The 56,368-nt window shown below is 68.2% G+C and carries 55 protein-coding genes (1 of these 55 cut by a window edge); 37 read left to right on the top strand and 18 right to left on the bottom strand.

Annotated elements, in window-relative coordinates; translation table 11 throughout:
* The 7 genes in view from IEV93_RS00275 to IEV93_RS00245 are tightly spaced (at most 57 nt apart) and all read left to right on the top strand, a layout consistent with a single transcriptional unit that may run on beyond the window.
* Positions 1 to 1,942, top strand: the 3' portion of a protein-coding gene (locus IEV93_RS00275) for an acyl-CoA dehydrogenase family protein (protein ID WP_188485825.1). It extends 275 nt beyond the left edge of the window; the window shows 1,942 of its 2,217 coding nt (coding positions 276-2,217); its start codon lies off the left edge, out of view; its stop codon occupies positions 1,940 to 1,942.
* Between the two features lie 57 nt (positions 1,943 to 1,999).
* Positions 2,000 to 3,088 (top strand): acyl-CoA dehydrogenase family protein, encoded by a 1,089-nt coding sequence (locus IEV93_RS00270; protein WP_188485823.1) that lies wholly within the window; start codon positions 2,000 to 2,002, stop codon positions 3,086 to 3,088.
* A gap of 4 nt (positions 3,089 to 3,092) precedes the next feature.
* The gene (locus IEV93_RS00265) at positions 3,093 to 4,259 is read left to right on the top strand and encodes an acyl-CoA dehydrogenase family protein (protein WP_188485821.1); all 1,167 of its coding nucleotides are present in this window, start codon (positions 3,093 to 3,095) and stop codon (positions 4,257 to 4,259) included.
* Positions 4,256 to 5,320 carry a bifunctional MaoC family dehydratase N-terminal/OB-fold nucleic acid binding domain-containing protein gene (locus tag IEV93_RS00260; protein ID WP_308690693.1) on the top strand — a complete coding sequence of 355 codons (1,065 nt, stop codon included), beginning with the start codon at positions 4,256 to 4,258 and terminating at the stop codon, positions 5,318 to 5,320. The genes IEV93_RS00265 and IEV93_RS00260 overlap by 4 nt, the downstream gene beginning before the upstream one ends.
* A complete protein-coding gene (locus IEV93_RS00255) occupies positions 5,317 to 5,775 on the top strand; it encodes a MaoC family dehydratase (protein WP_188485818.1) in 459 nt (152 codons plus the stop codon). Before IEV93_RS00260 ends, IEV93_RS00255 begins: the two co-directional genes overlap by 4 nt.
* Positions 5,772 to 6,947 carry a lipid-transfer protein gene (locus tag IEV93_RS00250; protein ID WP_188485816.1) on the top strand — a complete coding sequence of 392 codons (1,176 nt, stop codon included), beginning with the start codon at positions 5,772 to 5,774 and terminating at the stop codon, positions 6,945 to 6,947. Before IEV93_RS00255 ends, IEV93_RS00250 begins: the two co-directional genes overlap by 4 nt.
* On the top strand, positions 6,944 to 8,581 hold the full coding sequence (locus tag IEV93_RS00245) for an AMP-binding protein (RefSeq protein ID WP_188485814.1): 1,638 nt from the start codon (positions 6,944 to 6,946) through the stop codon (positions 8,579 to 8,581). The genes IEV93_RS00250 and IEV93_RS00245 overlap by 4 nt, the downstream gene beginning before the upstream one ends.
* A 10-nt stretch (positions 8,582 to 8,591) precedes the next feature.
* On the opposite strand, the gene IEV93_RS00240 is transcribed toward IEV93_RS00245, so the two are convergent.
* Positions 8,592 to 10,256, bottom strand: coding sequence for an MFS transporter (locus IEV93_RS00240; protein ID WP_188485812.1), 1,665 nt, complete (start codon positions 10,254 to 10,256; stop codon positions 8,592 to 8,594).
* Between the two features lie 174 nt (positions 10,257 to 10,430).
* Here IEV93_RS00240 and IEV93_RS00235 point away from each other — a divergent pair, with 174 nt between their 5' ends.
* Together IEV93_RS00235 and IEV93_RS00230 are read left to right on the top strand one after the other, a co-directional pair.
* On the top strand, positions 10,431 to 10,568 hold the full coding sequence (locus IEV93_RS00235) for a hypothetical protein (RefSeq protein ID WP_188485810.1): 138 nt from the start codon (positions 10,431 to 10,433) through the stop codon (positions 10,566 to 10,568).
* Between the two features lie 51 nt (positions 10,569 to 10,619).
* Positions 10,620 to 11,243, top strand: coding sequence for a TetR/AcrR family transcriptional regulator (locus IEV93_RS00230; RefSeq protein ID WP_188490257.1), 624 nt, complete (start codon positions 10,620 to 10,622; stop codon positions 11,241 to 11,243).
* Here the strand turns inward: IEV93_RS00230 and chsH3 are convergent.
* Positions 11,240 to 12,100 (bottom strand): enoyl-CoA hydratase ChsH3, encoded by an 861-nt coding sequence (gene chsH3 / locus IEV93_RS00225; protein WP_188485808.1) that lies wholly within the window; start codon positions 12,098 to 12,100, stop codon positions 11,240 to 11,242. The two genes, IEV93_RS00230 and chsH3, sit on opposite strands and share 4 nt — an antisense overlap.
* Positions 12,100 to 13,815, bottom strand: a complete 1,716-nt coding sequence (kstD, locus tag IEV93_RS00220) for a 3-oxosteroid 1-dehydrogenase (RefSeq protein ID WP_188485805.1) — start codon at positions 13,813 to 13,815, stop codon at positions 12,100 to 12,102. Before kstD ends, chsH3 begins: the two co-directional genes overlap by 1 nt.
* Positions 13,816 to 14,003: 188 nt before the next feature.
* On the opposite strand from kstD, the gene IEV93_RS00215 reads away from it, so the two are divergent.
* The 3 genes from IEV93_RS00215 to dmpG are packed head-to-tail and all read left to right on the top strand — an operon-like array spanning position 14,004 to position 16,827.
* Positions 14,004 to 14,792, top strand: a complete 789-nt coding sequence (locus IEV93_RS00215) for a 2-keto-4-pentenoate hydratase (protein ID WP_188485803.1) — start codon at positions 14,004 to 14,006, stop codon at positions 14,790 to 14,792.
* A 55-nt stretch (positions 14,793 to 14,847) separates the two neighbouring features.
* Positions 14,848 to 15,747: an acetaldehyde dehydrogenase (acetylating) gene (locus tag IEV93_RS00210; RefSeq protein WP_188485801.1), complete on the top strand. Its 900-nt coding sequence runs from the start codon at positions 14,848 to 14,850 to the stop codon at positions 15,745 to 15,747.
* 27 nt (positions 15,748 to 15,774) lie between these two features.
* Positions 15,775 to 16,827 (top strand): 4-hydroxy-2-oxovalerate aldolase, encoded by a 1,053-nt coding sequence (gene dmpG, locus IEV93_RS00205; protein ID WP_188490256.1) that lies wholly within the window; start codon positions 15,775 to 15,777, stop codon positions 16,825 to 16,827.
* A gap of 75 nt (positions 16,828 to 16,902) precedes the next feature.
* Here the strand turns inward: dmpG and IEV93_RS00200 are convergent, their stop codons facing one another.
* The 4 genes from IEV93_RS00200 to IEV93_RS00185 all read right to left on the bottom strand — a co-directional run bounded on the left by IEV93_RS00200 (position 16,903) and on the right by IEV93_RS00185 (position 20,434).
* A complete protein-coding gene (locus tag IEV93_RS00200) occupies positions 16,903 to 17,829 on the bottom strand; it encodes a type IV toxin-antitoxin system AbiEi family antitoxin domain-containing protein (RefSeq protein WP_188485799.1) in 927 nt (308 codons plus the stop codon).
* Between the two features lie 127 nt (positions 17,830 to 17,956).
* Positions 17,957 to 18,757, bottom strand: a complete 801-nt coding sequence (locus IEV93_RS00195) for a VOC family protein (RefSeq protein ID WP_188485797.1) — start codon at positions 18,755 to 18,757, stop codon at positions 17,957 to 17,959.
* A gap of 84 nt (positions 18,758 to 18,841) precedes the next feature.
* Positions 18,842 to 19,219, bottom strand: a complete 378-nt coding sequence (locus IEV93_RS00190; protein ID WP_188485795.1) for a hypothetical protein — start codon at positions 19,217 to 19,219, stop codon at positions 18,842 to 18,844.
* 6 nt (positions 19,220 to 19,225) lie between these two features.
* The gene (locus tag IEV93_RS00185) at positions 19,226 to 20,434 is read right to left on the bottom strand and encodes a 3-ketosteroid-9-alpha-monooxygenase, oxygenase component (RefSeq protein WP_188485793.1); all 1,209 of its coding nucleotides are present in this window, start codon (positions 20,432 to 20,434) and stop codon (positions 19,226 to 19,228) included.
* Positions 20,435 to 20,647: 213 nt separating this feature from the next.
* On the opposite strand from IEV93_RS00185, the gene hsaA reads away from it, so the two are divergent.
* From hsaA to IEV93_RS00155, 6 genes are all read left to right on the top strand, one after another.
* A complete protein-coding gene (gene hsaA, locus IEV93_RS00180; RefSeq protein WP_188485791.1) occupies positions 20,648 to 21,829 on the top strand; it encodes a 3-hydroxy-9,10-secoandrosta-1,3,5(10)-triene-9,17-dione monooxygenase oxygenase subunit in 1,182 nt (393 codons plus the stop codon).
* A 121-nt stretch (positions 21,830 to 21,950) separates the two neighbouring features.
* Positions 21,951 to 22,877, top strand: a complete 927-nt coding sequence (hsaC, locus tag IEV93_RS00175) for an iron-dependent extradiol dioxygenase HsaC (RefSeq protein WP_188485789.1) — start codon at positions 21,951 to 21,953, stop codon at positions 22,875 to 22,877.
* Between the two features lies 1 nt (position 22,878).
* Positions 22,879 to 23,451 (top strand): 3-hydroxy-9,10-secoandrosta-1,3,5(10)-triene-9,17-dione monooxygenase reductase subunit, encoded by a 573-nt coding sequence (hsaB, locus tag IEV93_RS00170; protein ID WP_188485788.1) that lies wholly within the window; start codon positions 22,879 to 22,881, stop codon positions 23,449 to 23,451.
* Positions 23,442 to 24,662, top strand: coding sequence for a hypothetical protein (locus IEV93_RS00165; protein ID WP_188485786.1), 1,221 nt, complete (start codon positions 23,442 to 23,444; stop codon positions 24,660 to 24,662). The genes hsaB and IEV93_RS00165 overlap by 10 nt, the downstream gene beginning before the upstream one ends.
* On the top strand, positions 24,659 to 25,474 hold the full coding sequence (locus IEV93_RS00160) for an SDR family oxidoreductase (RefSeq protein WP_188485783.1): 816 nt from the start codon (positions 24,659 to 24,661) through the stop codon (positions 25,472 to 25,474). Before IEV93_RS00165 ends, IEV93_RS00160 begins: the two co-directional genes overlap by 4 nt.
* A 32-nt stretch (positions 25,475 to 25,506) precedes the next feature.
* Positions 25,507 to 26,658, top strand: coding sequence for a sulfotransferase family protein (locus tag IEV93_RS00155; protein ID WP_188485781.1), 1,152 nt, complete (start codon positions 25,507 to 25,509; stop codon positions 26,656 to 26,658).
* Positions 26,659 to 26,675: 17 nt separating this feature from the next.
* Here the strand turns inward: IEV93_RS00155 and IEV93_RS00150 are convergent, their stop codons facing one another.
* The 6 genes from IEV93_RS00150 to IEV93_RS00125 all read right to left on the bottom strand — a co-directional run bounded on the left by IEV93_RS00150 (position 26,676) and on the right by IEV93_RS00125 (position 33,112).
* A complete protein-coding gene (locus IEV93_RS00150; RefSeq protein ID WP_188485779.1) occupies positions 26,676 to 27,908 on the bottom strand; it encodes a sensor domain-containing phosphodiesterase in 1,233 nt (410 codons plus the stop codon).
* A gap of 69 nt (positions 27,909 to 27,977) precedes the next feature.
* Positions 27,978 to 29,084: an acyl-CoA dehydrogenase family protein gene (locus tag IEV93_RS00145; RefSeq protein WP_188485777.1), complete on the bottom strand. Its 1,107-nt coding sequence runs from the start codon at positions 29,082 to 29,084 to the stop codon at positions 27,978 to 27,980.
* Positions 29,081 to 30,073, bottom strand: a complete 993-nt coding sequence (locus IEV93_RS00140) for an acyl-CoA dehydrogenase family protein (RefSeq protein WP_188485775.1) — start codon at positions 30,071 to 30,073, stop codon at positions 29,081 to 29,083. Before IEV93_RS00140 ends, IEV93_RS00145 begins: the two co-directional genes overlap by 4 nt.
* Positions 30,070 to 31,260, bottom strand: a complete 1,191-nt coding sequence (locus IEV93_RS00135; RefSeq protein WP_188485773.1) for an acyl-CoA dehydrogenase family protein — start codon at positions 31,258 to 31,260, stop codon at positions 30,070 to 30,072. The genes IEV93_RS00140 and IEV93_RS00135 overlap by 4 nt, the downstream gene beginning before the upstream one ends.
* Positions 31,260 to 32,180 (bottom strand): enoyl-CoA hydratase, encoded by a 921-nt coding sequence (locus IEV93_RS00130; RefSeq protein ID WP_188485771.1) that lies wholly within the window; start codon positions 32,178 to 32,180, stop codon positions 31,260 to 31,262. Before IEV93_RS00130 ends, IEV93_RS00135 begins: the two co-directional genes overlap by 1 nt.
* A 38-nt stretch (positions 32,181 to 32,218) precedes the next feature.
* Positions 32,219 to 33,112 (bottom strand): helix-turn-helix domain-containing protein, encoded by an 894-nt coding sequence (locus IEV93_RS00125; RefSeq protein ID WP_188485769.1) that lies wholly within the window; start codon positions 33,110 to 33,112, stop codon positions 32,219 to 32,221.
* Between the two features lie 116 nt (positions 33,113 to 33,228).
* On the opposite strand from IEV93_RS00125, the gene cysD reads away from it, so the two are divergent.
* The 5 genes from cysD to IEV93_RS00100 are packed head-to-tail and all read left to right on the top strand — an operon-like array spanning position 33,229 to position 37,465.
* Positions 33,229 to 34,143 carry a sulfate adenylyltransferase subunit CysD gene (gene cysD, locus IEV93_RS00120; protein ID WP_188485768.1) on the top strand — a complete coding sequence of 305 codons (915 nt, stop codon included), beginning with the start codon at positions 33,229 to 33,231 and terminating at the stop codon, positions 34,141 to 34,143.
* Positions 34,143 to 36,029, top strand: a complete 1,887-nt coding sequence (cysC, locus tag IEV93_RS00115) for an adenylyl-sulfate kinase (RefSeq protein WP_188485767.1) — start codon at positions 34,143 to 34,145, stop codon at positions 36,027 to 36,029. Before cysD ends, cysC begins: the two co-directional genes overlap by 1 nt.
* Before the next feature lie 5 nt (positions 36,030 to 36,034).
* Positions 36,035 to 36,793, top strand: a complete 759-nt coding sequence (locus IEV93_RS00110) for a 3'(2'),5'-bisphosphate nucleotidase CysQ (protein WP_188490255.1) — start codon at positions 36,035 to 36,037, stop codon at positions 36,791 to 36,793.
* A gap of 4 nt (positions 36,794 to 36,797) precedes the next feature.
* A complete protein-coding gene (locus IEV93_RS00105) occupies positions 36,798 to 37,145 on the top strand; it encodes a DMT family transporter (protein ID WP_188485765.1) in 348 nt (115 codons plus the stop codon).
* Entirely contained in the window at positions 37,142 to 37,465 is a 324-nt protein-coding gene (locus IEV93_RS00100; RefSeq protein ID WP_188485763.1) for a DMT family transporter, read from the top strand. The genes IEV93_RS00105 and IEV93_RS00100 overlap by 4 nt, the downstream gene beginning before the upstream one ends.
* Before the next feature lie 37 nt (positions 37,466 to 37,502).
* Here the strand turns inward: IEV93_RS00100 and IEV93_RS00095 are convergent, their stop codons facing one another.
* Together IEV93_RS00095 and IEV93_RS00090 are read right to left on the bottom strand one after the other, a co-directional pair.
* Entirely contained in the window at positions 37,503 to 38,768 is a 1,266-nt protein-coding gene (locus IEV93_RS00095) for a DUF7373 family lipoprotein (protein ID WP_188485761.1), read from the bottom strand.
* 89 nt (positions 38,769 to 38,857) lie between these two features.
* The gene (locus IEV93_RS00090; RefSeq protein WP_188485758.1) at positions 38,858 to 39,712 is read right to left on the bottom strand and encodes a hypothetical protein; all 855 of its coding nucleotides are present in this window, start codon (positions 39,710 to 39,712) and stop codon (positions 38,858 to 38,860) included.
* A gap of 254 nt (positions 39,713 to 39,966) precedes the next feature.
* Between IEV93_RS00090 and IEV93_RS00085 the strand changes: the two genes are divergently transcribed.
* From IEV93_RS00085 to IEV93_RS00065, 5 genes are all read left to right on the top strand, one after another.
* A complete protein-coding gene (locus IEV93_RS00085; protein WP_188485756.1) occupies positions 39,967 to 41,814 on the top strand; it encodes a dynamin family protein in 1,848 nt (615 codons plus the stop codon).
* On the top strand, positions 41,811 to 43,235 hold the full coding sequence (locus IEV93_RS00080) for a dynamin family protein (protein ID WP_188485753.1): 1,425 nt from the start codon (positions 41,811 to 41,813) through the stop codon (positions 43,233 to 43,235). The genes IEV93_RS00085 and IEV93_RS00080 overlap by 4 nt, the downstream gene beginning before the upstream one ends.
* Positions 43,236 to 43,264: 29 nt before the next feature.
* The gene (locus IEV93_RS00075; protein ID WP_188485751.1) at positions 43,265 to 45,115 is read left to right on the top strand and encodes an Hsp70 family protein; all 1,851 of its coding nucleotides are present in this window, start codon (positions 43,265 to 43,267) and stop codon (positions 45,113 to 45,115) included.
* Positions 45,116 to 45,341: 226 nt separating this feature from the next.
* Positions 45,342 to 45,719: a hypothetical protein gene (locus IEV93_RS00070; RefSeq protein ID WP_188485750.1), complete on the top strand. Its 378-nt coding sequence runs from the start codon at positions 45,342 to 45,344 to the stop codon at positions 45,717 to 45,719.
* Positions 45,720 to 45,725: 6 nt separating this feature from the next.
* A complete protein-coding gene (locus tag IEV93_RS00065; protein WP_188485748.1) occupies positions 45,726 to 46,286 on the top strand; it encodes an RNA polymerase sigma factor in 561 nt (186 codons plus the stop codon).
* A gap of 29 nt (positions 46,287 to 46,315) precedes the next feature.
* Here the strand turns inward: IEV93_RS00065 and IEV93_RS00060 are convergent, their stop codons facing one another.
* A complete protein-coding gene (locus tag IEV93_RS00060; protein WP_188485746.1) occupies positions 46,316 to 46,672 on the bottom strand; it encodes a YbaB/EbfC family nucleoid-associated protein in 357 nt (118 codons plus the stop codon).
* Between the two features lie 47 nt (positions 46,673 to 46,719).
* Positions 46,720 to 47,169, bottom strand: a complete 450-nt coding sequence (locus tag IEV93_RS00055) for a hypothetical protein (protein ID WP_188485744.1) — start codon at positions 47,167 to 47,169, stop codon at positions 46,720 to 46,722.
* Between the two features lie 259 nt (positions 47,170 to 47,428).
* On the opposite strand from IEV93_RS00055, the gene IEV93_RS00050 reads away from it, so the two are divergent.
* The 7 genes from IEV93_RS00050 (at position 47,429) to IEV93_RS00020 (ending at position 51,923) form a co-directional block, all read left to right on the top strand.
* Positions 47,429 to 47,746 carry a type VII secretion target gene (locus tag IEV93_RS00050; protein WP_188485742.1) on the top strand — a complete coding sequence of 106 codons (318 nt, stop codon included), beginning with the start codon at positions 47,429 to 47,431 and terminating at the stop codon, positions 47,744 to 47,746.
* 71 nt (positions 47,747 to 47,817) lie between these two features.
* Positions 47,818 to 49,053, top strand: coding sequence for a hypothetical protein (locus tag IEV93_RS00045; RefSeq protein ID WP_188485740.1), 1,236 nt, complete (start codon positions 47,818 to 47,820; stop codon positions 49,051 to 49,053).
* Positions 49,054 to 49,087: 34 nt separating this feature from the next.
* Complete coding sequence (locus IEV93_RS00040) at positions 49,088 to 49,390, top strand: WXG100 family type VII secretion target (RefSeq protein WP_188485738.1); 303 nt, start codon at positions 49,088 to 49,090, stop codon at positions 49,388 to 49,390.
* Between the two features lie 50 nt (positions 49,391 to 49,440).
* Positions 49,441 to 50,400: a PPE domain-containing protein gene (locus IEV93_RS00035; RefSeq protein WP_188485736.1), complete on the top strand. Its 960-nt coding sequence runs from the start codon at positions 49,441 to 49,443 to the stop codon at positions 50,398 to 50,400.
* Positions 50,397 to 51,185: an ESX secretion-associated protein EspG gene (locus tag IEV93_RS00030; RefSeq protein WP_188485734.1), complete on the top strand. Its 789-nt coding sequence runs from the start codon at positions 50,397 to 50,399 to the stop codon at positions 51,183 to 51,185. Before IEV93_RS00035 ends, IEV93_RS00030 begins: the two co-directional genes overlap by 4 nt.
* Before the next feature lie 84 nt (positions 51,186 to 51,269).
* Entirely contained in the window at positions 51,270 to 51,587 is a 318-nt protein-coding gene (locus IEV93_RS00025; protein ID WP_188485732.1) for a WXG100 family type VII secretion target, read from the top strand.
* A gap of 36 nt (positions 51,588 to 51,623) precedes the next feature.
* On the top strand, positions 51,624 to 51,923 hold the full coding sequence (locus IEV93_RS00020) for a WXG100 family type VII secretion target (protein ID WP_188485724.1): 300 nt from the start codon (positions 51,624 to 51,626) through the stop codon (positions 51,921 to 51,923).
* A 94-nt stretch (positions 51,924 to 52,017) separates the two neighbouring features.
* Here the strand turns inward: IEV93_RS00020 and eccE are convergent, their stop codons facing one another.
* A complete protein-coding gene (gene eccE / locus IEV93_RS22575) occupies positions 52,018 to 54,069 on the bottom strand; it encodes a type VII secretion protein EccE (RefSeq protein ID WP_188485722.1) in 2,052 nt (683 codons plus the stop codon).
* A 112-nt stretch (positions 54,070 to 54,181) separates the two neighbouring features.
* Between eccE and eccB the strand changes: the two genes are divergently transcribed.
* Both eccB and IEV93_RS00005 read left to right on the top strand, forming a co-directional pair.
* Entirely contained in the window at positions 54,182 to 55,621 is a 1,440-nt protein-coding gene (gene eccB / locus IEV93_RS00010; RefSeq protein WP_188485719.1) for a type VII secretion protein EccB, read from the top strand.
* A 117-nt stretch (positions 55,622 to 55,738) separates the two neighbouring features.
* Positions 55,739 to 56,110 (top strand): CD225/dispanin family protein, encoded by a 372-nt coding sequence (locus IEV93_RS00005; RefSeq protein WP_188485717.1) that lies wholly within the window; start codon positions 55,739 to 55,741, stop codon positions 56,108 to 56,110.
* The last annotated feature ends 258 nt before the right edge of the window (positions 56,111 to 56,368 follow it).

The raw sequence follows: 56,368 nt of genomic DNA, 5'->3' as shown, positions 1-56,368 counted from the left end.
GGTGTCGACGGCGATCGCGACGCATTTCCTGAGCCGGTCGGGGGCCGACGCGGCACAGGAGATGGCAACGGAAATGATGTCCGGCCACCGGGGTTGCGCGCTCGCCCCCGCCGGGCTGGTGTCCGACGCGACGCCGTCTGCGGTCGCACGACATATTGACGGCGGTGGGATCGTCGTCGACGCAGAGCCGCAGACCGTGGTCGGGCACAGCGGAGGCGGACTGCTGCTCCTGGTGATCGACGTCGACGGCTCCCGTCGGTGGGCGGTCGTCGACGCAGCTGCGCCGGGCGTCGAGGTCAAGGCGGCCGACGCGGTCGACGGCACCGCGACCGTGAGCACGGTGTCGCTACGCGGTGTCGGGATGGCCGAGCATCAGATCCTCGACGCAGGCGACGCCCTCGTGTGCGGCGCGCTGGTCGCCGGTCTCGCCGCCCAGGCCTCCGGCGTGGCCCGATGGACACTCGACACCGCGGTCGAGTACGCCAAGGTCCGCGAGCAGTTCGGGTCGCCGATCGGGTCGTTCCAGGCCGTCAAACACATCTGCGCCGAGATGCTGTGCCGCAGCGAGCAGATGAGTGCGGCGGCGTGGGACGTCGCCCACGCGGTGGCCGAACACGCGGCCGCGTCGGACCCCGACGACGTTCAGACAGCGCTGTCGACGGCGGTCGCGGCCGCTGCGGTCGGCGACCTCGCAGTGGCCAACGCGAAGGACTGCATCCAGATCCTCGGCGGCATCGGCTTCACGTTCGACCACGCCGCGCACCTCTACCTCCGATTCGCGCTCTCGCTGCGTGCGCAACTCGGTGGCACCACACCGTGGCGCGCGGCCACGGCCCATGCCGTCCTGGGCGGGACGAGACGCGGCATCGACATCGACCTGTCCGAGGTGGACGACGACCGCGCCGCCGTCCGCGCCACATGCGAGCAGATCGCCGCCGCTGCGGACACGCGGCGCGCGCTCGTCGACGCCGGGTACCTGACCCCCCACTGGCCCGCGCCGTTCGGGCTGGGGGCGGGCGCCGCGCTGCAGTTGCTCATCGACGCCGAACTCGACCGCGCGGGCGTCTCCCGACCCGACCTGGTGATCGGCGCCTGGGCGATCCCGACCATCCTCGAGCACGGGACGGCCGCGCAGCGCGAGCGGTTCGTGGCGCCCACACTCGCCGGTGACGTGTCCTGGTGCCAGCTGTTCTCCGAGCCGGAGGCGGGCTCGGATCTCGCCTCCCTGCGCACCCGGGCCACCCGCGTCGACGGCGGGTGGACCCTGCGCGGGCAGAAGGTGTGGACCTCGGCCGCACAGACCGCGGACTGGGCCATCTGCCTCGCCCGCACCGACACCGACGTCCCGAAACACAAGGGCATCAGCTACTTCCTCGTCGACATGACCAGCGCGGGGATCGACGTCCGGCCGCTGCGCGAGATCACCGGCAACGCCCTGTTCAACGAGGTCTTCCTCGACGACGTCTTCGTACCCGACGACTGCCTCGTGGGGGAGCAGAACGGCGGCTGGCGACTCGCTCGCACGACGCTGGCCAACGAACGCGTGGCCATGGGCGGTTCGGGTCTCGGCGCCGAGATGGAGTCCCTGCTCGGCCAGATCGCCACGTCGGACACCGACCTCGGACCGGTGGACCTCGACGCCCTCGGCGCACTGTGCGTCCAGGCGCAGATCGGCCGCGTGATGGACGCGCAGTCGGTTCTGCGCAGCATGGCCGGCCACGACCCCGGCGCGATCTCGAGCGTCCGCAAGCTGATCGGCGCCCGGCACCGACAGGACGTACCGGAGTTCGCGCTGTCGGTGCTCGGGCCGGCCGGACTCGCCACCTCCGACGCCGCCGATCTGTTCCTGCGCAACCGCTGCCTGACCATCGCCGGCGGTACGACCCAGGTGCTGGCCACGGCGGCCGCAGAACGAATCCTCGGCCTACCGCGCGCACTCTGATCTCTGATACAACTAGAACAGGTTCTAGAAACGGTTTCGACGAGGAGGTGTCCCGGCGTGGATTTCACCCTGGACGGCACGGCCCAGGCGGTCAGCGACGTGGCCACTGACCTGGTCGGACGTCACACCCCGGTGTGGGACGAACAGTTCGACGCACCCGGCGGCCTCGAGGTTCCCCTGTGGTCGGCGATGGTCGAGTCCGGGGTGGTCGCGCTCCCGCTGCCGGAGGACCGTGGCGGCGACACCGTCGGCATCCTGGGACTGCTGCCGTTGCTGACCAAACTCGGCGAGTCGGCGGGCGTCACCCCCGCCATCGGCACCCTGGTCGCCGGACTGGCGATCCGGGAATCGTCGTCTGCGCTCGATCGTCTCGCCGAGACCATCGTCGCCGGAGGCCATGTCGCCATCGCGATCGGTGAACCCGGCGCCGCGCTGACCACCGCACCGCACACCTCGCTGTCCGGCCGTCGGCTCACCGGAACGAAGACCGCGGTCCTGCACGCCGACGGGGCGGCAGCGCTGTTGGTCACCACCGACTCCGGCATCGTGCTCGTCGACGCGGCCGCCGACGGGGTGTCGATCACTCGTACCCCGGCGTCGTCGCGATGGGGTGAGTACACCGTCCGGCTGGAGAACGTCGCCGTCGACGACGCGGCGCTGGTGTCTCGGGACGGTCGGGCGTTGCGGGACCTCTACCGACTCGGGTTGGCCGCGTACGCCGACGGGATCCTCGCCGGTGCGCTGCGCATCACCGCCGACCACGTCAGCAACCGCAATCAGTTCGGCAAGCCCATCGGCACCTTCCAGGCCGTCACCCAGCAGATCGCCGACATCTATGTGGTGGGGCGGTCGATGAACCTGGCGGTGACGTCGGCGGCGTGGCGCCTGGCCGAGGGGCTCGACGCCGACCGCGACCTGTCGATCGCCACCTACTGGCTCGCCGCCGAGATGCCGTCGACCCTGCGCACCATGACGCACCTGCACGGCGGTGTCGGTGTGGACATCACCTATCCGTTGCACCGCTACTACTCGATCATCAAGGACCTCGCCCGCATCGTCGGTGGGGCCACCGCCCGTCTCGACGAGCTTGCGGAGTCGTCCATGTTCGCCGACGAGTTGGCGGACTCGACCGGCCAGGAGTACTAGATCGATGTTCATCGACCTCACCCCCGAACAGAAGTCCCTCAAAGCCGAGCTGCGCGAATACTTCTCGACGCTGATCTCGCCCGAGGACCAGGCGGCGATGCTGACCGAGCGACACGGTCCGACGTACCGCAAGGTGATCCGCCAGATGGGCAGCGACGGCTGGCTCGGCGTCGGATGGCCGGCGGAGTACGGCGGCAAGGGATTCGGCGACATCGAGCAGCAGATCTTCGTCAACGAGGCGGCGCGCGCCGACGTCCCGCTGCCCGCGGTGACCCTGCAGACCGTCGGCCCCACCCTGCAGGTGCACGGCACCGACGAGCAGAAGCAGAAGTTCCTCCCGGCGATCCTGGCGGGCGAGGTGCACTTCGCGATCGGCTACAGCGAGCCCGAGGCGGGCACCGACCTCGCGTCGCTGAAGACCTCCGCGGTCCGGCACGGTGACGAGTACATCGTCAACGGGCAGAAGCTGTGGACCACAGGCGGTCACGACGCCGACTACGTGTGGCTCGCGTGCCGGACCGACAAGGACGCCCCGAAGCACAAGGGCATCTCGATGCTCATCGTCGACACCAGCGATCCCGGCTACAGCTGGACCCCGATCATCACCGCCGACCGCGCCCACCATGTCAACGCGACCTACTACAACGACGTCCGCGTCCCGGTCGGCATGCTGGTCGGCGAGGAGAACCTCGGCTGGCGGTTGCTGACCACCCAGCTGAACCACGAGCGCGTCATGCTCGGTCCCGCGGGACGGATGGACGGACTGCTGGCCCGCATCACCGCGTGGGCGCAGAAACCGGCGGCCGACGGCACGGTGCCCGCGAAGAATCCGGACGTGCGCAGGGCGCTCGCCGAGATCGCGGCCTACACCCGCATCAACGAACTGCTGAACTGGCAGGTGTCCTCGTCGGGCAACGAGTCCATCTCCATGGCCGACGCCGCGGCCACCAAGGTGTTCGCCACCGAACGGGTGCAGCGCATCTCCCGACTCATCGACGAGATCATCGGCCGCTTCGGCGATCTCGCCGATCCGGAGACCGCCGAGCTCATCCGCTGGTTCGACGCGCAGGCCAAACGCAACGTGGTGATCACCTTCGGTGGCGGCGTCAACGAGGTCATGCGGGACATGATCGCGACCTCGGGCCTCGGTCTCCCGCGCGCGCCGCGATGAGCGTGGATCAGACCGTGGCGAGCACGGCCGACCGGATCCGCACTTCGACCGACGCGGTGCGTGCCGGTGGCGCCAGCGCTCCGGTGCCCGGACGTGATCCGATCAACGGCCCTATGATCGCCAACTGGACGGAGGCGATCGGCGACGGGAACCCGATCTACCGCGACGACGACGCGGCGCGGGCCGCCGGCTGGGACGGCGTCGTCGCCCCGCCCGCGATGGCGCAGGTGTGGACCATGCGCGGCCTACACGGGGCGCGGTCCGACGACGACCCGCTGGGCGCGGTCTCGCAGATCTTCGACGACGCCGGGTACACCTCGGTCGTCGCCACCAACTGCGACTCGACCTATCACCGCTACACCCGCCCGGGGGAGCACGTCGCCATCTCGTCGGAACTGCTCGACGTGGTCGGCCCGAAGACCACCGGGCTCGGCGAGGGATGGTTCTTCACCACCCGCAACGTCTGGACCGTCGGCGACGAGGTCGTCGCCGAGATGAACTTCCGCATCCTCAAGTTCCGGCCACCCACCGCATCGAACGAGTCGGCGGCAGCCCCCGGCGTCACATCGTCGCTGGCCGCCCCCACGGACGACCTCGACGCCGGCGCGATGATGCGGCCCACTGCATCTCGCGACACCGCGTTCTTCTGGGCCGGGGTGGCCGATCACGAACTACGCATCCAACGCCGCCCCGACGGAACCCTGGTCCACCCGCCGGTTCCCGCGCTGTGGAAGCACCATTCCGAGACCACCGACTACCAGGTCGCCGCCGGGACGGGCACCGTCTACAGCTTCGTGGTGCACCACGCCCCGCGCGTGCCCGGCCGGACCCTGCCGTTCGTCATCGCCCTGGTCGAACTCGACGAGGGCGCCCGCATGCTCGGCCAACTCCGTGGGGTCGACCCCGCCGAGGTGTCCATCGGGATGCCGGTCGTCGTCGAGTTCCTCGATTTCCCAGCAGAATCCAACGCAGCCGATCCCGACGCCACCGTCCCCGGACCCGGTGATCCGTGGACCCTGTACGCCTGGCAACCCGCCGGATCGAAAGGCGCGACGACATGACCGCCCCCGTGGCCCCGCCCCGCACGCCACCCCGCGTGGCCGTCGACGACACCCTGCCGCCCCTGGTGATCGAGGCAACGCCGACGTTCATCGTCTCGACCGCCCTGGCCACCCGCGACTTCCAGGACGTCCACCACGACCGAGACCTCGCGCAGAGCAAGGGATCCGAGGACATCTTCGTCAACATCCTCACCGACACCGGGTTGGTCGGGCGCTACGTCACGGACTGGGCCGGACAGCGGGCCCAGATCCGTTCGATCACGCTGCGCCTCGGCGTCCCCTGGTACGCCTACGACACGCTCACGTTCGCCGGGACGGTCAGCGCCGTCGACGACGGGGTCGCGACGGTCGACGTGGTCGGCACGAACGCACTGGGCAAGCACGTCACCTCGCAGGTGAGCGTCGTCCTGGACCACACCGAGACACCGGACCACACCGCTCAGGGCAACGCATGAGTACCTCGTTGTCCGGCGCCGCCGCGATCGTCGGGATCGGTGCCACCGATTTCTCGAAGAACTCCGGCCGCAGTGAGCTGCGCCTGGCCGCCGAGGCGGTCGGGGCGGCGATCGCCGACGCGGGACTCGACCCGTCCGAGGTCGACGGCCTGGTCTCGTTCACGATGGACACCAACACCGAGATCGCCGTCGCCCGTGCCGCGGGAATCGGTGACCTGACGTACTTCTCGCGCATCCACTACGGCGGTGGGGCGGCGTGCTCGACGGTGCAGCAGGCGGCGATGGCCGTCGCCACCGGTGTCGCCGACGTCGTGGTCGCCTACCGTGCCTTCAACGAGCGGTCCGGTATGCGCTTCGGTCAGGTCAACGCCGGTCTCGCCGCCCAGGACAACTCGTCGGGCACCGACAACGCGTTCAGCTATCCGCACGGGTTGTCCACGCCGGCTGCGTTCGTGGCCATGGTCGCCCAGCGGTACATGCACGAATACGGCGCGACAAGTGCCGATTTCGGTGCCGTGGCGGTGGTCGATCGCAAACACGCCGCGGTCAATCCCAACGCCTTCTTCTACGACAAGCCCATCACCATCGACGACCACCAGAACTCGCGCTACATCGCCGAGCCCCTGCACCTGCTCGACTGTTGTCAGGAATCCGATGGTGGTGTGGCGCTGGTGATCGTCTCCGCCGAGCGGGCGAAGGACATGCCGCACGTCCCGGCGATCATCGCGGGTGCGGCGTCGGGCAGCGGCAACGACCAATACATCATGACCAGCTACTACCGCGACGACCTGGGCGGCCTGCCGGAGATGGGTCTCGTCGGACGGCAGCTGTGGGAGCAGTCCGGACTCGGTCCCACCGACATGGACGCGGCCATCCTCTACGACCACTTCACGCCCTACACACTGATGCAGCTCGAGGAACTCGGGTTCTGCGGCCGTGGTGAGGCCAAGGATTTCGTCCGACGCCCCGGCGTCCTCGAGGTCGGTGGCGAGCTGCCGCTCAACACCCACGGTGGACAGCTCGGCGAGGCCTACATCCACGGGATGAACGGGATCGCCGAGGCCGTGCGGCAACTCCGGGGCGACTCGGTCAATCAGGTCGACGGTGCGCAACGCGTCGTCGTCACGGCCGGGACCGGAGTTCCCACGAGCGGATTGGTGCTGACCCGATGACCGAGACGACCTCCACCGACTTCAATCTCGGCGACATCTTCGAGACCATCGCCGATGCCGTGCCCGATCGGATCGCGATCGGCTACGAGGGCGTCGATGTCAGTTACCACGACCTCGACGAGCGGTCCAATGCTTTCGGGCATCTGTTGCGCGACCATGGGATCGGTGCCGGCGACCACGTCGCGCTGTACCTCAAGAACAGTCTCGAGCACGTCTACGCGATGGTCGCGCTGCTCAAGATCGGTGCGACCGCGATCAACGTCAACTATCGCTACACCGCAACCGAACTCGCCTACATCCTGGAGAACTCCGACGCGGTCGCGGTCCTCGTGGAGCTCGACGAGCACCAGCGCACGCTGTCGACCGTGCTGCCGCAGACCGCGGTGCACACCGTGCTGGTGATCGGCGACATCACGCCGGAACTCGCTGCCGCAGCCGACGATCGGGTCTCGGTCGGGGTCGTCGACCTCACCGGGCACAGCACCGCGCGCGACTTCCCGCCCCGATCCGGCGACCAGCACTACATCCTCTACACCGGGGGCACCACCGGCTATCCGAAGGGCGTGGTGTGGCGCCACGACGACTTCTTCCACAAGCCGCTGTCCGGGGGCAACCCCTACGGCCCCGAACCGCTCGCCGACCACGCCGCGATCGCGAACAACGCGAGTACATTCGCCCCGATCTCGTTCCTGCTGGCCGCGCCGCTGATGCACGGCGCCGCGATCTACTCGCTGTTCATGTTCTTCATCAATGGCGGCCGGTTGGTGCTGCAGCGCGACTTCGTCCCGGCGGCCGTGCTCGACTCGATCGAGCACCACGGGGTGCAGATCGTGCTCATCGTCGGTGACGGGATGGGTGCGCCGCTCGTGGAGGAGATGGAGCGCAGAGAAGCGCTGGGGACCCTCGACGTCAGCGGGTTGCTGTCGGTGACCAACGGCGGCGCCATCTGGTCGACGGCGGTGCGCGACCGGATGCGGGCGGTCAAACCCGATCTGTGGATGCGCGACAACTTCGGTGCGTCGGAGACCGGCAACGACGGCGAGCTGATCATGGGCGCGGACGGCCTGCTGCGGTCCACCTCGAACCCGGCACTGACCGTTCTCGACGAGGCCCTCGAGCCGATCGAACCGGGATCGGAGGAAATCGGCTTCATCGCCCGCGTCGGCCGCGTCCCCGTCGGCTATCACAAGGATCCCGAGAAGTCGGCCCGTACGTTCGTGACGTTGCCCGACGGGCGTCGCGCGGCGATCCTCGGCGACATGGGCCGACTCGACGCCGACGGCGGCGTCGTGTTCCTGGGCCGCGGTTCGGGGTGCATCAACACCGGCGGCGAGAAGGTGTTCGCCGAGGAGGTCGAGGCGGCTGTGCAGGCACATCCGGCCGTGCACGACGTCCTCGTCGTCGGCGTGCCGGACCCGCGATTCGGCCAGAAGGTCGCCGCTGTGGTCTCGGTGGTCGAGGGGGCCGACGCGCCGACCCTCGACGAGATCCAGACGACCTGCCGCGAACGGATCGCCGGCTACAAGGTGCCGCGCACGATCACCGTGGTGGAACAGATCCATCGATCCCCGGCAGGCAAGGCCGACTACAAGTGGGCCTCGGCGACCGCTGTCGAGGCCGTGGCGACCGTCTAGACCGCGTGGGTCAACCCACCGGGTCGGACTCCCGGTCCGATGGTGCCGCCACCACCGTCGTCCCGGTCGCCTTCTCGTCCAGTCGATTCGGGGCCCAGAACGCCAACACCACCGAACCGGCGATCACGAGCGCACCCAGCACGATGTAGGCCTGGCTCGAGGGATGCAGGAACGCCTGTTGCGCGCCGTCGAGAACGGTCCGGGCGAGGTCGCCGGGGACGTTCTGCTCGAGCTGTTCGGAGACCGCCTTCGCCTCGGCCAGCGACCGTCCGATGTTCTCGGCGACGACGTCACCCTGCGCGGCGACCATCTCGCCGCGGGCCTGTTGTCCACCGGAGATCAGCTGATCACCCATGGTCTGGAACTGTTCACGCGCGCGGTCGGCGGTCGCGCCGATACGCGCGGTGTAGCCCGCGGCGACGATGCTGCCCGCCAGGGCCATGCCGATCGCGGCGCCGAGTTCGCGGGCGGTGTCGTTGACGGCGGAGCCGACGCCCTGGTTCTCGACCGGGGTCGACACCATGATGGCTGTGGTCGCGGGGGCGGTCGCGACGCCCAGACCGAAGGCCATGACCGACAACAGGATCGCGATGACCCAGTACTCGGTGTAGGTCAACGCGCCCAACAGCACGATCCCGATCCCGAACACGAACATGCCCGGCGCCAGCACGGCGCGGAAGTTGAACCGCACCGCCAGCCAATTTCCCAGCAGGGACATCACCATCACGACGATCACCAGCGGGAACATCGCCACGGCCGATTGCAGTGGTGAATACCCGAGCACCAGCTGTAGACGCTGCAGGATCAGGAAGAACGTGCCGAAGGATCCCAGGAACTGCAGCGCGATCGCGAATGCGCCCGAACCGAAGGCGCGTCGACGGAACAGGCGGACATCGAGCAGCGGGTGGTCGCGGGCCAGCTCCAGATGGATGAATGCGCCCACGAGTGCCAACCCGCCGATGAGGGCGATCAGGACGAGTGGGTCGTCCCAACCGCGGACCGGGCCCTCGATGAGCCCGAACACGAAGGCGGCGATCGCCACCGCCGAGGTGACGGAGCCGCGGATGTCGAAGCGTGGTGGGTTCTCGTCGCGCGAGGTGTCGACGGTGAGGGCCATGACCACGATGACCGCGGACGCCGCGGCGAAGGTGATGAAGATCGAATGCCAGCTGAAGAACTCCAACAGGATTCCGGTGACGAAGAACCCGCCGATGGCTCCGGCGCCTGCGACACCGGCCCAGATGCTCACCGCGAGTGGTCTCTTGGATTCGGGGACACCCGAGGTGATCAGCGAGAGGGTGGCGGGCATGACCAGCGCGGCACCGGCACCGGCCAGGCAGCGGGACGCGATGATCAGGTTCGGGTCGTCGAGGAACACCGGCAGCAGGGACGCGACGCCGAACACGACCATGCCGCCGATCAACATCCCGCGTCGACCGAACCGGTCGCCGAGCGCGCCCGCGGGCAGCAGTAGTGCCGCCAGGGTGAGCGTGTAGCCGTCGACCAGCCAGGTGATCTGTCCGGCGTCGGCCTCGATGTCCGGGGCGATCTCGGCCAACGCCGTGTTGAGTGCGGCCATGGCCGCGACGACCGCGCTCAGTGCGCCGCAGGCGACGGCGATGAGCCAGACGGCACGAATCGTGAGGCGGTCGGGGCCGGGCTTCACCGTGGTCATCGCTCGCACCCTCTCGTGATCGGGTGGCTGCTCGACACACCCGTGTTGCGCAATCGTGACGCCGACGCGCGGAGTGGCTGCCCGATCTCAACTGTTACTTCTGTCACTCTGGTCCTAGCAGTCACAGATCGCTCGAAGGGCCCGGGTCGACGTCGCCCCGGTGTGAAAGGAACCGTGACCATGTCTCTCCGTACTCATACCGGCCGACCGCATTCCGGTGCGTCCATCCGATTCTGGCGCGTCGTGGCGATGGTGGCACCGCTCGTGTTGCTGGTCCTCGGGATGCTGCTGGTCGTCGGCTCGATGGGCTGACGATTTTTTGAGACTAACAGTCTCGTAAGCGGTAGGTTGCGTTTCGTGACCATGGATGACCGGGTGCGCCGCACTGATCCCCGTCCGGCGCAATCGCGCGCCAAGGTGGTGGCCGCCGCGGCAGATCTGCTCCGCGCCGCCGGGCCGTCCGCCGTCACCGTGGAGTCCGTGATCGGGGCCGCCGAGGTGTCGCGCGCGACGTTCTATCGTCATTTCGCCTCGACGACAGAGGTGGTCGCGGCCGCGTTCGGTGTCGTGGTCCCGGCCGCCCCGGCACCGCCGCCCATGGGTTCGGTACGTGACCGGCTGACGGCCCTGGCCCTGTCGCAGGCCCGACTGTTCGCGGAGGTGCCCGCCTCGACGACGTTTCTGGCGTGGCTCTCGCTCGGCGCCGGGCTGGACGAGACGTACGGTGCGCGTGGCGAGGACCCGGACCGTGTCGAGCAACGGACGTTGCGCGAACGGGTCGCCGATCAGTACCTGTGGCCGTTCGACGAGGTGCTCTCGAGTGCGGACGCGGTCGAACTGCTCGGACAGGTTGATCGGATCACCGCGATGGCCTTGATCATCGGACCGCTGGCGATGGGACGGCTCAGCACACTGCCGACCTTCGACTACGAGGCCATCGCGCGGGCTGCGGTCGACGGCTTCCTGGCGACGCACAGCCGGGACTAGCGCCGGGTCAGGACCACGTTGCCCAGTACCGGAGCATCGTCGCGCTCGACCGCGGTCGCGGTCGCCACCAGGTCGGTGCCGGTGTCCCACACCGAGATCCGGAACGTCTCGCCCGGGAAGAACACGCCGGCGAACTTCGCGCCGAACCCGGCCACGGCGTCGGCGTCGCCGCCGAGGAGCTCGTCGGTGATCGCCCGGCAGACCGTCCCGTAGCTGCACAGTCCGTGCAGGATCGGCGCGGGGAAACCGGCGGCGGAGGCGAAGGCCGGATCGGAGTGCAGCGGGTTGCGATCGCCGCAGAGACGGTAGAGCAGAGCCTGGTTCGGTCGCGTCGCCACGGTCAGGACGGAGTCCGGGTCGCGGTCCGGGTACTCGACGCGCTCCGACGTGCCGCGATCACCACCGAAGCCGCCCTCGCCCTTGGCGAAGATGGACGACCGGGTGGTCCACAGGAGTTCACCGTCGGAGTCGAACGTCTGCGTCTCGGTGATGACGACGGCCGCCGATCCTTTGTCCTGCACCTCGGCGATCCGCGAGTGGGTCGTGCCCTTGCCGCTCGCCGGGATCGGACGGTGGGTCGTGACCTGCTGGCTCCCGTGCACGACCTTCGCGAGGTCGATCTCGATACCGGGGAAGGAAACCGTCGGAGCCTCGGTCGCCTCGAAGCTCCCGGCCACGGTCGCGAACGTGGGCAACACCTTCGGGGAGATGTCGTGGATGTAGCGCAGGCCCTCGACGTCGAGCGGATCCGCCGCGGCGCCGACACCGAGGTTGTACAGCGCCACGTTCGATGCCGACCACTCGAACGAGGACTCGCCGAGATCGGCCCCGACCGCGACCGAAGGATCGATCGGCATCAGCCGGCCCGCCGATCGGACCCGGCCGACACGGTGTCGTTCGCGGCGATGTCCATGGCGGCGAGATAGCCGAACACCATCGCCGGTCCGATGGTCGCGCCCGGTCCCGCGTAGGTGTGGCCCATCACCGGGCTGCTCGTGTTGCCGGCGGCGTAGAGACCCTCGATGATCGAACCGTCCTCGCGCAGAGCGCGTCCGGCGACGTCGGTGTTGATGCCGCCCTTGGTGCCGAGGTCGCCGGGGAACATCTTGACCGCGTAATACGGCGCCTTGGTCAGTTCGCCGAGGCTGGGGTTGGGCTTGTTGGTGATGTCCCCGTAGTAGTGGTCGTACTTGCTCACACCGCGACCGAAGTCCTCGTCGGAACCGTTGCGCGCGAACCCGTTGAAGCGTTCGGCGGTGGCCGCGAGTGCATCGGCGGGCACCTCCATCTTCGCGGCGAGGCTCTCCAGCGATTCGGCCTTGAGCACGGCGCCGGTCTTGAACCATTTGCCGGGCAACGGCTGTCGGCCCGAGACGGAGGCGAACATGTAGCGGTCTCGATAGGTCTGGTCGAAGACCAACCACGCCGGGATGTTCTCGCCGGGGCCCTCGCCCTGACCGAACTCCCCACCGAACATCTGGTGCACTGCCTCGACGTAGGGCAGCGACTCGTTCATGAACCGCTCGCCGCGGGTGTTGACCATGAACGAGCACGGCAGCGAGCGCTCGGCGAGGGCGAACCACGGGCCGCGCGGCAGCATGATCGTCGGACCCCACCACGAGTCCTCCATGAAGCTCACCGCGGCGCCGATCTTGATGCCCGCGTTGATGCCGTCGCCGGTGTTGCTCGGCGCACCGGTCGTCCACTCGGTCCCGATCGGCTCGCGCTGGTACTTCTTGCGCATCTCCTCGTTGTGCTCGAAACCGCCGCACGCCAGGATCACGCCCTTGCGGGCGCGGATGGTCTTCGTGGTCCCGTCGACGTCGACGGTCACCCCGACCACGCGTCCGTTCTCGGTCACCAGGTCGGTCAGGCCCGTGTTCAGCAGCAGCGGCACACCGAGTTTGCGCACCCCGAGCAGCAGTTCGCCCATCAGCGCGGCGCCCATCCCGATCAGATGCTTGCGCGTCACGCGGCCCCAGATCATCCGCAGGCCCACCTGCATGATCTTCAGCGGTCCGCGCCAATGGCGCAGCCCGGTCGACAGCCAGCGGTAGTCGGACTGCTTGACCACGACGCCGAGCGGGGCCTTGGTGTACTGCGGGTGCAGGGTTGCGAAGTCGGCGCCGAGCTTGCGGGCATCGAACGGTTTCGGCTCGCACGAGCGTCCGCCGACCCGTCCACCCGGGGCCTCGGGGTAGTAGTCGGAGTAGTTCTTCACCCACTCCAACTCCAGCGGCGCGTGCTCGGAGAGGAAGTCGAGCACCTTCGGGCCGTTGTCGATGTAGGCGTCGATCCGCTCGGGGGCGACCACGTCGCCGACGATCGACCGCACATAGGTGCGCGCGGCCTCGGGATCGTCCTTGACGCCGTCGCGCTCGAGGACGGAGTTGTTCGGGATCCACACACCGCCGCCGGAACGAGACGTCGAGCCACCCCAGTACGCCGACTTCTCGATGATGACGGTCTTGAGGCCCTGCGACGCAGCGGTGATCGCGGCGCTCATACCCGCACCGCCCGCGCCGACGATGATGACGTCGTACTCGTCCTCGAGATGGTCTGTCGTGGTCATGTGAGGCCCCTTCACGGACGCGGTGGTCCGGTGGTCGCGGCGCCGAAGAACGTCGGTGCCTGTTCCCGCCAATCTAGAACACGTTATAGAATTGGTCTGTCGCCAGGCTATACCAGGTCCAGGCATGCTCACCAGGACCGCTGGTGGGCGAGAACGGCAACACGTTCACTAACGAGAGGTGTCGAGAAATGACAGTCTCCCCGGAGGTCCGGGAACAGCTGGCCCGTGCCCTGGCCGACGCCGAGTCGGGAGCGAGCGCGATCGATCCGCTGACCGCCGCCCATCCCGAGCTCGACGTCGTCGACGCCTACGAGATCCAACTCGTCAACATCCGACGACGCCTCGATGGCGGCGCCGTCGTCGCCGGTCACAAGGTGGGTCTCGCGTCGGAGGCGATGCAGAAGATGATGGGCGTCGACGAGCCGGACTACGGGCACCTCCTCGACACCATGCAGTACCACGAGCACACGCCCATCGACGCGAGTCGCTTCTGTTTTCCCCGGGTCGAGGTCGAGGTCGGTTTCATCCTCGGCAAGGACCTCCCCGGCGCCGGCTGCACCAACGACGACGTCATCGACGCGGTCGAGTGGGTGGTCCCGTCGATCGAACTCATCGACAGTCGGATCCGCGACTGGAAGATCACCCTCTGCGACACCATCGCCGACAACGCGTCGTCGTGCGGGTGGATCCTCGGTGAGCAGCGCGTGACGATCTCCGACATCGACACCGGCGACATCGATGCGCGGTTGCACCGCAACGGTGAGGTCATCGCCGAGGGCAACTCGTCGGCGGTGTTGGGCCATCCGCTCAACGCGGTGTCCTGGCTCGCGCGCAAGGTGGAGAGCTTCGGGGTGCGTCTGCGGGCGGGCGACGTGATCCTGCCCGGCACCGCGACCCGGGCCATCGACATCTCCTCCGGCGACCACTTCGTCGCCGAGTTCGCGAAGCTCGGCAGCGTCACCCTGGACTTCGTGTGACGCCGAGAACCGACCTGTCCAACCATCACGAGCCGTTCGAGTTGAGGAGTCATCAGTGAGCGCCAAGGTCACCGCCGCGATCATCGGATCGGGCAACATCGGGACCGACCTGATGTACAAGCTGGAGCGGTCGGAGTACATCGCGCCTCGCTGGATGGTCGGCATCGACGCCGATTCGGAGGGCATGAAGCGAGCCGCCGACCACGGGCTGATCACCATGTCCGGGGGTGCCGAGGAGCTCCTGAACTCCTCGGAGCGCCCGGATTTCATCTTCGAGGCGACCTCGGCGTACGTCCATCGTGAGTACGCCCCGCGGTATGAGGCGGCGGGGATCACCGCCATCGACCTGACCCCGGCCGCGGTCGGGCCCGCGGTGGTACCGCCGGCGAATCTGCGTGAACATCTCGATGCCCCGAACACGAACATGATCACCTGCGGCGGCCAGGCCACCATCCCGATGGTGCACGCGGTGTCGTCGGTGGTGCCGGTGAGCTACGCCGAGATCGTCGCCTCGGTGGCATCGGTGTCGGCCGGGCCCGGAACCCGCGCCAACATCGACGAGTTCACCAAGACCACCTCGCGGGGCATCGAGACGATCGGCGGTGCGACCCGCGGTAAGGCGATCATCATCCTCAACCCGGCCGATCCGCCGATGATCATGCGCGACACCATCTTCTGCGCCATCCCCGAGGATGCCGACACCGACGCCATCGCGGAGTCGATCCACAAACGGGAGAGGGAGATCCAAGCGTATGTGCCGGGGTACCGCCTGCTGCAGGATCCGCAGTTCGATCCGCCGAGTGTCATCAACGGCGGTCTGGCGCGGGTGTCGATCTTCGTCGAGGTCGAAGGCGCGGGCGACTTCCTGCCGCCCTATGCGGGCAACCTCGACATCATGACCGCCGCGGCCACCAAGGTCGGCGAAGAGCTGGCCAAGCAGAAACTGGGAGTGTGAATCGTGTTCGCAGACAGAGCTGATCTGATGGCCGGTGCGCGGAAATACAGCGACACCCTCGACATCCGCATCACCGATTCGTCGTTGCGCGACGGCAGCCACCACAAGCGACACCAGTTCACCACCGACGACGTCCGCAACATCGTCGGCGCGCTCGACGGTGCCGGTGTGCCGGTCATCGAGGTCACCCACGGTGACGGTCTCGGCGGGTCGTCGTTCAACTACGGCTTCTCCAAAACCCCCGAACAGGAACTCATCCGGGCTGCGGTCGAGACGGCGACGTCGGCGAAGATCGCCTTCCTGATGCTGCCCGGCCTCGGCGTCAAGGACGACATCCGGGCCGCGCAGGACAACGGTGCCTCGATCTGTCGGATCGCCACCCACTGCACCGAGGCCGACGTCTCGATCCAACACTTCGGGCTGGCCCGCGAGCTCGGCCTGGAGACCGTCGGGTTCCTGATGATGTCGCACAGTCAGCCGCCGGAGGTGCTCGCGAAACAGGCCCGCATCCAGGCCGACGCCGGATGTCAGTGCGTCTACGTCGTCGACTCGGCCGGCGCGCTGGTGCTCGAGCAGGTGTCGGATCGGGTGGCGGCGTTGGTCGCCGAACTCGGCGACGACGCCCAGGTGGGATTCCACGGTCACGAGAACCTCGACATCGCCGTCGCCAACTCGATCGCCGCCGTTCGTGCGGGTGCGCAGCAGATCGATGGGTCGGTGCGGCGTTTCGGTGCCGGTGCGGGTAACACGCCGGTCGAGGCGTTCGTCGGGGTCTGCGACAAGCTCGGGATCGCCACCGGCGTCGACTTCATGAAGATCGCCGACGCCGCGCAGGACGTGGTGCGCCCGGTGATGCCGTCGGAGTGCCTGGTCGATCGTCCGTCGATGATGATGGGCTACGCGGGCTGCTACAGCTCGTTTCTCAAGCACGCAGAGGGTCACGCCGAGAAGTACGGGGTGTCGGCCGCCGACATCCTCCTCGAGGCCGGAGCCCGAAAGCTGGTGGGCGGCCAGGAAGACCAGCTCATCGACATCGCCCTCGAGTTGCTTAAAAAGCAGAACGCCAACGCCGGAGTCTGACCCTCGCGCGCAAACGCGCGCCCTCCGTTCAACCGCGCGCCGAGGTTGACGCGCGTGTGAACGGTAGCGGCGCGTTCATGCAGCCGTGAGCCCCAGCCGCGCCAGCCACTCGCGGATCATGGGCACGACGCGCCCGTCCTGAAGGTCCTTCCACGTCCACCGGATCACCATGACGCCGGTGCGACGCAATGCGTCCTCGCGCTGTTTCTCGCGACGCATTGCGTCGAATGGTGTCTCTCCGGGGCGAAGGTGCTTCTGATACTTGGTCATCCCGTCGAATTCGCCGACCAACAGCCCGCTCCAGTCGAAGTCGGTACGGGCGATCTCGTTTCCCTGCACGTCCCGGAATTGGTGCTGAAGTCGCGGCGACGACAACCCGGCCTCGATCATCTGAGCCCGGCTCCACGATTCGCCGGGGTTCTCGGCTTTGCCGTCTGCGTATCGCAGTGCTCGCCGTGCTCGGCCGACGCCGCGACGGGTGGTCTGCACCATCTCCTGCATCTCGGCTCGATCCGCACCCAGTCGTAGGGCTGAGTCGAAAACGGCCAACGCTCCCGCGAACCCCATCGTCGTCGTGCACGCGACGTCGACCGCGGTGCGTTCGAGCGTGGTGATGACGATCCCGTCGACTATGGAGATCTCATCGTCGGCCAGGACGCCGACGTGCTCGTGGCGGGTGGTGGTGCGGTGAGCGCCCGCCGGCGACCCCGTCGTCAGGTGGACTCGGCGCAGGCTCGGCTGCAGCATCTCGAGGCCGTGCACCGTGGCGGCCGACTGATGACTGACGACAACGCTGCCGCCCGCCAGTTCGCTCGTGGCGATGGCGGCCAACCGGTGAATCTGCTCGGGTGTTCGATCGCCGGGCGGGGCGAACGCTCCGCGCGCGACACGCACGATGTCGCCCCGCGTCACGGCACGCGTGATCTCGGTGTCGGTGAATCCCGCGTCAAGGGCGGTCGAACGGTAGATGAGTCCGTGTCGGTCGGTGGGGTAGCCGGTCACGCTGCTCAGACGGGGCCGCCGCGCTGCTGGTTCCCACGATCGCGAACGCGCGCCGCCCGTTCACCCGCGCGCCGAGGTGGGCGCGCGTGCGAACGGACGGCGCGCGTTGACGCCCGAAGTCGACGAATTACATCCCGGCGGGCGGGTGGCCGAGGTTGAACACGGCGCCGTAGGGGTCCTTGAGCGACGCGAGGGTTCCGTACGGGGTCTCGTCAGCGGGCATCAGCACCGATCCGCCCAACGACGTCACCTTCTCCACCGTCGCAGCGACATCGTCGACGGTGACGTACATCTGCCAGAACGACGGCGCCTCGGGCGGCAGCATGGTCGACGCGTTCATGATCCCGGAGTAGCTGAGGTCGCCGTTGAACACCTGGGAGTAGAAGTCGGGTCCCTGGGCGTTGGCGTCGCCACCGCTCCCGACCTCCTCGAGTCGTGCACCGGTGACCGGCGGGTAGAACGCCAGCGACGCCGCGTAGTCCTTGCTCAGGCAGTCGAACCAGTACGGCGCACCGTGTACACCCCACTCGGCGAAACCGGTGTGCGCGTTCGGTTGCCAGAAGCCGATCGCCGCGCCTGCGGTGTCGGCGACGACGAGCATCGTGCCCTCGTCCCCGACGGCCATCGGCGGCACGATGGCGGTGCCGCCGGCTTCGCCTGCTGCTGCCGCCGTGGCCTCCGCGTCGGCGGTGTGCAGATAGACCGACCAGATGTCCGCCGGTGCGCCCGCCCCCTCCATGAACGGGCTCAGCCCCGCGACGCGGTGGCCGTGGAGCATGAAGTTCTGATAACCGCCGAACTCCTCACGCGGTGGTCCCTCGACCTCCCACCCGAAGATCGAACGGTAGAACTCGGCGGCGCCGGCCGGGTCGCTGCTCATCAGATCCATCCAGATGGGTGCGCCCAGCGGGGCGGAGTAGTCGGTCATCGCTGTGGTCCTCTCGCGCGGTGTCAGGTCACTGTGTCTGACCCGGGCGCCCGGCGAAAGTAATCGCGAGGAATCGACCCGGCCTCAGAAATATCCGTCGGGGTCGGTGTCCGGGCTGTGCGGCGGGATGATCCCCTCGCTGACGCCGTGGTCGATGCTGGCCGACAGCCGCGAGCACGTCGGCGTCATCGCCGGGTTCCCGCCCTGCTCACGAACGCGCGTCAGCTCGTTGCACTGCTCGCGGGCATCGGCGTTCCACTGCACGCTGGTCTGGAACTCGCTGGTCTTCTTCACCAGCACACACGCGTGGCAGGCGCGGCATTCGATCTCGCGCATGCCGCCCCGCAGGTAGTGCGTCCGGTCGCGCTCGGTGGCCGAGCGGACGGAGCGCAGTCGCTGGGGGTCATCACCGAAGTCCGGCGCCTTCGCCCAGCCCTTCGGTTTGTCGACGGCGCTGGTCATCGGCGGTCAGACCTTCGCGGCGTCGTTGGTGGCCTTGAGCTTCGCGGTCTCCTCGGCGATCGCGGAGTCCGTGTCCTCACCCTCGGCCTTGCGCCGCAGGTTCTCCTCCATCTCGACACCCCAGTTCTCCAGCGCCTTCTCGGTATCGATCTCGTACTCGTAGCGACCGGTCATCTCCTCGGTCACGTCGGCGACATCGACATAGAACTGCTCGTACCAGCGGCGCAGCTGGTATACCGGACCGTCCTCTTCGACGAGGAGCGGATTGTCGATGCGGCTCTTGTGCTTCCAGATCTCGACGTCCTGCAGAAAACCGACCTCGACGCCCTCGGAGATCTTGCGGGCCATGCCCTGGGCCTGCTTCTCCGACAGTCCCTCGGGCTTCTTGGCCATCACGCCGAACATCAACACGAACGAGTTGTTGTCGATGGGGTAGTGGCAGTTCGTCAGGATCGTCTCGATCGCGTAGCCGCCGTAGGTCTGGTGCATCGGGTTGAGCATGTACGCCGGGCCGTAGTACGCGGCGATCGATTTGAGGTAGCTGTCGCCGTAGGCCGACGTCATCTCGATGTCGGGCCGGCCACGCGAGTTCATGTACTGCGCGGCGGTCTCACCCTCGAAGACGTTCTTGAAGAAGTCCGGCAGGGCGTAGTGGATGTAGAAGAAGTGCGCCATGTCGACGACGTTGTCGATGATCTCGCGGCAGTTGGAGCCCTCGATGACGATGCGGTTCCAGGTCCAGTCGGTCCACTCGTCGGTGCCCCATTCCTCGACGACGGGGATCACCACGTCCTCGGGCGGGGGGTTGCCCTCGGGGTCGTTGTAGACGAAGAGCTGCCCGCTGCGGATCATCGTCGGCCACGAGCGGGTCTTGGCCAGCTTCGGTGCGCGCTTGGCGTAGGGCACGCCCGCGCATCGACCGTTGCCCTTCCACCGCCAGTCGTGGAACGGGCACGCGATGTTCCCGTCCTTGACGCTGCCCTTCGACAGGTCGCCACCCATGTGCCGGCAGTACGCGTCGAGGATGTTCACGTCGCCGGTCTCGGCGTTCGCCCACACCACCAACTTGGTGCCAAAGGCGTCGATCGCGTGGGGTTTGCCGTCGCGGTACTCGTCGGCCAGGCCGATGCAGTGCCAGCCGCGCGCGAAACGGGTGGGCGGGGTCCCGGTGTCGATTTCCCGGACTGCTACGCCGTCGTCGTGCTTGTCTGACATCTGATGACCTCCTGGAGATCGAGCGATCCGGGCCGGGATCCTGGATGCGTGCGTACTAGAACACGTTACAGAAATGGGGGTTCCCACGCCAGCCGTAGGGCGGTTTTGCGGCGTTTGTCATCGGTAAACGTGCTGGCCTCGACATAAATGAGAACGTGTTCTAGTCTTGATCCGAACACGTTCCACCAGAGCGACGAATTGGGAGTTACGCACATGTCACAGCGCAGTGAGGTCGGCACCGAGGTCCTCGACAGGATCAGCGCCCTGCTCCCCGAACTGGAGAAGCGCGCGCAGGAGTGCGAGGACCAGCGTCGCATCCCGGTCGAGACCATCGCGAGCCTCGACGAGGTCGGCTTCTTCAAGCTGGTGCAGCCCGCCCAGTGGGGTGGCTACGAGGTCGACCCGGTGACCTACTACGAGGCCGTGCGCCGCATCGCGAGCGCCTGCGGATCCACCGGATGGGTCTCCTCGATCCTCGGTATCCACAACTGGCACCTCGCCCTGTACCCGCAGCAGGCCCAGGAAGAGGTCTGGGGCAAGGACCCCAGCACGCGCATCGGATCGTCCTACGCCCCGATGGGCATGGGTGAGGTCGTCGACGGTGGATACAAGGTCAACGGTGAGTGGCACTGGTCGTCGGGCTGCGACCACGCCGACTGGACGTTCGTCGGTGGCCCGGTGTTCAAGAACGGCAAGCCCGTCGACTTCGTCAGCTACCTGCTGCCGCGCAGCGATTACGAGATCCGCGACGTGTGGCACGTCTCCGGACTCAAGGGCACCGGCTCGAACACGCTGGTGATCAAGGACGCGTTCGTCCCGTCGCACCGCATGCTCAGCTTCCGCGCCATGGCCACCGGCACGTCGCCGGGCCTCGAGGTCAACACCGCCCCCGTCTACAAGATGCCCTGGGGCACCATCCATCCCACCGTCATCTCGACACCGGTCGTCGGCATGGGCTACGGCGCCTACGCCGCCCACGTCGAGGCGCAGGGCAAGCGCGTCCGCGCCGCCTACGCCGGCGAGAAGGCCAAGGACGACCCGTTCGGCAAGGTGCGTATCGCCGAGGCGGCCAGCGACATCGACGCCGCGTGGCGACAGCTCTCGGGCAACGTCCAGGACGAGTACGACCTCATCCTGGCCGGCAAGGAGGTCCCGATGGAACTCCGCCTGCGTGCCCGTCGCGATCAGGTGCGTGCGTCGTCGCGGTCGATCTCCGCGATCGACCGTCTCTTCGAGGCCGCGGGCGCCCGTGCGCTCGACAGCGATCAACCGCTGCAGCGTTTCTGGCGCGACGCGCACGCCGGTCGCGTGCACGCCGCCAACGACGCCGAGCGGGCCTACCAGGCCTTCGCCAACGGCGAGTTCGGCATCCCGATCGGTGACACGATGGTCTGACCCGCTCCGCGGCTGAAGGGCAACTGCTCTGAGGTCGCTGCGCGGTCAGACGGACACGATGGTCTGAGTGCTCTTCCGAGCATTCCGGCCCGCAGAACAGCTACGAAAGGACCCCGGCGAGATGGCTTCGGTCGCAACCGATTCCGCACCGATCAGATCCCTCGGATACATGCGTATCGAGGCCACCGACATGGCGGCCTGGCGGGAATACGGTCTGAAGGTGCTCGGCATGGTCGAGGGCAAGGGCGTCACCGAGGGTGCGCTCTACCTCCGCATGGACGACTTCCCCGCGCGTCTGGTCATCGTGCCCAGCGACCGCGACCACCTCGCGTCGTCGGGGTGGGAGTGCTCCGACGCCGCTGCGCTGCAGCAGGTCCGCGACCGTTTGTCCGACGCCGGCGTCATCTTCCGTGAGGCGAAGGACGAGGAGCTGGTGGATCGGCAGGTCGTCGAGATGATCGTGTTCTCCGACCCCACCGGCAACGTACTCGAGGCGTTCCACGGTGTGGCCCTGCAACACCGGCGCGTGGTCAGCCCGTACGGACACAAGTTCGTCACCGGCGAGCAGGGGCTCGGACACGTCGTGCTGACCACCGACGACGACGAGGCGTCGCTGAACTTCTACCGCGATGTCCTCGGGTTCCGTCTGCGCGACTCGATGCGCCTTCCGCCGCAGGTGGTCGGCCGCGAGGAGGGTGACGACCCCCCGTGGTTGCGCTTCTTCGGCTGCAACCCGCGCCATCACAGTCTGGCGTTCCTGCCCATCCCGAACGACACCGGCATCGTGCATCTGATGGTGGAGGTCGAGAACTACGACGACGTGGGTCTCGCGCACGATCGGGCGCTGCGCAAGAAGGTGCCGATGTCGGCGACGCTGGGCCGGCACGTCAACGACCTCATGCTGTCGTTCTACATGAAGACCCCCGGTGGCTTCGACATCGAATTCGGTTGTGAGGGACGCACCGTCGCCGACGAGGAGTGGGTGGCGCGGGAGAGCACCGCGGTCAGCCTCTGGGGTCACGATTTCACCATCGGCTTCAAGAACTGACATGGCCTACGTCTCGAGTGGGACGACGGATTTCGACTCGCGCCAGTTCCGAACGGCCATGGGCCAGTTCTGCACCGGCGTCACGGTCATCACGACCATCGACGCCGACGGCGCGCCGGCGGGGTTCGCCTGCCAGTCGTTCGCGGCACTGTCGCTCGATCCGCCCCTGGTCCTGTTCTGCCCCCAGAAGACCTCGCGCAGTTGGAAGATCATCGAGGCCGCGGGCAACTTCTGCGTCAACATCCTCTCCAACCATCAGCAGGACGTGAGCGCGACCTTCGGCGCCCCCGGCACCGACAAGTTCGCCTCGATCGAGTGGGATCCCTCGCCCGCGGGTCTCCCGGTCATCCGACGGTCCATCACCTGGGCCGAGTGCACCGTCGAGCGTGTCGAGGACGGCGGTGACCACCTGATCGCCATCGGACGCGTCACGACGCTCGGGGAGATGCTGCAGGACAAGCCATTGCTGTTCTACCGCGGCGGGTACCTGTCCACCGAGCATCCGCGGGTCACACCGGCCCAGGCCGAACTCGACGACTTCCTCACCTGGACCGGAGGCGACACATGGCTGTGAGCAGTGAGCTCTCCGACAGTCGGACGCCCATCCCGGTCACCGACATCACCGCCCCACTGACCGCGGCGATCGCCGAGGCCGAGCGCCTGATCGCCTCGGCCGAGTTCATCCGCTCCGACACCGACCTCGCCGAGGGGTACAGCTACCTCGGCCAGAGCGTGCACGCCGTGATGCAACTCGCGTGGGCCCGCGCCAGGACCCACCCTTTCTTCGCGACGTCGACCGGCCCGTACACGAAGATGGGTCTCGACAACCCCGACACCCTCTACTACAGCGCCGACATCGAGGCGGGTGCCGAGTACCTGGTCACCGGGGTGCGGGGCAGCACAACCGATCTCAGCTTCCAGGTGATCACCGGCGATTACAACCCCGACAAGGTGCCCGGCGGGGACGACGCGTTCGACGACCGGCGCCTCGACATCGACGCCGACGGATCGTTCCGGTTGCGCTTCGGCCCACCCCGCGACGACGCCGGCCCGAACTACTTCGTCCTCGCCGAGGGCGCCACCACCCTCGCCGTGCGCGAGGTGTTCAGCGACTGGACCGCCGAACGCAAGGGCTCGATCACCATCGAGCGCACCGACACCGTCGGGACGCCGGCCGACGAACCGGATCTCGACGTGCTGACCAAGCGCTACCGCGTCGCGGGCAAGATGCTGCTCTCGCGCATCAACACGTGGTTCAACTTCCCGAAGTGGTTCTATCTCGACAAGCCGGTGAACACCTTCACCGAACCCCGGCTCACCCCCGGTGGACTGTCGACGCAGTATTCCTCGGTCGGCCACTTCGACCTCAGCGACGACCAGGCCATGATCATCACCGTCCCGAGATCAACTGCGCCGTACCAGGGATTCCAACTCGGCAGCATGTGGTACATCTCGCTGGACTACGTGCACCACCAGACGAGTCTGAACACCGCGCAGGCGCAGGTCGATCCGGACGGACTCATCCGGATGGTGGTCTCCCGACGAGACCCGCACGTCGCCAACTGGATCGAGACAACCGGTCGCACCCACGGCATCATGCAGTTCCGATGGCAACGCGTCTCCGCGCCCGTCGGGCCGCAGGACGGCCCCACCGCCGTGGTCGTCGGGTTCGACGAGGTTGCACAGCACCTCCCGCACCTCGACCACAATCGGATCGACGACGCGGGATGGCGGGATCGGATCGCGACGCGGCAGCGGGCATTCGCGCAGAGGATGCTCGGATGACCGCCCAGGTGAGTTCGGCCGCAGGGACCTCGGGACCACTACTGGCCGACAAGGTAGTCGTGGTCGGTGGGGTCGGGCCCGGACTGGGCCGATCGATCTGCCTGCAGGCCGCGGCCGCCGGTGCCTCGGTGGTCCTCGCGGCGCGCACCGAGGAGCGGCTGCGTGCGGTGGCCGACGAGATCACCGCGGCCGGTGGGAACGCGATCGTCGTCCCCACCGACATCACCGCCGACGCCGACGTCGACCGACTCGTGGACGCGGCGCTGACGGCCTACGGTCGGGTCGACGCCCTGGTCAACAACGCGTTCGCGCTGCCGTCGATGAAGCCGTTGGCGCGCACCGACTTCGGCCACATCAGCTCCAGTCTCGACCTCACCATCCTCGGTGGCCTGCGCATGACGAAGGCCTTCACCGAGGCGTTGGCCGCCACGGACGGCTCGATCGTGATGATCAACTCGATGGTGGTCCGGCACTCCGAACCGCGATACGGCAGCTACAAGCTCGCCAAGGCGGCCCTGCTGGCCATGTCGGAGTCGCTGGCCACCGAACTCGGTGACCAGGGCATCCGCGTCAACAGCATTCTGCCGGGCTACATCTGGGACGACCAGCTCAAGTGGTACTTCGGTGAGGTCGCGAAGAAGTACGGCATCAGCGCGGACGACGTGTACGCGCAGACCGCGGCGAAGTCCGACCTCAAGCGCTTGCCCGAACCCGATGAGATCGCCCGCGCCGTGGTGTTCCTCGCGTCCCCGTGGGCCAGCGCCATCACGGGTCAGACCCTCGACGTCAACTGCGGTGAGTACCACAACTGACCGACCCGGTCACCGGACAAGGAGTTCTTCCCATGACAGGACGTACCAGCGTCGGAACGGTCGCCGATCTCCACGCCTCGGCGACCAAGGCGTGCGGACTGGACGACTTCGGGACCGACGACTACACCGAGGGGCTGCAGGTCCTGCTCGACTCCTACGTCGACGAGGCCGGTCTGACCGAACTGGGCAGCAAGATGTTCCGGTTCTTCCTCCGCGGGGCGTTGGTCGCACGGTTGCTCAGCGAGGCGTCCTGGAAGGCGAACCCGGGATACGCCGACGTGGCCGTCGAACGGCCGATCTTCGTGACCGGGCTACCGCGCACCGGGACCACCGCTCTGCACCGCCTGCTGACCGCCGACCCGTCGCATCAGGGGCTCGAGATGTGGCTGGCCGAGTTCCCGCAACCGCGGCCCCCGCGGGACACGTGGGAGGCCAATCCTGTCTTCCAACAGATCAACAGCGGTCTCGAGCAGCACCACGTGGACAACCCCGAGTTCATGGGGCTGCACTACATGAGCGCCGACGACGTCGAGGAATGCTGGCAGCTGCTCCGACAGACGATGAAGTCGATCTCGTATGAGTCGCTGGCCTACCTGCCGTCGTATTCGCGATGGCTCGCCCAGCAGGACTGGACGAACGCCTATGCGCGGCATCGCAAGAACCTTCAGCTGATCGGTCTGAACGACCCGGGCAAGCGGTGGGTGTTGAAGAACCCCAGCCATCTGTTCGCCCTCGACGAGTTGATGTCGGTGTACCCCGACGCCCTGATCATCCAGACGCACCGACCGCCGCGGACCATCATCGGGTCGATGTGTTCGCTCGCGCAGAGCGCGACCGACGGGTGGTCGACGACGTTCGTCGGCGAGAAGGTCGGTCGGACCCAGCTCGAACTGTGGTCCCGGGGGTTGCGCGCCTTCACCGAGGCGCGGTCACGGTACAACCCGGACCAGTTCGTCGACGTCGACTTCACCGAACTGCGGGACGACCCGATCGGTACGGTGGAGCGCGTCTACACCGCGCTCGGTGCGCCGTTCACCGACGACGCGCGCGCTGCGATGACGACCATGGACGCCGAGAGCAAATCCGGCGATCGCAGACCGGCACACCGGTATTCGCTGTCCGACTTCGGTCTCGACGACGCAATGGTCGACGCCGAGTTCGAGGGTCTGGTGCCCCAGGCCTGACCGGCCCGGTGAGGTGTCTAGGCCGGACGTGGGTCGGGCTGCGGCACCTGGAAGTGATACCCCTGCGCGAGGGGACACTGCAGCGCCACCAGTGAGCGGACCTGGTCGGGGGTCTCGATGCCCTCGGCGATCACCACCAGGTCGTTGGCGTCCGCGTGCTCGATCAGGCCGGTCAGCAGATGGTCGACGACCCGCGTACCGAGACCGGACGTGAGTGACGCATCGATCTTGAACCCGTCGATGGGCCACGTGACCATCCGGCTCAACGACGACCACCCGCGACCGACGTCGTCGATGACGATGTGTGCGCCGATCGACCGCAGCGTCGAGATCGCCTGTGCGGCAACCGTGTCGTCGAGGGTGGCCGATTCGATGAGCTCGATGCGGAGCCGGTCGGTCGGGAACTCGCTCTCGGTGATCGCCGCGGTGAGCATCTCGATCCGCTGTGGCCGGATGAGGTGTGCGCCGTCGATGTTGGCGTGCAGCACGGTGGGTTCGCCGGTGGTGTCGTATTCGAGCATCATCGCCATGGCCTGCCGCAGGACCTGCAGATCGAGGTCGAGCATGATGTCGGTGCTGCGAACTGTGGGGAGGAACCGTGCCGGGCTCAGGACGCCGTCGGTCGGGTGCAGCCAGCGGCACAGCGCCTCGTACCCGTGGGTCCGCCGGGTGCGCGGATCAACGATGGCCTGGAACCACGGTCGGATCTCGTCGCGCGACATGGCGTCGACGATCTCCTCGATCGAGTACGCGTCGCTGGTGACGGTCCGGTCGCGCTGCAACTCGAGTTGCTCCTCGAGGACCTTGGCGTATTTCTGCAGGATCTGCACGTCCTCGGGACCGATGTCGTGTCCGACGGTGTCGGTCATGCACAGGGTGCCGATGGCGGTGTGTTCCCGGCTGAACAGCGGCACCCCGACGTACGTGCGCATGCCGGCGGCGACGAGCGGTGCCGTCAGCGACGGATCCATCCCGGGTTGCGATGCGTCGGTGATCACCAGTGGCCGACCGGTGTCGACGACTTCCTTGCACGTCGTGGACTGGCGATCGGTGACCGCCCCGACGAGCCCCTCGATCCCGTACGCCGCGAGGACGTGTTGATTCTGGTCGTCGAGGATGTGCAGGAGTGCGACGGGATATCCGGCCGCCGTGGCGGCGAGCTCGAGGGTGGTGTTCAACACCGGGCTGACCGCGGCCGGATCGAGATAGTTTCCGGCTGGGCCGCCACGCGTCCTCGACCGGTCACTCATCAGTCGGATGGTAGTACTCCGGCCGACTGCACGTACCCACCGCGGGGATATGCCGTCACCGTCGGCGCGTCACAGGCCCGCGGCACGCGCCAGCGAGTCCATCGACGACGACGGTTGACCGAACAGCTGTGCGGCGCCGTGGGTGCGCTTGAAATACAGCTGGACGTCGTGCTCCCACGTGATGCCGATCCCGCCGTGTAACTGGACCGCCTCGCCGGCGACCGAGGCACTCATCCGTGAGCAGTAGACGCGGGCGGCCGCCGCCAGTTCGTCGGTGTCCGGATCGTCGGCCGCGAGCGCACCGGCCGCCGCGTACGAGATCGATCGCGCGGTCTCGGTGAACGCGTACATGTCGGCCATCCGGTGTTTGAGGGCCTGGAACGAGCCGATCACCCGCCCGAACTGTCGTCGTGACGAGGTGTACTCGACGGTCTGGTCGAGCACGGCCCGTGCGGCCCCGACCTGTTCGGCCGACAACGCCACCGCCGCGACCGTCCGCAGGCGGCGCAGGAGGTCGGCGGGCGCGGCGATCGTCTGCGACGGTGTCTCCTCGAAACTCACCGACGACAGCGGCCGGGTGGGGTCCATGGTGGGCAGCGCGGTCACGACCACACCGTCGGCATCCGGGGACACCTCGTGCAGAGTCACGTGCCCGCCCGAACGTGCGACGACGATCAGCACGTCCGCGTACTCGGCGTCGAGCACGTAGTGGGCGGTGCCGGTGAGCAGACCGCCGTCGGCGCCCACACCGGGCTCGTCCCAGCCCGTCGCGTCCGCCCAGCACAGTGCGGCGACGGATTCGCCGGCCGCGATGGCGGGCAGCACCCGCTCACACGCCTCGTCGTCGCGGGAGAGCAGTACCGCCTGCGCGGCGAGCACCGCCGACCCGAGCATGGGCACCGGGCTCAACGTCCGTCCGAGTTCCTCGAGCACGACGTGGGACTCCATCAGCGACGCGTCGACGCCGCCGAAGCGTTCCGGGATGGCCAGCGCCGCGACACCGATCTGTTCGGCCAGCGCACTCCACAGCGTCCGGTCGTAGCGCGGGGTCGCGGCCATCGCCGACCGCAGCGCCGCGGAGTCACCGTGGCGCCGCAGCACGTCGCGGACCGCACCCCGCAGGTCCGCCTGGTCCTCGGTGTCGATGCCGGGTGAGGTGATCACGGGGGAGGTCACGGCGCCCCCACGGGTGCGGTGACCGATCGCAGGACGCGATCGCGATGCAGCGCCGGGGTGCCCCAGGCGGTGAGCAGCGCGCGTGTCTTGGTCAGGTAGAGCGACAGGTCGTGTTCCTGGGTGTAGCCGATCGCGCCGAGGGTCTGCAGTCCGACGCGCGACGCCAGGTAGGCGGCCTGGCCCGCCGCGACCTTGGCCGCCGACACGTCGCGCGACGCATCGCCGCCGGGGGGCACCGCGCCGTCGAGCGCCAGGGCGGCCCCGTGGACCAGTGGGCGTGCCATCTCCACGGCGATGGCGACATCGGCGAGGTGGTGCTTGATGGCCTGGAACGATCCGATCGGTCGGCCGAACTGGGTGCGCGAGATGGCGTACGCGCCGGACAGGGCGAGCATCTGCGAGGCGAGTCCGAGCAGTTGCGCGGCGGTGGCCAGGGCGCCGTGGTCGAACGCGGCCGAGCCGTCGATGTCGGTGGCGACGGTGTCGGCGGGTGCGAGCACCGACACCGTGCGGGCCCGGTCGACCGAGGCGTGGGTGGTCACCACCTCACCCGTGCTCAGGGTGGTCCCGGCGAGCAGCAGTCGGTGGGTCGCGGCCTCGGTGTCGGCGGCGTAGGGAACGGCGTCGGGGACGGCCAGCGTCGCCAACTCGCCCGCGACGAGTGCCTCGAGGAGGTCGGTGCGGTCGGTGCCGGCGAGCAGGGTCGGCACCGCACCGATGGTCTCGGCGACCGGACCGGGAACGCAGTGTCGGCCGAGTTGTTCGGCGGCGACGACCATCTCGAGCGCGCCGGCGCCGAACCCGCCCGACGCCTCGTCGATCAGCAGGGCCGTCACGCCGGTGTCGGCGAGTCGCGCCCACACCGCGAGTCCGGGGCCGCGGTCCCCGTCGTTCCAGGACCGCACGACCGCGGGCAGGTCGGCGCGCGTCAACATCGAGTCGATACTGTTCGCGAGGTCGGTGTGCTCGGTCTCGAGCAGGAATCTCATCGGTCGCCCCGGGGTAGTCCGAGCAGACGCTCGGCGATGACATTGCGTTGGATCTCGTTGGTGCCCGCGTAGATCGGGCCGGACAGGGAGAACAGGAACCCGTCCATCCACCCGCCCGCAGGGTCGTCGTGCGATGGGCCTGCGATCTCGGCGTCCGCGCCGAGCAGGTCCAACGCGGTCTCGTGGGTGGCGATGTCCCACTCCGACCAGAAGACCTTGTTGATCGACGACTCCATCCCGAGCTGCCCGCCCTCGGCGAGACGGCTGACCGTGGCCCAGGTCGACAACTCGTAGGCGCGGGCCCCGATCCAGGCGTCGGCGACACGCGAGCCGAGCGCCTCGCCGGCCGTCCCGTTCTTGTCCGCCCGGGCCCACAGCGCCAGCAGCCGGTCGGTGGTGGCGAGGAAACGACCGGGGGAGCGCAGCGACAGGCCGCGTTCGTTGGCGGCGGTGCTCATCGCGATCCGCCACCCGTTGTCGACCTCGCCGATCACGCCCGAATCACCGGGACGGTCCGGGTCGTCGGGGACGAACACGTCGTCGAGGAACAGTTCCGCGAATCCGGGTTCACCGTCGAGTTGGTTGATCGGTCGCACGGTCACCCCGTCGGCGCGCAGGTCGAACATGAAGTACGTGAGTCCCTTGTGGCGGGACGAGTTCGGGTCGCTGCGGAACAGTCCGAAGCCACAGTCGGCGAAACTCGACCGCGAACTCCACGTCTTCTGTCCGCTGAGCAACCATCCGCCGTCGGTGCGTACGGCCGTCGAGCGCAGCGACGCGAGGTCGCTGCCGGACTCGGGCTCGCTCCACGCCTGCCCCCAGATGTCGTCCGCCCGCGCCATCCGCGGCATGATCCGGGCGAGCTGGTCGGGATGGGCGTGCTCGAAAAGAGTTGGGGCGAGCAGGAAGATGCCGTTCTGGCTGACCCGTCCGGGGGCGCCGCTGCGGTAGTACTCCTCCTCGAAGACGACCCAGTGCAGCAGTCCGACGTCGCGTCCACCGAACTCCTCGGGCCAACTGACCACCGACATGCGCGCATCGGCCATCGTCTGTTCCCATGCGCGGTGCGCCTCGAAGCCCTCCGCCGAATCCATCGACGGCAGCGGGGAACTCGGCACGTTGGCGGCCAGCCAGGACCGGACCTCGGCGCGGAAGGACTCGGTGTCGTCGTCGAAGGTGAGGTCCATCAGGCGTTTCCGCCCGCGCTCGTCGATCCGGCGCTGGCCTTCATCGACTTCGCGTCCATCCCGCCGAGGGAGTCGCCACCGGCCGCCTCCGCGTTGGCGCTGTGCGCGAAGTGATGCCACCCGAACACCGAGTCCATGGAGTTGCGCAGGCCCATCTGGTCCTCGCAGATGTTGACGGCCTTCTTGGCCAGGGCCAGTCCGAGCTGCGGCATCTCGGTGATGCGCCCGGAGATCTCGGTCACCTTGTCCTGCAGGTCATCCCGGGGGACGACGTGGTTGACCATGCCCCACTGGAGCGCCTGGGCCGCGGTGAACCGCTCGCCGGTGAACAGCAACTCCTTGGCCCGGCGCGGCCCGAGGACGAAGGCGTGTGCGAAGTACTCGACACCCGGGATGCCCATCCGCACCACGGGATCGGAGAAGAAGGCGTCGTCGGAGGCGACGATGAAGTCACACACCCAGGCCAGCATGAGGCCTCCGGCGATGCAGGCGCCGTGGACCTGGGCGATCATCGGCTTCGGGATCTCGCGCCACCGACGACACATGCCGACGTAGACCTCGATCTCGCGGGCGAGTCGCTGGTCGCCCCCGCTGCGATCGGTGTGATCCCAGTACAGCGACGCGGTGTTCGGATACTGCACGTGGAAGTCGCGCTCGGGGGTCCCGATGTCGTGGCCCGCCGAGAAGTGTTTGCCGTTCGCGCGCAGGACGATCACCTTCACCGCGTTGTCGTCGACGGCGCGCACGAAGGCGGCGTCGAGCGAGTACGTCATCACCGAGTTCTGCGCGTTCCGGAAGTCGGGGCGGTTGAGCGTCACGTAGGCGACGCCGTCGGTGACCTCGTAGGCCACCGGCGTCGAGTCGGCGGTGAGCTGGTCGCCGGTGAGGGGCGCCGGGATCTGGCTGGCGGGCTCGGTCATGGCTCGACCCTACCTAGCAAGTGCTTGGTTGGTAAAGCTCAGCGCAGCAGGGCGCGCTCGATCTCCGCGGCTGCGCCCTGCAGCTCCTCGACCAGCGCCGCGAGCGCGGATCCGCCCACTCTGGTGCCGGGGCAGATCACTATCGACGACGAGACCCGGTTCTGCGCGGTGCGGTCGGCCTCGGTGCGCACGGGCGCCGCCACCGACAGCGCCCGGACGTCGCCGTCGAGGTCCTCGGGTCGGTAGTCGGAGTTCATCAGGTCCATGAGCAGATCGGCCAGGCGTCGCCGGACCGGCTGCGACGCGTCGGTGAGGTGCACCGCACGCAGCGTCGCCATGACCTCGGTTGCCTCGGGGCCCAGGCGCTCCACGCTGTACCCCCGCTCGCGGATGACGGCCAGCAAGGATGCGAGGCGGTTACGACTCGGTGGCGGCGCGGTCGCGAGCCACTCGGCCTGCTCGCGGCCCCCCGCCCACGCGATGTACTCGCGGCACAGCGGGGCGGTGACGGGGATCCGGGTGCCCGGAGTGGCCCAGCCGATGTCGCCGGCGATCTCGGTGATCTGGATGAACTCGCCGTCGCGCTCGGAGAGGAAGACCGGCAGTCCGATCCGCCGGTGCAGGTCGGTGAGTACCGGCCGGGCTGCGCTGGTCAAGGGTTGGGCGCCGGCGGCGTGCCGGATGCGGGCGAGGAAGCGCGGGGCCAGCGAGAAGCGCCCGGCGTCGTCGCGGACCGTCCAGCCGTCGGCGCAGAGCTGGGTGAGGACCGCGTGTGCGGTCGCCCGGGTCATGTCCGTGGCGCGGATGATATCGGCCAGCGTGGGTCGCGCCGACACGTCGTCGGCCAGGTGGTCGATCACCGACACGACCCGTCGGGTCGGCGCCGACACCGGTTGACGATCGGCGTCGTCGGCACCTACATTCAGTGTCATATTGTCGAACGGTAGTGTCGAATAACCGACATTGCAAGGTTCATCGGCGTGCGGTGTTCGATGGACGCAGGTACGTGGCCGAGGGTCGACAACAGTGATCGAGTGAGGAGTCGTCAGTGCCCCAGATCGGGTATGAGCTGTCGCACCTGAGTGCGTTGGAAGCCGAATCGGTCCACATCTTCCGAGAGGTCGCGGCCACGTTCGAGCGGCCGGGCCTGCTCTTCTCGGGCGGCAAGGACTCGGTGGTCATGTTCCACCTGGCCCGCAAGGCCTTCTGGCCCGCGCCGATCCCGTTCCCACTCATGCACGTCGACACCGGGCACAACTTCGACGAGGTCATCGAGTACCGGGATCGCGTGGTCGCCGAGACCGGGGTGCGGCTGATCGTCTCCAGCGTGCAGGACGACATCGACGCCGGCCGCGTCGTGGAGCAGACCGGTCCCGGCGCGAGCCGCAACCGTCTGCAGACCGCGGCTCTGCTGCGCGGCATCACCGAGAACCGGTTCGACGCGGTCTTCGGCGGGGCCCGACGCGACGAGGAGAAGGCCCGCGCCAAGGAGCGGGTGTTCAGCTTCCGGGATCGCTTCGGCGCCTGGGATCCTCGCGCGCAGCGGCCAGAACTGTGGAACCTCTACAACGGCCGTCACGCCAAGGGCGAGCACATCCGGGTGTTCCCGCTGAGCAACTGGACCGAACTCGACATCTGGCAGTACATCGAGGCCGAGGCGATCGATCTGCCGTCCATCTACTACGCGCATCAGCGCGAGGTCGTCCCCCGCGACGGGATGTTACTGGCGAAGACACGTTTCCTCGAGATCGCCGACGGCGAGCGGTCGCACACCGAGACCGTGCGCTTCCGCACCGTCGGGGACGCCACGTGCACCGGCTGTGTGGAGAGCACGGCCGCGACCGTGGCCGAGGTGATCGACGAGGTCGCCGCCACCCGGCTCACCGAACGCGGCGCGACCCGTGCCGACGACCGGATCTCGGAATCGGGCATGGAAGACCGGAAGAAAGAGGGGTACTTCTGATGACCATCCCCGCCGACCGTCTGCGGACGGAGACCGCCGCCCTGCGCGGCGGCAAGGAACTCCTGCGCCTGGCCACCGCGGGCAGCGTCGACGACGGCAAGTCGACGCTCATCGGTCGCCTGCTCTACGACTCGAAGTCGATCTTCGCCGATCAGATGGCCTCGATCGAACGGACCAGCGCCGAGCGCGGCGACGAGTACGCCAACCTCGCACTGCTCACCGACGGTCTGCGGGCCGAGCGCGAGCAGGGCATCACCATCGACGTCGCCTACCGGTACTTCTCCACGCCGCGACGGAAATTCATCATCGCCGACACCCCCGGGCACGTGCAGTACACCCGGAACATGGTGACCGGCGCCTCGACCGCCGATCTGGCGATCGTGCTGATCGACGCCCGCAAAGGGGTTCTCGAACAGACGCGTCGGCACGCGTTCCTGTCGTCGCTGCTGGGTATCCCGCACCTCACGCTCGCGGTGAACAAGATGGATCTCGTCGACTGGTCGCAGGAGCGCTTCGACGAGATCCGCGACGAGTTCGCGACCTTCGCCTCCAAGCTCAACGTCACCGACCTCACCTTCGTCCCGGTCTCGGCGCTGTTGGGCGACAACATCGTCGACACCTCGGTCAACATGCCCTGGTACCACGGCGGCCCTCTGCTCGACCACCTCGAGCGCGTCCACATCGCATCGGACCGCAACCTGATCGACGCCCGCATGCCGGTGCAGTACGTGATCCGCCCGCAGCGCAGCGACGGGTCCGACCACCGCAGCTACGCGGGCACCATCGCCGGCGGCACGTTCAAGCCCGGTGACGACGTCGTGGTGCTCCCCAGTGGATTCGGCAGCACGATCGAGTCCATCTGGGGGCCAGGGGGAGTCGAGGTCACCGAGGCGTTCGCGCCGATGGCCGTGTCGATCTCGCTCGCCGACGAGATCGATGTCGCCCGTGGCGAGATGATCGCCCGACCCAACAACCGTCCGTATGTGGGCCGTGACATCGACGCGATGGTCTGCTGGTTCTCCGAGGACGGCGAGCTCCGTGAGGGCAACCGGTACGTGATCGCCTCCACGACGACCGAGTCGCGCGCCTCGATCAGCTCGATCGCCTACCGGCTCGACGTCAACTCGCTGCACCGGGACGAGAACGCAGAATCACTGTCACTGAACGAGATCGGCCGCATCACACTGCACTCCCAGCAGCCGTTGATGTTCGACGGCTACCGCCGCAACCGTGAGACGGGCAGCTTCATCCTCGTCGACGAGGCGACCAACAAGACCGTCGGCGCCGGCATGATCACCGGCCCGGTCGCCCGGGACAGCAACGTGGTGTGGCACGGGTCGAAGGTGTCGGCCGACCAACGGCCCTACCGTGGTGGCACCATCTGGCTGACCGGGCTGTCGGCCTCCGGGAAGAGTTCCATCGCAGTGGAACTGGAGCGCCGGCTCGTCGCGGCGGGTCGCCCGGCCTACCTCATGGACGGCGACAACCTCCGTCACGGACTCAACTCGGATCTCGGTTTCGGCGACGACGACCGTCGCGAGAACATCCGTCGCACCTCCGAGGTGGCGACCCTGTTCGCCGACTCGGGCGCGATCGCGATCGTCTCGCTGATCAGCCCGTTCGCCGACGAGCGCCAACGGGCGCGGGAGATCCACGCCGCCCGCGAGCTGCCGTTCTACGAGGTGTTCGTCGACACGCCGCTCGAGGAATGCGAGCGGCGAGATCCCAAGGGGCTCTATGCCCGTGCGCGGGCAGGCGAGGTGAAACAGTTCACCGGCATAGACTCCCCATATGAGCGCCCCAGCACGGCAGAACTCGTGGTGACCCCCGCCGACGGCTCGCCCGGCGAGGTCGCCGACGCCGTGATCCGGAACCTCGGCCTGTGAGCGCGGTGGGATTCGAGGCCGACATCGCCCTGGCCGCCGAACTGGCCACCGGGGCGGGTGAACTGCTGGTCCGTCTGCGGCGCGAGAGCGGTCTGTCCGGGCGAGAACTCGGCGACGCGGGCGATCAACAGTCCAACGACTGGCTGCTCGCACAACTGGCGCAGCGCCGGCCCGACGACGCGGTGCTGTCGGAAGAATCGGCCGACGACCGCACGCGACTGCAGGCTCCCCGGGTGTGGATCGTCGACCCGGTGGACGGGACGCGCGAGTACGGCATGGAGGGCCACGCCGATTGGGCAGTCCACGTGGCGCTGTGGACCGCCGACGAGGGTCTGGTCGTGGGCGCGGTGTCGCTACCGGCCCTCGAGATCACCTACGACAGTGGTTCCGGCGCCGTCGCACCCACCGCCGGGCTGATGTCGACGCCGCGCGGTGACGTGCCGCGGGTGGTGATCAGCGGCTCCCGACCGCCCACCTTCTCCGACGACGTCGCGACGGCAATCGGCGGTGTCGCGGTGCCGCTCGGCTCCGCGGGCGCCAAGGCGATGGCGGTCCTGCGCGGTGAGGCCGACGCCTACGTCCACGCGGGCGGGCAATACGAGTGGGACTCGGCGGCCCCGGTCGCGGTCGCGCAGGCCGCCGGTCTGTGGTGCAGCCGCATCGACGGATCCCCGTTGGTCTACAACCAGTCCGACGTCTACCTTCCCGACCTCGTCATCTGCCGGCCCGAACTCGCGCAGACCGTGCTCGGCGCGATGGCCTGACCCGGTGATCACCTGGCTGTTCCTCGGCGCGGCCATCGTCTCCGAGGTCGCAGGTTCACTCGCCCTGAAGGCTGCTCTGGATCATCCGGGGTGGTACGCGCTTGTGGTGATCGGCTACCTCGCCGCCTTCGTCCTACTGGACCGGGTGTTGCGACGCGGGTTCCCGCTCGGGGTGGCGTACGGGATCTGGGGCGCCCTCGGGGTGGCCGCGACCGCTGTGATGTCGTCGGTCCTGTTCGGGGAGACGGTCACCGTGGTCATGGCCGCAGGCATGGTCCTCGTGATCGGTGGGGTCCTCTGCATCGAACTGGGATCCGGCCCGCGCGCAGGGAAATCGGTCGACCCGTCGTGAGCGGATGGGCGTTCCTCGTCGTCGCGATCGGCTCGGAGGTGGCAGGCACCCTCGCGCTGCGGGCCGCCGCCGGCGGAAAGAACCTCTGGTACATCGCCGTCGCGGTCGGCTACCTGCTGTCGTTCGTGTTCCTGTCGTTGACGCTGTCGCACGGTGTCGGGCTCGGTGTCGCGTACGGGATCTGGGCGGCGACCGGTGTCGCTCTGACCGCCGTCGCGAGCCGCTACCTGTTCGGCGAGGCCCTCACGAAGGTGATGGGAGTCGGTATCGGCCTGGTCGTCGCCGGGGTGCTCCTGATCGAGATCGGCGCCGGCCACTGAGGTCTCGGTGCACGAGATCCCAGCGGCCGGTCGATCGTCAGTTCGCCGTCTGATCAGCCTTCGTGAGGATCAGGTACTGCGCCGAGATCATCTGCCTGGCCTTGACCGCGTCGCGGTCGTAGGTCGCGCCGATGTAGCGGCCCTCGGGGACATAGCAATTGTTCTGCTGCCCGGAGGCGGTGTCCTGCGTGACGCAGGTGGCGGTCGGCAGACCCGCCGGCGACCCGCTGCGCGAGTAGCCGGCCGCGAGATCCCGGTCGACGAGCTTGGTCAGGATCTCCGACGCATCGCTCTCGGTGGTGGCGCGGTACACCGTCGACCGCCAGACCGCGTTGTGCTCGGACCCGTTGTCCTGCAGGGTCGTGAGGATCTCCGGTCCCTCCACACTGGCCATCCCGCGCGGGCCGTACACGCCGCGGGTGAGTCCACCCAGCATCTGCCCGTCGGTCTCCGGGATGGCGTAGATCAGGATGTTGTTCTGATCCAGTTTGATTCGCGACTTCACCCCCGGGACGATCGGTGTCGCGGGGAAGCGGTCGATCAACGGGATCTGTTTCGCGACCGCTGTGCGGATGATCGACTCGGCGCTGCCCTCCTGTCCGGGCGGCACCGCCACGCCGGTGGAGATGACGTAGCTGTTGTGCGCGGTGAACGAACGCATCCCGGGGAACTGGCCGGACGCCCGACTGACGAGGGTGCCCGGCAGATTCGAGATGGTGGCCGGCGCGAAGGCGATCTCACCGTCGGCGGGGCGGGCGATCGACGCGTTGTTCATGGCGATCGCGGCGGTGTTCGCCGCCGCCGGCGAGTTGTACCGCAGCACCAGCTGCGTCAACGACCTGGTCTTGTCGCTGATCTTCTTCTTCGGCTGGCCCGCCGAGGTGAAGAAGCCCGTGACGAGACCTTTGACACCGGCCGCGTCGGCGACGGCCTTCGAGGCGAACACCGACCTCAGGTTGTTGGTCCCGAACACCACGCCGGTGGGCAGACCGACGTCGGTCATCTCGGGATCGATCTCCGAGGGGATCGTGACGAACTCGGCCAGCCGCTGCCCCTCCGCTCCGACGATCTCCGGGTCAGGGGCGGTCGCGAAGCCGAAGGGGGCCGACGGCGACGTCGGGTAGGTGCCGGTGTCGAGTTGGGCGGTGTTGACCGCGGTGCTCGACGCCGACGTCGCCGTCGACGCGGATGCTCCCGACGACGACGCGGCGACGCCGGTGCCGTCGGTGGTGGACGTGCAGGCGGTGAGGCCGGTGATGCAGGTGATCGCAGCCGTCGTCGCCAGGAGGGTTCTCGCGCGCATGGAAGTTCTCCTCGATGTGGTCGGTAGATGGTCGCACCGATTCGGCGACCGGTCATCACCGATCGCCGAACCTGGTGCGTGGGGTGGGATCAGAAGCCGAAGCTGTCGTGTCCGGTGTCGTGGCCGGGGTCGTTGGCCTGGTAGTCGAGGTGGACTTCGGTCTGGGGTGCGGGGTCGGTGTAGTTCGAGGTGGAGTGGTCGACGTCGCCGTCGTGGTCGGAGTCGATGCGGGCGGTGTCGTAGTAGTGGTCGCCGTCGGTGTCGCGGATCTCGATGTCGGCGCGGCCGTCGTGGTTGGTGTCGACATATTTGTGGTCCCAGGTGCCGTCACCGTCGGCGTCGACCTGCACGACGTCGATGCGTCCGTCGCCGTCGGTGTCCCAGGAGGCGGTGTCGGCCTCACCGTCGCTGTCGGTGTCGGTGAGCACGACGTCGTTGGTGCCGTCGTGGTTGGTGTCGAGTTCCCACCGACCGTCCTGGTCCTGCGACGAGGTGGTGGACCGATCGGCCGAGGAGCCGTAGGTCGAGTCGTGGCTGGAGGTGGTCGAGGACTCGGTGGTCGTCGAGCGGCTGTAGGACTCCGAGGACCGGTAGCCCTCCGACGCGGTGTTGCTGCTCGTCGAGTCGTTGTCGCTGCTCGACGTCGCGGTGGTGGGCTCGGTGCCGGACAGGGTGTTGGCACGCAGGTCGACGCTGGTGGTCGAATCGGGGCGGCCGTCGCTGTCGGCGTCGACGACCTGCCGGTCGTAGCGGCCGTCGTGATCGGTGTCGGTCACCAGGACATCGATACGTCCGTCGCCGTCGGTGTCCGAGGCCCGGACATCGGCGATGCCGTCACGATTGGTGTCGGCCTCGCCGTAGTCGACGGTGCCGTCGTTGTCGACGTCGGTGAGGACCACATCGGTGGTGCCGTCGTGGTTGGTGTCCATCTTCTTGGTGCTCATCGCATATCTCCTCGGTGCTGGGGAGTCGGTATCGACTCGGACACAGCATCAGATGCAGACACCGACCCGGAAAGTTCCCGGGAGTCGAAAAAGAATCGTTTCCCGCCGTCCGACGGCCCACGCCGGCGCCCGGGAACAAACGCACGGGGTGAGCGCATCCCATGTGACGACGGATTGCTCACCGGCGATGCGATTTACTGTCTGTGTCGAGCCCGACGCGGGCGGGCCGAGTCAACGGATGCGGGGTGGTGTCGATGAGCGACGAGTCGGCGTCGCGGGACGTCTCGCACGGCGAGGATCCCGCCGGCGAGGCAAGCAAGGTCCTGGGCGCTGCAGCATCCGTGCTGCGCGCCTACAAACTCGACGATGTGGCCGATCTCGCGGCCCGGAAGGCGGCACGTGATGGTCAGGTGCGCAGTGTCGTCGTCGTCGGCGAGGTCAAGCGGGGAAAGAGCTTTCTGGTCAACGCCCTCGTCGGACGCCGCGATCTCTCCCCGGTGGGTGTGAACGTGGCGACCACCGTGGCCATCAGCGTGTGCCCGACCGACGACCCGCCGCTCGACGGCACCGTCGACCTGCTGTTCCCCGACCGCACCGAACAGGTACCGCTGCGCACCCTGCCCGACTGGGTCACGGTCGACGGTCGTTACGTACGCGACCCCAACGTCGCATCACTCCCCACACGGGCCAGTATTCCCGTCACCGACACCGCGCTGCCTGGTGTGACCATCGTCGACACGCCCGGGGTGGGCGGCCTGGATCCGGCGATGGCGACGCTGGCGACGCAGACCGCGCAGCAGGCGTGCGTCGTGGTGATCGCGTGTGACGCGTCGTCGCCGCTGACGGCGCCCGAGATGGACTTCATCCGTGACGCCGGCGCGTCGGTCGACGCCCTGATCGTGGCGGTGACCAAGACCGACAAGAACATTCGACGGTGGAAGGCGATCGTCGAGGACAACCGGCGTCTGTTGGCCGCCCACCTCGACCGTGAGGTGACCGTGGTCGGGGTGTCCAGCCTGCGTGCGGTGATGGCCTCGGAGATGTCACCCGGACCCGAGCGCGACCATGCCGAGCACGCATCCGGCATCACGGCCCTGCGTGCGGAGATAGTGCAGCGGTTGGACTCCGCCGCGCAGCTCCCCGCCATCGACGCCCTGCGCACGACGCGCGAGGGACTGGTGGCGGTCGCCCGGCGGGTCGACGCCGAGTACCAGGCCATCGAGGGTCGGGGTGACACCCTGCCCGACCTGACCTCGCAACTGGAGGAGCTGCAGTCGCTCAAGGAGCAGAGTCGCGAATGGGAGCAGTACCTCGCGCGTGATCTGATCGAGTTGCGGCAGAGGGCCATCGACGACAGCGACCGACGGCTCGAGGAGATCCGCGACCGGTGGACCACCCGGATCAACAAGAACGGCATGGAGGTCCTGCGGAACAGCCCGCAGAAGTTCACCGCCGACATGCAGAGCGAGTTGCAGCAGGCGTTGGCGACGACGATGTCGGGGTTCCTCGGGGAGCTGTACACCACCATCGTGGCGCCGCGTTTCCACTCGAACGTGGTGTGGGAGCAGATCTGCGGGCGCATAGTCGGGTCACTGCAGGGGCAGTCCATCGACGGACCGCAGGTCGGCAGCAAACGACACGGTCTGTTCGACCCGACGCTGCTGACCATGGGCGTGATGGGGTCGTCGACCATCGGCGGTCTCATCGGGCTGTCGGCCGCGCTGGGTGTCGGGGCCGTGGTCGGGACGCTGTGGGTGGGCGTCAATCTCGGGTTTCGGGCGATGCGGACCGGCAAGACCAACCTGCTCAACTGGCTGCGCGAGACGATGACTCTGACGCGTACGGTCACCGCGCGACTGTTGGAGATGGCGATCGCCCAGGCCCGTCCGGAGATCATCGTCCGTTACCGCGACCACCTGCGGACCTCGATGGACGAGCTGCAGCGTCAGATCACGGTGGCCAAGGAGGCGGCCGGTGCCGACGCCGCCCGTCGCGAGAAGGACCTCAAGCGACTCGGCAACAACCGGGACGTGATCCGCAAGCGACTCGACGAGACCGAGCGGATGCTCGTCCGCCTCCAGCAGATGGCGGAAAACCGATGAGCGGCATGATGTCCGACCCGGTCCACGTGGTCCTCGACCACGGTCTGCGTTCGCTCGCGTCGCTCGGCGGTGACCTCGTCGGCCACGCCAACTCCATCGGCGCGAGCCTGTGGGCGCCACCGCGACTCGTCGTCGTCGGACGACTCAAGGCGGGCAAGTCCACACTGGTCAACGCGTTGATCGGCGCGCCCGTGGCCGAGACCGCGGCTCTCGAGGCCACCCGCGTGGTTGCCGTCTACCAAGACGGCGCGCCGTCGCGCGCGGAAGTCGTCGCACTCGACGGCACCCGACACCCCGTGCCCGTGGTCCCCGGCCGGACCAGCACACTCCCGATCCCCGACGAGCAGATCGCCTACCTCCACCGGTGGTTGCCGTCGGCGGCGATCCGCGACCTGACCTTCGTCGACACCCCCGGTCTGGCCACCCTGACGGCGAAGAACGAGGCGGCGACGCGTCGGGTTCTCATCGACGGGTTCGAGCAGACCCGGACCGCCTCGGTGGACGCCGACGCCGCGGTGTTCCTCTTCGACTCGACCCCGCGCGCCGACGAACTGGAGTTTCTCAAGCAACTGCCGCTGTCGCCTCTGAACACCCTCGGTGTGCTGTCCCGGGCCGACAGCTTCGGTGAGGGCGCACTCGGGCGGCGGGATCCGTTGCAGCACGCGGCCGAGCACGCCGTCCACATGAGTCGCGAACTGGCGCAGACCGTGTCGAGGGTCGTGCCCATCTCGGGTCTGATGGCCCAGACCAGCCACACCGGGGCGCTGGGGGAGGGCGACGCGCGGGCGCTGGCTTCGCTGGCCGGGATGGCCCCCCTGGATCTGATCGACGCCCTCGAGTCCGACGGCCCCGGTCCGCTGGCCCCGGCCGTTCGCGACCGGCTACTCGACCTGGTCGGTGAATACGGCGTCCTGAACGGGCGGCAGGTGGCCACGCGTGGCGCGGCCGCTCTCAACGAGTGGCTCGCCGCGAACTCCGGTATCGCTGCGCTGCAGCAGGTACTGCGGACCTCGCTCAGCGAGTTCGCGGTGCTCAACCGAGCACGGCGGGTGCTCGACCGTGTCGATCAGCTGGCCTACACCCACCCGGCTCGCGAGCCCATCCGGTCGATCGCCTACGCGATGCGCAGCGAACCCGCGATGCTGCGTGTGGGGCTGCTCGGCGACCTGCAGCGGCTGCTCGTCGCCGATCCGCGCAGCCCCGTGGTGGACGAACTGCGGACCCTGCTGACCGGTCGCGGTCCGGCCGCGTGCGTCGGTCTGCCGCCGGATGCATCGGTCGACCACGTCCGGGCCCACGCCCGCCAACGACTCGCGACCGCGCAGGGGCGGGCATCGGCGACCATGACCGCCGCCGAGGACGCCGCCCTGGTCGACGTCATCCGTGCGTACACGTCGCTGATGACCACCGGTCATCTGTGACCGCCCACACCACCCGAGAGGATTTCCCGATGTCGTCTGACGACTGGTTCCTGAGCATCGACTTCGGTACGTCGAACACTGCTGCCGCGCATTCGGCGGCCCTGAGCGGCGCGATCGAGTCGTTGTCGCTGTCGCATGCCGGCAACCTGATGCCGTCCGGTGTCTTCGTCGACGCGCCCGATCGGATCGCGGTCGGGGAGCACGCGGCCAACGAGGCGCAACGCAACCCCGCCGCCTACATCCCGGCGCCCAAGCGCCTCGTCGGGCAGCCGTCTGTGGCGGTCAACGGGTTCATCGTCCCGACCTCCGCGCCGATCGCCGCGGTGCTGCGGACGGTGTTCTCGCGTGCGGTGGCGCTGCACGCCGGGCAGATGCCCGCCCATCTGGTCCTGACGCACCCCGAGGCGTGGTCGCCGTCGCAGATCCGGACGCTCACCGACGCCGCGACCGTGGCCGGGATGCGACCCGATGCCATCACCACCGTGTCCGAACCCCGAGCTGCGGCGGCGCATTACGCGCGCAGCAACCGCCTCGCCGACGGCGCGAAGATCGCGGTGTTCGACTTCGGTGGCGGCACCCTCGACGTCGCGGTGCTGAGCAAGAACACAGGCGGCACCTTCACCGTCCTGGCCGCCCGGGGCGACAACGGGTTGGGCGGCAAGAACTTCGACGCCCTCATCCGACAGTGGGTCGACGAGCAGCTCGAGGCGCGCAACCCCGACCTGCTCGAATACCTCCGACGCGATGCCCCGGTCGGGATCCGTCATCAGCTCGACGACTCCATCCGTCGTGCGAAAGAACTGCTGTCGGAGACCCCGTCGGCGACCATCACCGCCGCCGGCGGCGGGTTCCACGAGACGTTCCAGCTGACGAGGGACGAGTTCGACGAGCTCATCTCCGCGCCGATCGGTGTCGCGCTGTCGTTGACGCGGTCGGCGTTCGCCGACGCCGGCATCACCCGCCGCGATCAGCTCAGCGCGCTCTACCTCACCGGCGGGACGTCGCGTATCCCCCTGGTGCATCGCGCACTGCAGGACATCGGGCCGGTGGCAACTCTCGACGACCCGAAAACCGTTGTGGCCCAGGGTGCACTGAGTTCATGGCTGGCGTCATCGCCGCAGCGGCCGCACATCCCCGGTGCGGACAGCGTCATGGGCGACCGCTTCCCGACGTCGCCGACCGATCAGCTCGGTGGCCGCCCCACGGCGCCTACCGGGCCGACCGTGCGGGCGCCCCAGGGATGGTCGGATGCCGGTGCGGACTCGAGCGCCCCGACCACACCCGGTCGTCGGCGTCGCGGACCGCTGATCGCCGCCGCGGCCGCCGTGGTCGTGGTGGTGGCGGCCGGAGCCATCGCGGCGGTGACCCTGTCCGGCGGAGGCGATGACTCACCGGAAGCTCAGCCGTCGGCGTCGGCTCCCGCATCGTCGGGTGCCGCGGTCTCGCTGGCCACGACCCAGGAGCAGGTGCTCGCCGCGATGCCGGCCACGCTCGCCGATCAACTGACCAGATGCCAGAACAGCTCGTTCACCGAGAACCAGGGTGTCGTGGTGCGGTGTTACTTCAAACCCGGTGCGAGTGTTGTCGCCGGCCTCGCGGCCACCGATGCCTCCGATGATCCCTACGTGACCCTCTCCGTCGACGAACTGGCCGCTCGAAAGGTGGTTGTCGCGAACCGGCAGGGCAACTTCGACGGCACCGCGACGCTCGTGGAGAACGCCGCCAAGACCGCGTCGGCATCGATCGAAGAATTGTCGGGCAGCAAGGACTACACGGTGACCTACGCCGACAACACGAAGTTCCTGATGGTGAAGGCCTGGAATCTGGCCGGGGTCGACCAGGGCAAGACGTTCCTGAGTCGGTCCGGTCTCATCTCCTGACATGCGGGAACATTTGCGCGGCCCGCACGCATCTGACACTCCATGAGCGATCCATCACCGCCGCCGCCCGGCGACCCGGAACTATGCTCTCCGGGAGACGAGGCGACGACCGACGCGCGGTCCCTGCTCGGCGAACTCGGTCTCCGAGTCGATCGTGACTACCGGGTACCGATTCGCATCTGGGAGACCGCGCTGACGATCGCGCTGTCCGGAGAGAGGAACAGTCATGGCCGATGACGACGGGTCGGTGCTCAGTTCGCTGGGTATCGATGGCGCCGAGGAGTATTCGATCCCCGACTCGGTGTGGGACGCCGCCCTCGCGGCCGCCTTCGATCCTGACGCCCCGACCGCCGATGCGGCACTGGTCCCGGAGATGGACGACGACGGCGATGTGCCGGTGGATGCCGGCGACGACCCCGCCGAGGCAATCCACCACGGGGGCGACGACCACCCGGCGGACCACGCCACCGACGGCGCCCCGCACGATGATCCCCCGCACGACGACGCCACGATCGACCTCGGCGGTCACGACGTCGGCGATCATCCGTCGCCGGGACACGATCACCACGACGACCACGCGACCGACCACGACTGGCACGGCTGATCTGTGATGGACGAAACCGCACTGTTGATGCAGGCCCGCAGCGGGGACCAGCACGCCTTCGCCGAACTGGTCGGGATGCACAAGAACCGCGTGTGGGCGGTGTGTCTGAACATCGCGGGCAATCGCCAGGACGCCGAGGACGCGGTCCAGGACACGTTGATCGCCGCGTGGCAGCACCTCGACAAGTTCCGTGGCGAGGCACGTTTCAGCACCTGGCTGCACCGGGTCGCGGCGAATGCCGCACTGGCGCTTGTGCGTAAGCGCAAACCACAGACCGACACCGTCGACTTCAACGATCCCGATCGCCCCGTCCTGCTCGACGACGACGGATCAGTGGCGTTCGACGACCGCCTCGCTATCCGGGATCAGCTGCGGGTGGCCCTCGCCGAGATCCCCGAGGAGTTCCGCATCGCGATCGTGCTCCGGGAGTTCGGCGACATGAGTTACAACGAGATCGCCGAGCATCAGGGCGTCGGCGTGCAGACCGTGAAATCGCGACTCAACCGTGCACGTACTCAACTCGCCGAGCGGATGCGCGCCAACGAGCAGGTGCCCGAGGGGTCCTGACACGCGGCGCGACGACCACGGGGATCGCCTCAGGCGGGACCGTCACCGAATCGGATGGCGCCCAGGGGGCCGGGATCGCTGCTCGACGAGTCCGTGAAAGCCCTGACCTGATCGCCGAGGCTGCCGAACGCAGATCCCGCGGCGGCACCGGCCGTCTCCACGATCAGACTCGCGAGCGCCTCGGGAGCCTTGCGCATCGCGTCGTCGCTGATCCGCAGGTCGAGCAACTCGCCGGTTCCGGACACGACGACCGTGACCAGCTCGTCGGGGTCGGAGTGCTCGGCGCGGATGCCGGAGATGGCCTCGGTCGCCGACTGCAGGCGGTCGAGCGCACGCCGAGCACTGGCCTCGATGTCGTCGAAGGTGATCGGGAAGGTCGGTGGCATCGGTGGGCTCGAAGGAATCGGAGCCGGTGGGGGAAAGTTCTGTTCGCTCATACCCGCCTCAACCACGTTCCGGTCTCGTCGCTCTCGAAGTACTCATCGACCTGACGGTCCATCTCGGCTGCTTCTCGCTCACCGGGTAGTCCCGTGTAGGACACGGCCTCGAGCGTGTGACCGTCGCGCAGCAGGGCCGCCCGCTGCGACGCCCCCGCCCGGGTCCCGGCCTGTTTGCAGAGCAGCAGGATGGTCTTGGCGAGTTTCGCCGCGGACCCGTCCATCTCGGATCGTTCGATGTGGATCGACGTCGGCAGCCCGTTCAACGTGGTCCGCACCTCGACCGACCCGGTGGGGGTGGCCGCGCGTCCGACCGTGGTCAGCGAGTGTTCGGGGTCGGCGCCGTCGGTGTCCGGGGCGTCGTCCGACACCTCGGTCGCCGGGGTGGGTTCGTCCCCCCAGTCGTCGTCATCCCAGTTGTCATCGCTGTCGATGTACCTGTCCACGCGACCATGATGGCACCTCGCGACGACCACGCCACGCCTCACCGAGCTGTTGTCCACAGGGTGGGTCGCAGAAATTTTTCTGTTTGTCGGGAACCAAACCGCCTCGCGCTGCATCTGATCCACCAAGACGAACGGAAAAGATGATGAACGTCTCTAACGATCGCGTGGAATAGTGGTCGGATGTCGGTTATTCTCCTTTCCGGAAGCAACAGCTGGACAAGCGTCCGGCGATCAACGACTTCAGGGGGTCGTGGTTCAGATGACTGATATATCCGTCCATCCGGACGCAGTTCGCGCCTACGGCACCGCAGTTGCCGGTATCGGCACCGCGATCGAGAGCGCCGGAGCCATGGACCTGGCTGCCAACGTGGCCGTGATGGTCCCGATCTTCGGGCTCATCGGTCAGGATTTCCTGGCCAGCTTCGCCGGCGCCCAGTTCGCGAACGCGGTGTCGACGGCCTCGCTGGTCGGTGTCCACGCGTCGAGCGCGGCGGGTGCCTTCGGGGCGGCCGCCGGGTACGAGAACAGCGACGGCAACACCGCAGGCAACCTGGGATCGGCGGGCTCGACCCTATGACCGAGGGTGCAGGCCACGCGCCGGCACCCGGACACGATCCGACCGCGGGTCACGGTCCCAGCGTGATGGACATGCTGGAACACAGTGGAGTCGCTCCGCTGCTGCACATGCCGGTCGGTGATGTCCTGGCGTCGTTGAAGCTGCCGCCGCTTCCACAGCTGCCTCCGATGCCGCCCCTGCCGCATCTCCCGCCGCTGCCGACCATCGACATCGCGTCGCTGTTCAAGCCGCTCACCGATCTGCTGTCCGGATTCGGTTCGGGGAACATGGCGAACGCGCCGTTCGACCCCACCCAGCTACTCAGTGGGCTGCAGCAGGCGTTCGAGAGCGTGACCGGTCTGGGAACCCAGGCGATGACGATGGTGGCGCCGTTCTGGGCCGGTGCCGGCGGCACTGCGGCCATCACGAAGGGCGTCGAGGCCAACGGCAACGGAGTCGCCACGGGTGCGCAGAGTGGCGACATCTCCCGCATCGTGGGCGTCGCGACCGCGACCGTCGGCAAGGGAGTGGCCCTGCTCCAGGCGATCATCGCGAAGTTCGTTGCGTCGGTCGCGGCCTTCATGCCGTTCATCACCACCCCGGTGGGTGTCGCGGGCATCATGGCGTCGGCGTCCGAGCATCTCGCCGAGGGCATGGTCGTCGTCGGCGAGACCCGTGCCGAACTCACCGCCCACACCGCGAACATGTCGTTCACAGGTGCCCCGGTCCCGATCACCGCAGCGCCGCAGATGATGTCGTCGATCCCGGGTATGGCGTCGACCGCCGTGCAGGCGGTCAGCTCGCCCATCCAGTCCATCGTCGGTGCATTCGGTGGCGCCGGTGCCGCGGGCGGCGGGTCACTCGCGGCTCGGTCCGCCTCACTGCGTACCGAATCCGGACCCGACCTCGCCGCTGCGAAGACCGCCTCTGCAGGCGCAGGTGGCGGGGGCGGAGGCGGAGGTGTCGCGGGAATGGGCGGACTGGCCGGCCTCGGCGGTGCCGCGACCAACCCGACCGGATCACTCAGCTCACGTCCGTCCGATTCACCCGTGGGCCCGGGCCGCGGTGCCAGTTCGTCGACGACAGAAGAGGTCACGACCACCCGCGCGTCGACCACGTCGGCCATGGCGCCCGGCGGGATGCCGATGGCGGGTGCCGCAGGGGCGGGCGCATCGAGTGCAACACACTCGCGGGACACCCCGGTCGATGCCCGGTACGCCGACGATGTGGTCGGTGAGGTGCCGACCGCCAGTCCGTCGGTGCTCGGCGGGGTGGAAGCCCCGGTGGCCCAATCGGTCTGGGACAGCCCGGACGAACTCGAATCCTGAACACACAACCGTTGACACCAAGGAAGTGGACCCAATGAGTGACATCTCGGTCGACCCGCACCACATCGCCCAGGCCGTCGGCCGCCTCGAGAGCATTGCCACCGAGATCGAGCGCACGGTGGGGCAGCATCGGTCGACGCTCCAGGTCAAGCCGGCCGGGGCCGATGAGGTCTCGACGACCGCCGCGAAATCTTTTTCCGAATCGGCGGAACTTTTCGACGCGGAAATCGTCAAAGGTGTGTCGGCGATCCGCGACGTGGCCACTGCGCTGCGCGACGGCACGACGTCGGTCGGGGCATCGGACACCGCACTGGCGCAGGACGTCTCCGGTATCTGAACCACGCCACATCCATCACCACGACGAGACAACGATGAGGAGCTTGAACGATGATCGGGTTCACAGGAGTTCGCTGGGAGACACGGCAGGCCGAGCGCCTCAGCCGGGATCTCTCCGCGGGCGCCGGACCCAAGCCGTTGTTCGAGGCCGGCCTCGCCTGGGCGTCGATCGCGTCATCGCTCAAAGATCTCGACACCGAGATCACGCAGCTCCGCAAGTCGGTCGTCGAAGGATGGTCGGGGTCGGCGGCGCCCGGCGTGCTCACCGCGCTGGAATCCTTGAAGTCGTGGGTCGCGCAGACCTCGGAGATGGCTCGCAACAACGCCGAAGCCGCTGAGCGCCAGGCCATCGCACACACCGTCGCCGTCGCCGCCATGCCGGACGCCGCCGTCATCGCGGGCGTGGCCCAGCTCGAGTCGGCCCTGAAGATGGTGGTGGCCCCGCCGTCGGCGTTGATCTCGGGGGGCATCGCCCGGCTCGACGAGCAGGCCGTCGGGATGAAGGCGCAGGCATCGCGGGTGATGGAGTCCTACGAACAGGCGACCACGCCCGTGTCGAAGCCGGCCCATCCGCCAGAGGCGCCGAAAAATCTGGTCGACCACAAACGCGCCGCCGAGGCGCGTGCCGCGGCGGAGGCCAAGATGGCCGCGTCGAACGGTGCTGCGATGGCGGCTGCGCAGGGTGCGATGATGGCGGTCGCTGCGATGAGCGGACCCCGTGGCCAGTTGCGTGCGTCCGACGAATTCGTCAGTCAGACAAAGCGTGCCGAGGTCCGGGTGGACACGGTCTCCGGTGAGGAGGTCGTGGTCGGGGTGGACGGGACCACCGTCGCCCCCGCCGGTCCGACCGGCGCGCCGTTCGTGCCCGCGGCGGGGATCGCACAGGGCTCCAATTCTGATGCGACAGTGGTCGCCGCGACGAACTATGATTCTGTACAGGAAGTCGTGCCGGCCGGTACGACCTCAGCGGCGCCGTCGGTCATCGGTGTCACGGATCGGGGGGAGGCGTGACGGTCATCGGTTTCGACACGGTCCACGAGTTCACCCTCGACGAGATGTTGACCCTATGCGATGCGCTCCGTCTCCAGGCGATGCCGGCGGTCCTGCGGATCGAGGCACGCGACGAGGACACCGCGCCCGCAGCCGATCTCGAGTCGGCCCGGAAGAATCTCGTCCGTGAGGGCGAGCTGGACGAGCTCGGCAACGTCGACCTCGACGTCCGCGGGGCACTGGAGGCGGCAGTCGCCCCGGACTGGATGATCGAGATGCGTCGGGTCGACGCGACGCAGATCCTCCGGGTCTGTCTGGCCGGTGTCGCCGACCGTCGATTCATGCTGACGCGCAACGGCGAACAGTTCACCACGCGTGAACTCCGTGCCCACGACGACGCGGCGCTGGTCCAGCACGAGATCGGCCGTCTGATCGGCGAGGCGCCCGGCGCCACGGTGCGGGAGATCCGCCAGCCCAGTGATGTTCTCGACTCGGCGCTGGCCGCCTGCGCCGATCCGGACGACTACGCCGCGGCGTTCTTCCGGCTCGGACTCGACGAGACCGACGCACGGATCCTGTCGCAGGCCCTGTGGTCGTGCAGCGGGCAGACCGAGATCGTCGCCCATGCGGCCAGTGAGGCCGAGCGGACCGTGATCGCGGTGTTCGACACCCATCGCGGCCGAATCGTCTCCGTCGCAACGCCGTCGGTCACCGGCGAGCGCTGGACGTCGATCGCCCCCGGTGATCGCAACCGCGTTGCCGCGGCCCTGCGGCAGCTGGCCCACACACTTCCCGGAGGCGTCTGATGACAGCCGACTGGGATCGGCGGGAGTGCTTCTCCCGTGACATCACAGACGTCCGATGGTCGGACACTTTGAAGGGAAACTGAAATGAGCAAGACAGATATTGATCCCGCGGCCGTCGCTGCCTTCACCAGGAAGGGCGAAGAGGTCCGGAGTCACATGAAGTCCACTCTCACCAAGACCCAGGCCTCGGTGGACGCCGCGATCTCGCCCGCCGTGTGGGGCGGTCAGGCCTCCTCCGCGTTCGGCGATGTCACGACCCGCTACCAGGCGGCGTCGGGCAAGCTCAACAACGCAATGCAGGAGATCCTCGACTCGGTGACCACCGGTGCGCAGAAGTTGAGCGGTTCCGACGAGAGCAACACCCAGGCCATCAAGGGATCCGGCAGCGGCCTGAACTTCTGATCGACCACCCGACCACCTTCTCGAAAGGACAGACACATGTCTGACACACCAATCGTCTACTCTGCAGGAGTTCTCGAGCACCTCAACGACATCAAGGCTCGTGAGAACGAGTTCACCGGCCTCGTCCAGGAGATGGAGGGCCTGCGCAACCAGGTCATGACCTCCTGGAACCAGGAATCCAGCTCGGCCGCGGCCTTCCACGCGGCGCACCGCAAGTGGACCGCGGACGTCGAGGAGATCCAGCAGGTTCTCCGCTCGATCATCGCGCGCGCCACCGACGGTGTCGGCGACATGGCCAGCACCGAGAAGAGCGTCGCCTCGATGTTCCACGGCTGACCACAGCTTCGAACACAAAGGCGGGGAGTCCCATTCGGGACTCCCCGCCTTTGTTGTCAGATCATGCAGCCGTGGTCAGCGACCCCGTGGGCAGTCACTCGTCGGACTGCGAATGCCTGTTGTGCCGCCCGCTGGCCGGACCCGAATCCGGTTGGCTCGGGGTCGCGCCCGGAGGCGGCCCCGCCGGTCGGTCTCGCGGTCCCGTCGGCGTGTAACCCCGTGGCGCGGTGCGTGGTCGCTGCGGCTGAGGCGGGCCTCCCGGGCCGAGGCCGCCAGGACCGGGACCACCAGGACCGGGACCGGGACCGCCGGGACCTGGACCACCGGCACCGGGTCCCTGTCCGCCCGGACCGGGACCCTGCCCGGGCCTGCGATCCGGGCGTTGGAAGTTCTGCTGCGGCGGTCCCCCGGGACCCCGCGGGTCGGCCGCCGGCGGTGCGACGCGACCGCGAGCCGGGCGGTCCCCGGCGGCAACAGGTTCGGGCGTCCGGGCCTGGCGTGCACCCTCGATGAGCGCGCTCTCGGCCGGCAACGACACCAACGACACCGCGAGTGAGTCGGTACGGGTCACCACGTACACACGGTTCTGATCGTCGCGCTGCTGATAGATGGCGACGTCGGACGTCTCGTCGAGACGCTCTGGAAGACCGGCGGTCCGGTGCACTCGCAGTTGCGTCCCGACCGTGGGGTCCTCCGTCGCCTCGCGGGCGTCGAGGATGCAGAGCGTGAACATCGCTGCGGTGTTGCTCTGTTCGATCGGCGACGTCATGAACACCGTCCGTGCGTCGTTCACGTTCGACACCAGCGGTCGCCACGAGTCCGGGCGGTCGGTCTTGATGATGACCTTCGCGCCGACCGCGATGGCGCGGACCACGATCTGTTGGGTGAGGAATGCCGAACCGTAGACATCGACCCGACGCACGTCGGATCCGAACAGCGGGACCGCGATCGCCTCACCGCGGACATCGGCGCCGAACAGCTGTCCGTGTCCGCCGTCGACGACCCGGATGGCGTCGAGCTCATCGAGATCGAGCGAGATCACCGGCAGGGACGCCACGTCGTCGCTCCCGACCGGCAGGGTGCGGTTGAGCGCCGGCCGCTGCCGACCGTCGAGGCGTCGGAGGGCCTCCGGCGGGTTGAGGGTCAGGTCGCCGATGGTCGCGTAACGGATGACGGTCGACAGCGCGTACTTCCGACCGTCGCGGGTGAGCCGGATGGCGCACGTGGTCGATGCGCTCGGCACGGTCCAGATGGCGTTGCTGAGCGCGGCGTCGACCGGGGTGTCGAGCGTGTAGGCGGTCGTCGAGTACGAGCCGTAGGTGATCGACGACCAGTCCTCGGCGGCGTCGTCGACGTTGGCGTTGTCGATGAGACCGGCCGACATCGCCGAGATGCCGTGTGCCGTCAGGATCGACGGCCGGTACCCCTCGTGCGCGAGATGGTTGGCCACGCGACGGGTCGCGGCCATCGCTGTCTTGAGCACGCCGGCCGATCCGCCGCCGCGTGAGGCGATCGCATCCGGGCACAGCAGGGGGTTGAGCCGGAGGACGACCCAGACGTCCTGCTGGGGGAGGGTCGGGAGGTTCGAGGTCAGGCGGACGTACGGACCGGTGAGGTGCGCGGCGCCGCGGGAACGCCATCCGTGCGCGACCACGTCGATCGACTCGAGTTCGATGTCGAACTGCGACAGTGCCTTTGCGATGACCCCCAGGGACAGCTGGGAGGTCGAGACGATCGAGTTCGAGGGCTTGAGGACCGTCGGGGAGACCGGACGGGCGATGCGGACCACGGTGATGAGACGGTCATCGGCCCACCGAGCGCCGATCGTCGTACCGTCCGACTGTGGCAGATCGAAGGGGATGGGCGGGTCGTTCGGGGTGCTGCCGTATCGCCGGAAGTAGTTGATTCGGCGGGCGACGCGTCCGTAGACCGAGATCCGGGAGGGCGCACGGATCGCCAACAGCGCACCGACCACGCCGACCGCGGCGGCGATCGACGCCGAGATGGTGAACGGCTGACCGACGGCCCGTAGGACCACGAACACGGCGATCGCGACGACCTCGATGCCGACGATGGACCAGAGCGGAAGTGTCCGGGAAAGACCGCCGGCCGGAGAGGAGGTGCCGAGGCGGGTCGGTTGGGCCACGTCGAGTACCTTAACAGCAGTTCTGTACGGCTGGACGGCTGCCCAGATGGTCGAGATCGATGACCCGCGCGGTCCGCCGAGAGCGGACCTTCCAGAAGTGAACGGGGGCGTAATGGCACAGCGCACGACCAAGTCTCAGGTGAGCGGCTACCGCTTCCTGCTGCGCCGGCTCGAGCATGCGCTGGTTCGTCGCGACATCCGGATGATCCACGATCCGATGAGCGCGCACATCAAGTCGATGATCGTCGGATTGGTGCTCACCCTGCTGGTCGTCGGTGGCGCGGTGGTGTTCGGCTTCTTCAAGCCGCAGGGCTCCGTCGGTGACTCGAAGATCCTGATGAGCAAGGACTCCGGACAGCTGTACGTGTTGCTCAACGGGCAGCTGCGGCCTGCGCTGAACCTCGCGTCGGCGCGCCTGGTGACCGGATCGGCGGCCAACCCGAACTCGGTGAAGGACTCCGTCCTCAAGGACTATCCGCGTGGGCCGCAGGTCGGCATCGCGGGAGCGCCGAGCAATCTCGCCGCCCGCGGCGCACCGGGGGTCTCCGAGTGGACGGTCTGCGACCGGCTCGACGAACCCCGTGACCCCGACGGCACCCCGACGGTTGCGGTTGTCGCGGGCAAGCCGCAGTTCGCCACGGGCTCTCGCGGCATCGGCTCCAATGACGCGCTGTTCGTGCACAACGGCGACTCCTACTTCGTCGTCTACCGCAACACCCGCGCGCAGATCGATCCGGAGGATCCGGTCATCCGGCAGGCACTCGGTCTGCAGTCCATCGCGGCGCGGTCGGTGAGCACGGCGTTCCTCGATTCGGTTCCGCCTTCCCGTCCGATCACCGAACCAACCATCGCCGACGCCGGAAAGCCATCCCGATTCGACCTGGGTGGCGCGCGGATCGGCTCGATCGTCCAGGTGTCGAGCCTCGACTCGTCGTCCGACCAGGGTGATCAGCTCTTCGTGGTGTTGAGCACCGGCATCCAGGAGGTGTCGCCGTTCGTCGCGGACCTGATCCGTGCGTCGATCGCGACGAGTGGGCAGCCGGTCACCCTGGGCCCGAACGCGATCGCGACCGTTCCGCGTGTGACGACGTTGTCGCTGGAGGGATACCCGGAGACCGCGCCGGCCGAGGTCGACGGCACCACTCAGCAGACGCTGTGCCTGGGGTGGCGCAAGGACCGTGACGCCGAGGCGACGTTGTCGTTGGCGCTGACGCCGTCGATCCCGGTGGAGAACCAGGACGAGTTGATCGCGTCGGTCGGTTCGCGGACCGACGGTGTCGGGGCCAACTTGACCTACGTGCAGCCCGGTACCGGCTACTTCGTGCGCACCACCGGGTCGAGCCCGGGCAGCGGCCAGGCAGCGTCGGACTTCTTCATCAACGACACCGGCGTCCGCTATGGGGTCCCGGACAGTTCGATCGCGGCTCTCGGTATGCCGGAACCGTTGCTCGCGCCGTACCCGGTGGTGAAGCTGATCCCGCCGGGCCCGGCGTTGGCGCGCAACTCCGCGCTCATCGCGCAGTCCGACGTGCCTCCGGGGGCCGGCTCCTGACACGTCGGTAGCGGCCGGGAACATCGCGGCTGTTCGGTGCATCCAATGTGTATGGCCGTCGGCGACGGCCGCGGACCGTGCAGGTCGGTCCGACGCACCGATCGAAGGATGCCCGGGATGAACTACTCAGACGATGTGCCCACCACCCGTATCGAGCAGCAGCAGTGGATCAATCCGACTGCGCCGTCCGGTCACTGGAAGCCGCGCGAGGCGCCGAAAGCCAACGGCGGCTGGGCCGTCACCGCGCTGCTGTTCTTCTGGCCGTTGGCCTTTGTCGCCTTCAGCCGTGCGTTGTCGGTGCCGACGTTGTTGGCCCTCGGACGAGTCCAGGAAGCGCAGGAGGCGTCGGATTCCGTTGCTCGACTGGGCAAGATCGCACTGGTGTGCGGGATAGCCGTCGGCGTTCTGGTGGTCGTCCTTCAGGTGGTCGTGCTGCGCGACATTGCTGCCGCATCGGACGGTCCGCTGAACCGCCTACCGCGCTATTGACGACCGGTCATGGAACGGCGTTGACCGGTTAGCGGGTGGTGTCGGGGTTGTCGGTGGTGTCGAGGTTGAGTCCGCCGAGTACGGGTGGCGCGGTGTCGGGGAGTTCGCCGGCGATCTCTTCGCCGTTCTCTTCGGAGATGAGATACCGGGCGCTCTTGTGTTCCTTCTCGTTTTCGCTGCCTTGGCCTCCGCGGCTCCGCCCATCGGTGCGCCGCTACCCATACCGGCGCGACCGGCTGCCGGTGCTGCTTGTGGTGC

The sequence above is a fragment of the Williamsia phyllosphaerae genome (genome assembly GCF_014635305.1).
Lineage (GTDB): Bacteria > Actinomycetota > Actinomycetes > Mycobacteriales > Mycobacteriaceae > Williamsia_A > Williamsia_A phyllosphaerae.
The sequence above is the reverse complement of the archived record's forward strand: the minus strand, read 5'-3'. Positions and strand labels throughout refer to the sequence as shown.

Excerpts from the sequence above, each read along its gene's own strand:
- IEV93_RS00265 (WP_188485821.1), top strand. The coding sequence starts at position 3,093 with ATGTTCATCGACCTCACCCCCGAACAGAAGTCCCTCAAAGCCGAGCTG.
- IEV93_RS00260 (WP_308690693.1), top strand. The coding sequence starts at position 4,256 with ATGAGCGTGGATCAGACCGTGGCGAGCACGGCCGACCGGATCCGCACT.
- IEV93_RS00255 (WP_188485818.1), top strand. The coding sequence starts at position 5,317 with ATGACCGCCCCCGTGGCCCCGCCCCGCACGCCACCCCGCGTGGCCGTC.
- IEV93_RS00250 (WP_188485816.1), top strand. The coding sequence starts at position 5,772 with ATGAGTACCTCGTTGTCCGGCGCCGCCGCGATCGTCGGGATCGGTGCC.
- IEV93_RS00245 (WP_188485814.1), top strand. The coding sequence starts at position 6,944 with ATGACCGAGACGACCTCCACCGACTTCAATCTCGGCGACATCTTCGAG.
- IEV93_RS00240 (WP_188485812.1), bottom strand. The coding sequence starts at position 10,256 with ATGACCACGGTGAAGCCCGGCCCCGACCGCCTCACGATTCGTGCCGTC.
- IEV93_RS00230 (WP_188490257.1), top strand. The coding sequence starts at position 10,620 with ATGGATGACCGGGTGCGCCGCACTGATCCCCGTCCGGCGCAATCGCGC.
- chsH3 (WP_188485808.1), bottom strand. The coding sequence starts at position 12,100 with ATGCCGATCGATCCTTCGGTCGCGGTCGGGGCCGATCTCGGCGAGTCC.
- kstD (WP_188485805.1), bottom strand. The coding sequence starts at position 13,815 with ATGACCACGACAGACCATCTCGAGGACGAGTACGACGTCATCATCGTC.
- IEV93_RS00215 (WP_188485803.1), top strand. The coding sequence starts at position 14,004 with ATGACAGTCTCCCCGGAGGTCCGGGAACAGCTGGCCCGTGCCCTGGCC.
- dmpG (WP_188490256.1), top strand. The coding sequence starts at position 15,775 with ATGGCCGGTGCGCGGAAATACAGCGACACCCTCGACATCCGCATCACC.
- IEV93_RS00195 (WP_188485797.1), bottom strand. The coding sequence starts at position 18,757 with ATGACCGACTACTCCGCCCCGCTGGGCGCACCCATCTGGATGGATCTG.
- IEV93_RS00190 (WP_188485795.1), bottom strand. The coding sequence starts at position 19,219 with ATGACCAGCGCCGTCGACAAACCGAAGGGCTGGGCGAAGGCGCCGGAC.
- IEV93_RS00185 (WP_188485793.1), bottom strand. The coding sequence starts at position 20,434 with ATGTCAGACAAGCACGACGACGGCGTAGCAGTCCGGGAAATCGACACC.
- hsaA (WP_188485791.1), top strand. The coding sequence starts at position 20,648 with ATGTCACAGCGCAGTGAGGTCGGCACCGAGGTCCTCGACAGGATCAGC.
- hsaC (WP_188485789.1), top strand. The coding sequence starts at position 21,951 with ATGGCTTCGGTCGCAACCGATTCCGCACCGATCAGATCCCTCGGATAC.
- hsaB (WP_188485788.1), top strand. The coding sequence starts at position 22,879 with ATGGCCTACGTCTCGAGTGGGACGACGGATTTCGACTCGCGCCAGTTC.
- IEV93_RS00165 (WP_188485786.1), top strand. The coding sequence starts at position 23,442 with ATGGCTGTGAGCAGTGAGCTCTCCGACAGTCGGACGCCCATCCCGGTC.
- IEV93_RS00160 (WP_188485783.1), top strand. The coding sequence starts at position 24,659 with ATGACCGCCCAGGTGAGTTCGGCCGCAGGGACCTCGGGACCACTACTG.
- IEV93_RS00155 (WP_188485781.1), top strand. The coding sequence starts at position 25,507 with ATGACAGGACGTACCAGCGTCGGAACGGTCGCCGATCTCCACGCCTCG.
- IEV93_RS00150 (WP_188485779.1), bottom strand. The coding sequence starts at position 27,908 with ATGAGTGACCGGTCGAGGACGCGTGGCGGCCCAGCCGGAAACTATCTC.
- IEV93_RS00140 (WP_188485775.1), bottom strand. The coding sequence starts at position 30,073 with ATGAGATTCCTGCTCGAGACCGAGCACACCGACCTCGCGAACAGTATC.
- IEV93_RS00135 (WP_188485773.1), bottom strand. The coding sequence starts at position 31,260 with ATGGACCTCACCTTCGACGACGACACCGAGTCCTTCCGCGCCGAGGTC.
- IEV93_RS00130 (WP_188485771.1), bottom strand. The coding sequence starts at position 32,180 with ATGACCGAGCCCGCCAGCCAGATCCCGGCGCCCCTCACCGGCGACCAG.
- IEV93_RS00125 (WP_188485769.1), bottom strand. The coding sequence starts at position 33,112 with ATGACACTGAATGTAGGTGCCGACGACGCCGATCGTCAACCGGTGTCG.
- cysC (WP_188485767.1), top strand. The coding sequence starts at position 34,143 with ATGACCATCCCCGCCGACCGTCTGCGGACGGAGACCGCCGCCCTGCGC.
- IEV93_RS00095 (WP_188485761.1), bottom strand. The coding sequence starts at position 38,768 with ATGCGCGCGAGAACCCTCCTGGCGACGACGGCTGCGATCACCTGCATC.
- IEV93_RS00090 (WP_188485758.1), bottom strand. The coding sequence starts at position 39,712 with ATGAGCACCAAGAAGATGGACACCAACCACGACGGCACCACCGATGTG.
- IEV93_RS00085 (WP_188485756.1), top strand. The coding sequence starts at position 39,967 with ATGAGCGACGAGTCGGCGTCGCGGGACGTCTCGCACGGCGAGGATCCC.
- IEV93_RS00080 (WP_188485753.1), top strand. The coding sequence starts at position 41,811 with ATGAGCGGCATGATGTCCGACCCGGTCCACGTGGTCCTCGACCACGGT.
- IEV93_RS00075 (WP_188485751.1), top strand. The coding sequence starts at position 43,265 with ATGTCGTCTGACGACTGGTTCCTGAGCATCGACTTCGGTACGTCGAAC.
- IEV93_RS00070 (WP_188485750.1), top strand. The coding sequence starts at position 45,342 with ATGGCCGATGACGACGGGTCGGTGCTCAGTTCGCTGGGTATCGATGGC.
- IEV93_RS00065 (WP_188485748.1), top strand. The coding sequence starts at position 45,726 with ATGGACGAAACCGCACTGTTGATGCAGGCCCGCAGCGGGGACCAGCAC.
- IEV93_RS00060 (WP_188485746.1), bottom strand. The coding sequence starts at position 46,672 with ATGCCACCGACCTTCCCGATCACCTTCGACGACATCGAGGCCAGTGCT.
- IEV93_RS00050 (WP_188485742.1), top strand. The coding sequence starts at position 47,429 with ATGACTGATATATCCGTCCATCCGGACGCAGTTCGCGCCTACGGCACC.
- IEV93_RS00045 (WP_188485740.1), top strand. The coding sequence starts at position 47,818 with ATGCTGGAACACAGTGGAGTCGCTCCGCTGCTGCACATGCCGGTCGGT.
- IEV93_RS00040 (WP_188485738.1), top strand. The coding sequence starts at position 49,088 with ATGAGTGACATCTCGGTCGACCCGCACCACATCGCCCAGGCCGTCGGC.
- IEV93_RS00035 (WP_188485736.1), top strand. The coding sequence starts at position 49,441 with ATGATCGGGTTCACAGGAGTTCGCTGGGAGACACGGCAGGCCGAGCGC.
- IEV93_RS00025 (WP_188485732.1), top strand. The coding sequence starts at position 51,270 with ATGAGCAAGACAGATATTGATCCCGCGGCCGTCGCTGCCTTCACCAGG.
- IEV93_RS00020 (WP_188485724.1), top strand. The coding sequence starts at position 51,624 with ATGTCTGACACACCAATCGTCTACTCTGCAGGAGTTCTCGAGCACCTC.
- eccB (WP_188485719.1), top strand. The coding sequence starts at position 54,182 with ATGGCACAGCGCACGACCAAGTCTCAGGTGAGCGGCTACCGCTTCCTG.
- IEV93_RS00005 (WP_188485717.1), top strand. The coding sequence starts at position 55,739 with ATGAACTACTCAGACGATGTGCCCACCACCCGTATCGAGCAGCAGCAG.